The sequence below is a fragment of the Microcoleus sp. M2_D5 genome, from assembly GCF_036701935.1.
GTDB lineage: Bacteria > Cyanobacteriota > Cyanobacteriia > Cyanobacteriales > Microcoleaceae > Microcoleus.
Map to the genome: position 1 here is coordinate 1 of NZ_JAUBRP010000004.1, position 57,671 is coordinate 57,671.

The window sequence follows — 57,671 nt, forward strand, 5'->3', positions numbered from 1 at the left end:
AGCCCGTCCAAAAAGGACGGGCTTTCAGGCCCATCCCACAATAACAATTAAAATTGTAAGTTATTTAATTCGCGATCCTAACTAATCGCAGCGCCAAATCTTAATCGTCTGATCCGCACTCCCGCTGGCGAGCAAATTGCCCGAAGGTGCGATCGCCACCGAGTACACCGTACCCGAATGTCCCTTAAGACTGCTCAACAACTCCCCCGTCTGCAAATTCCAAATATTAATCGTATTATCATCGCAGCCGCTAACCAAAGTCAAACCGTCCCCACTGATAGCAACCGACTCGCCCCGACTCACATAATTCTGCAAAATATGCAGCGCCTCATTCGTTCCTAAATTCGTTACACCCTTTCCCCTCCTAGAATTAGTATTTAAAATCCGCAACAAACTGCCCGTATGCAAATTCCGCAGTTTAATCGTATAATCATTGCTGACGCTAGCAAGAATCTGACCGTCCGGCGCGATCGCCACAGAATTCACCCCAACATTCAACCCCGAAAGAGTCCGCAGCAACTTACCGCTTTCCACATCCCAAACCTTGCTCGTCGCATCACTACTGCCACTCGCCAATATTTTACCGTCCGGGCTAAAAACCACCGCATTCACATTGTCAGAATGACCCTTCAAAGTCCGCAGCAACTCACCACTCCGCAAATTCCACAGCTTAATCGTATTATCAGCCCCGCCGCAGCTAGCAATTACCAGGCGCTTCGGGTTGATCGCCACCGAATTCACCTCCATAGAATGTCCCGGAAAAGTACACAGCAAATCGCCGTTGTGCAAATTCCAAAACTTAATTGTTTCGTCCGAACTGCCGCTGACCAACATCTTTCCGTCATAGCTAATCGCAACCGAATTTACGCGATCGGAATGTCCCGTCAGAGTGCCAATTAATTCTGCTGTTTCTAAATTCCAAATCTTAATAGTTTTATCCCAACTACCGCTAGCCAAAATTTGGCCGTCCGGGCTAATAGCCAGAGAATTCACAAACGATGAATGTCCCGGCAGCGTATATACGCACCGCCATTTCTGATGTTTTAATTTGTGAGCTAATTCCTTCACCCGCTTAGCTGCAGCCTCAGCGTCCTCTCTGCGTTTGAGTTCAGCCTCCTCCAAACGCTGGCGTTCCGCCCTAGCTTTCGCCTCTCGCAGCGCCAGCCGCCGCATCTCTCCCTTAGAGACTATTCGCTGCTGCTCCTGAATTTCTTTAAGAGTTTCAATATACGGTTTTGCCCAATCTTTAGAAAACCATTCTTGAGCAAATTCCCCCTCTAAATTAAATAGCTGAGGTTCGTGAGTAAAATCGATATTTAAATAATACAAATCAGCTAAAAAAGCCGCCAATAACTTGTGAATAGTCACAATTATTTGCCGAATAATCCGCAGGCTCAGCTTTCTGTCTTTTCCCTCCGCCTCCCACTGGTGGTAAACCTCTTCCCAATTCCAAGGCTGCATCGCCACTAGAGAAACGCTCTGATTTATGACTCCCCAAAAACCCACATGAAAATTAACTTCATAATCGCTGATATCGCTGTACAGTATAGCTGTCGGTACGGGAGACAACACAGTCTGCAACCGCTCCACATCAATATCAGAAATGGATTTTTTGAAATAGTCTCCGTAAAACTGAACCGGGCACAACTCTCCGTGCGGGGGGTAGTGCTGGTTCAAAAAAGCTCTTAACTTAGCCGGCAGCTCGATATTCAGATTGTGGCGAAACGAATCGGGGCAATCTTGGCTAATTTTTGCGGGAGCAACTAACAGCAGCAAGCGGTGCTGTTGCTGCTGCAAAATCTGTTCAGTTTCCTGTCGGCTCAAATTAGAAAACCAGTTGTCCTTGTCCCAAAGAGTTTGAATTTCGCTCAGCTTAACTCGAATTGCTTCTGATTGAAACTCCCGCATTAAGTCGCGGCAAAGTCGGCTAATTGCCCGCTTATCTCTTATTTCTTGTGCCTTAATTCGGTTAGAGCGTTCTTCCTTTACCCTTTCTTCTGCGTCGGCGATCGCGATTAATTCTTGTTCTCTGGCCTGCTGCCGCTGCAAATATCTTACTTGTGCTTTAATCCAGCGCGGGTCTTTTTTGATTTGCTGGTTCAAAGCACAAGAACCAGACGGCTCAATTTCTGCATAGCGTTCGTTGACAGCGCTTGCTCCCAATCTTTCTCCCAATTCAGAGGCTACAGGCTTCAACAGTTCAATTAGGGTGTCTGAGACGGGGCGGGGTAAGGACATACCAGTTAAAACTTTTTCTTACTTAAGGACGATCGCGCGAGTCAATCGATTTTAGATTTTAGATTTTAGATTTTAGATTTTAGAATTGAAGCATTGACCCCACGGATAAATTCGGGGGTTCCTTTATCGGATACAGGTTTTTTATTTCTGGACGGATGAATCCGGCGGCTTGTATCCTGGATGCGGGAATTGTCAGGCATATCTCGATGAGGCGGGGATCTTGGCATGAGCCCTACATTTGGGCGATCGGTCAACGTATCTGTAAGGCGTATCGTGCAGCCGCGCCAGCTTAGCACCTCAACTCAATAATAATATTTATTTATACACTTTACATTTTACTCCGAATCTGAGTTCAAAGCACCGACGCAAAAGACTTCAGGATATGCGATCGACCCTGAGTTCCCCCAATTTGTTTTTTTTGTTGCCATTTAACTCGCTCTTGTCTATAATCATACTTCACAACCATAATTACGGTATTCCGACCTAATAACCGTACTTTTACTAGAGGAACAAATATAATGAGCCCGTGGCAACGCCTAACTCAACACCTTCACTGGCCACAACAGCCATCAGCCAGCACAAATCAATCATTTACCGCCCTGAAAAGATTTGTGTCCCTATTTTTAGTGGGAATAACTTTAAGTCTCGCCGTTGCATCCTGCGGCCAAGGAACCAGCAACAACCCTGCAGCCACTCCAGGCAGTGCTAGCCCTGAAGCCAACAAAGGCAAGGTAGAATTAACCCTAGTATCCTTCGCCGTCACCAAAGCCGCCCACGAAGCCATAATTCCCAAATTCGTAGAACAATGGCAAAAAGAAAAAGGCCAAACAGTCACCTTCAACCAAAGCTACGGCGGTTCCGGTTCCCAAACTCGCGCAGTAATTGACGGTTTAGAAGCAGACATCGTACACCTAGCCCTCGCCCTCGACACGACCAAAATCGAAAAAGCCGGACTCATTGAGCCCGGGTGGGAAAAAGAAGTCCCCAACGAAGGCATAGTCAGCAAATCCGTAGGAGCAATAGTCACCCGCGAAGGCAATCCCAAAGGTCTCCAAACCTGGGAAGATTTAAGCAAAGACGGAGTAAAAGTGATTACCGCCGATCCCAAAACATCGGGTATTGCCCGGTGGAATTTCCTAGCACTTTGGGGTTCAGTTGTTAAAAACGGAGGCGACGAAACCAAAGCATTAGATTTTACTACCAAAGTCTACAGAAACGTCCCCATTCTGACTAAAGACGCCCGCGAAGCCACCGACGTATTTTTCAAACAAGGCCAAGGCGATGCCTTAATCAACTACGAAAACGAGATTCTTCTGGCCGCTGAGAAAGGCGAAAAACTGCCCTATTCTATTCCAGAAGTCAATGTTTCGATCGACAATCCCATTGCCGTCGTCGATAAAAATGTTGACAAACACGGCACCCGCGAAGTTGCCGAAGCATTTGTCAAATTTTTGTACACCCCAGAATCTCAGCGAGAATTTGCCAAAATAGGCTTCCGCCCAGTAGATGCGACAGTAGCCGCGGAACCAGAATTTGTCAAAAAATATGCCCCCATCAAAACCTTATTTACAGCTCAAGACTTAGGAGGCTGGGGAGATATTCAGCAGAAATTCTTCGATGACGGAGCTGTTTTTGACAAAATTCAAGGTTCAATTAGACAGTAGTGGCCGGGGCGGGTTTACCAGATGATTTGTTTTAGGCAATTATTTTTGGTAAAACCCGTATCTGGTAGGGTGCGTCGCTCCTAGATATTCGAGGGCGCGAAAGCAGATTGTAGGATGGATCCGCACCCTACATCTATCTAATGAGCCAGGGTTTACCAGATGATTGGTTTTAGGCAATTATTTTTGGTAAAACCCGCCCCTAAAGAAATTATTCTTTCCAACTCAAAACTATTCTCTTATGGCTGTATCATTTCCAACCAGTAACTCTCAATCTCCTATTCAGCATATCAAAAGGGCGATCGGCAAAATCACATTACCTTGGGGAATCACCCTAGGCTACCTCAGCGTAATGCTATTGGTCCCAGTTGCAGCAATGCTACTGAAAGCCAGCACAGCCAACCCCGCCGAATTTTGGAAAATTGCCACCAGTCCGATCGCCCTTTCCGCCTACGATGTCACCTTCTTTACGGCATTAATTGCGGCATTAATTAACGGAGTATTCGGCACATTGATTGCCTGGGTTTTAGTCCGCTACGACTTTCCCTTAAAACGGATTGTAGATGCAGTCGTCGATTTACCCTTTGCACTCCCTACCTCCGTCGCCGGTTTAACCCTCGCCACAGTTTACAGCGATAACGGCTGGATTGGTTCGCTTTTTGCACCTTTGGGAATCAAAATATCGTTTACTCGATTGGGCGTAGGTATAGCGATGATATTTATTTCCTTGCCATTTATCGTTAGAACCGTACAGCCAGTTTTAAACGAGATGGAAAAAGAAATCGAAGAAGCAGCTTGGTGCTTAGGTGCTTCTCAATTTGAAACCTTCTGGCGAGTAGTTTTGCCGCCGCTATTTCCGTCTATTTTAACCGGAGTAGCACTCGGCTTTTCGCGAGCGGTGGGCGAGTACGGCTCTACTGTAATTGTAGCTTCTAACATACCCTTCAAAGATTTAATCGCGCCAGTATTAATTTTTCAAAGATTGGAACAGTACGACTACGCAGGAGCAACAGTTATCGGTACAGTCATGTTAGCTATTTCCCTGGCAATGCTGTTCGCAATTAATCTCTTACAAGCATGGAGAAGACGCTATGACGGCTAATATCAATTCACCCGCTGGTTACAATTTTCCGCCTGCCGGTTCTAGTCGGAGTCAGGAAAAAGCTTGGGTAAAACCAACTTTAATCGGAATTGCGATCGGCTATCTCGCTCTTATCTTATTTATCCCCACTCTCAACGTTTTTTACCAAGCTTTCAGAAAGGGCTTTGAGCCATTTCTTTCTAACTTAACCTCACCAGATTTTCTGCACGCAGCGCAACTAACCCTGATAATTTCTCTGATAGTTGTGCCTGTAAATACAGTCTTCGGTTTGTGTGCAGCCTGGGTAATTGGCCGCAACAAATTTCCGGGTCGCACGCTATTAATCAGCCTTTTAGACGTGCCTTTTGCCATCTCTCCCGTAGTTGCAGGTTTAATGATTGTACTGCTTTACGGTCGGCTGGGGTGGTTCGGCCCGTGGCTGGAGGCGGCCAATATTAAGGTTATTTTTGCCTTCCCTGGAATGGTGCTGGCTACTGCTTTTGTTACCTTGCCTTTTGTTGCCCGCGAAGTGATTCCAGTTTTGGAAGAAGTAGGGACAGATCAAGAAGAGGCGGCGAAAACTTTGGGAGCAAATGACTGGCAAATTTTCTGGAATGTCACGCTTCCCAGTATTCGTTGGGGATTGCTTTACGGAGTAATTTTGACCAATGCTAGAGCAATGGGAGAATTTGGAGCCGTCTCTGTGGTGTCGGGAAATATTGCTAAAAAAACGCAAACTTTGCCTTTGTTTGTAGAGGATGCTTACAAGCAGTACGCGACGCAAGCCGCATTTTCGGCTGCGGTAGTTCTCGGTCTTTTAGCAGTTGTCACTCTCGTGCTTAAGGAGATTTTAGAACGAAAAACTAGGATCAAAGAAGTTGAAGAATAGTCATCAGTCATCAGTCATCAGTCATTAGGGCTTTAGGGTGCGCGCTGTGAACCTCATCCGTCAAACCAGTCGTTAGTAGGGTGCGGCGCTATCGACAATCTGGTTGAAAGCTCGAAAATCTCGCAGCGACGCACCCTACAAGATATTGGTACAAAATGTAAACTGAAACAAAAATTAGGAGTCCCAAATGTTAGCTCACAACACTAGCGAATCTCAATTTGAGGGCATCGGCGATTTTCACAGAACCCAAGAATCAGATATTCCAAAATCTGATAGTGCTGACAGCAGACCAACTCAAACCCGCATTCGCATTCGTATTCCTAAAGAATACCATCAGGAACCAGTCATTTCTCATCTGATTTCTGAATACGGTTTGACGGTAAATTTTAATGCCGCTTTGTTGGGTGTCAAAACTTTAGATGACGGTTGGTTTGATTTGGAGCTTAACGGTACAAGTAAACAGATTGAAACTGCTCTAATTTATCTCAATGATTTAGATGTTGAAATCTGGAGCAATTCCAATTATCCCGATGAAGAAACTTGGTAATTAGTGAGTCGGGGACGCACCAACCTGGAAGATCGCCTAAGGATCGCTAATTAAATAATTTACACTCTTGAAAGTGGGATGGGCGTCCCGCCCGCCCTTTCTGGACAGGCGGGACGCCCATCCCACAAGAACTATCACGCATTCTAAGTTATTTAATTCTCATTCCTAATATTCTGGACTGACACGCATATTTTTTTCGACCCGATTTATTGAGCCTAATAGTCTCAAGTAATGTTAGTCATGAGTCAGCCTATCTCTTCCTGTAAAATAACAGTTATCAAGGTTCTAGTGAGGAATACAAGCCTTCACAAAACTCACAGGACTTGCTGCATTCCTCCCTACAAAGCAATTTAATGGCGGTTGTTCGTTAGCGAAGGTTGCAGAAGAGGATCGCACATACCCATCATTCAGCAGCTAACAACTACCAAATAACACCAGCTTACAGCTAATAATCGTGACTGATGACTCTTGATTAACAAATATCGATCGCCATCAGTTAACTATTCGATTGACAATTTTTATAAAATCTGGTTTTTTCTCCATCTCTGGCATATCAATAAACAGCGCGCACGTCTTCTCCAACATTGTTGTAACAGCCGGAACAATATCCCCCTTTAAAACTTCTAAACAATCAAACTAACTCAGTTAGGGCAGGGGAGCATATAAAAAAAATTTTGTCAATATTCAATTTAGGTGAAATTAGGAGCGATCCTCTTCGAGGGCTTCGCCAACAACTCTCATCCGTACCGGAAAAAGCTCGATCGCTGCTGCGGTTGGTTTGTGATATGAATTTGATGTGTGCGTGTACCAGGAGAATTTGAACGTGGAACTCTATAAAGAACGGAAACACCAGATAGTTTTTGCGGATTCACAAGTTAAAAATTGCGAAAGTTTAACAGAAACGGTCAATTCCGATACAGAAATTGTTATTCTCAAAGCCGATCGCGACGGCATTGAGCAAATTGCCGAAACACTTAAACAGCGGAAAAACATTGCAGCCGTCCACATTTTGTCTCACGGCGCAGCAGCCAGCTTGCAACTGGGAGCCACAGAACTAAATCTGTGCAACATTGAAAGCTACCGCAATTATTTAGAAAAATGGTTTGCTTTGCCAGCAGCCGAAACAAACTCGAACTCTTCAATTACAGCTAAACCCGAAATTCTGCTTTACGGTTGCAACGTCGCCGCCACAGAAGCAGGTGTCGCTTTCGTCCAAAGGCTGAGCCAGCTCACCGGGGCAAATATTGCCGCTTCCGATAACTTGACTGGGAATGCTGCGTTGGGTGGAGACTGGGAACTAGAAGTAACTACGGGAAACATTGAAACACCTTTGGCATTTTCGGCTGAGGCGAGGGAAGCTTACAGTGGCGTACTGGCTGACTTGAACCAAAGGACTGGCGACTTTAACGGACTGGTAAATGCCATCAATGTTGCCAACATCAACACTGGCATTGACACGATCACTCTCACTGCCGATATTACCCTCGCAGGGCAATTGCCGAGAATTACCGACACCACCACTATTGTTGGCGGTGGTTTCAAGATCAGCGGCAATAACAACCGTGCCTTCGTAGTTGATAACACAACATTTAACATCTCAAACCTCACCATTGATTCCGCACAAGCAGTAGGCAACGCAGGAACCGCCGGTGGTGGTGGCGCCGCAGGCTTAGGTGGCGCCCTTTTTATCAACAGCGGTACAGTCACAGTTGACAGAGTTACTTTTTCTAATAACTCTGCCGTTGGCGGTGCAGGTGCGGCGGGGAATGGTGGCAAGGGTGGTAGCGCGGATTTGGCTACTGTCTTTGGAGGCACAGCAGGGACAAATGGTAGAAATGGTAGAAATGGTCTAGCAAGTAATGGCGCTGCCGGTGGGGTTGGCGAAGATGGCGAGGCTGGCGGTACTGGTAATGCTGGCGGTACTGGCGGTATTGGCGGCACTGGCGGTACTGGTGTTGGCGGCACAAACGGTGGTGCTGGTGGCATTGGTGGTGGTGGTGGTGCTGGTAGTGTTGTCGGTAGTGGCGGCGGTGGTGGTGGTGCCGGTGGCCTTGGCGGTCCTGCTGGTACTGGTATTGCAGGTAATGGTGGCAATGGCGGTGTTGGCGGTGCTGGCGCCTTTGGTGGCGGCGGTGGTGCTGGCGGTACTTCTGGTACAGGTGCGGTGCTTGGTGCTATCGGCGCTGGAGGCATTGGCGGCTTCGGCGGCGGTGGCGGTAGTGGCAATGGTGCAAGCGCAGGGGGCACTTTTGGCGGTGCAGGTGCTATTGGGTTTGGCGGCGGCGGTGCAGGTTTAGGCGGCGCGATTTTTGTTGGCGGTGGCACTTTGACCATGACCAACAGCACCTTATATAGCAACACAGTTACGGGTGGCAATGCTGGTAATGTTGCCGCAGGTGCGGGTACAGCCGCAGGTGGTGCAATTTTCGTCAACTTAGGTGCTACAGCTACCCTCACTAACAACACGATCGCTTATAACTCTGCAACAGCCGCCACAGTTGGCACACCGGCTAGTCTGATTGCTAGTGCCGGAGGAATTTACAACAACGGCGGTACAGTTACAGTCAAAAACACGATCGTCGCTGGCAACGTTGCTACTACCGACACTGATGTTACAGGGACATTCACCGGGAACAACAACCTGATTGGGGTTCTCGGCAGTAGCACTGGTTTTACAGCGACTCAGCAACTAATCGGTGCTTTGACAAATGTATTAGCACCAGTCGGCTCTGCCGGATTGAATGGCGCAACGGCTCCGGCTCCTTTCACCCTTGCCCTAGTTGATAACAGCCCGGTCACAACTAGCACTAACCAAGCCATTGGCGGTGGCAACAGCGCCGACGCAACAGCGGCCGGTTTAACTACTGACCAACGCGGTACAGGTTTCCCTCGGAAAATCGACAATACTCTTGTCAGCAAACCTAGTGTTGACATCGGTGCTTACGAGTACGGCCCAGTGGTCGTGGGTCAGAAATTCAACGACCTGAACGGGGATAGCCTGCAAGGTGCCGCGGCAACTGAACCAGGTCTAGGCGGCTGGACTATTACCGCAGGTACGAGCACTAATGTAACATCTGCCGTTGCTGCCACTCTCGGCCAATACACTCTCACGGATACTAAGGCCAATACAGCGATCGCAGAAACGTTACAAACCGATTGGGTGCAGACTTTGGCACCAACGGTGACGACTGGTACTGCTGATGTTACGGGTGCGAACTTCGGCAATTTCAAAAAAACCTCGATCGCGGGCAAAACCTACACCGATCTCGCCGGCAACGGCTTCACGCCCGATGACACCACATTAAACGGCATCACGGTCAACCTCTACAAAGACACCAACGCCAACGGCACGCTAGAAGTCGGCACAGATACTGTTGTCGGCACTGCACAAACCACTGCGGGAGCCGGAGATTACACATTCTCGGAGATAGGCCCCGGCAATTACCTGATACAAGCCACTGCCCCAGCCAACTCCACTATCTCTTTCCCCGCTGCCGCAATTCTCGTTAGTGCCCAAAGCGGTACTCCCGTCACCGGTCAAAACTTCGGCGTTTTCCAAAACATCACCGTTAGCGGCACCAAATTCACCGACCTCACAGGTAACGGCTTCTCTGCTGACGACACCCCCCTCAACGGCACTACCGTTCGCTTGTTCAAAGATACTAACGATAACAGCACTTTAGATAGCGGTGACACGGAAATCGCCTCTCAAGTTACCGGGACAGCGCCAGCAGCACCTGGGACGTATAGCTTTGCCAACGTCGGCTCCGGTAGGCACTTTGTGAGAGAAGACGTGCCGGCTGGCTTCTCACAAACCGCCGGCCCGACTTTTTATCCAATTAACCCGGTCAGCGGCACAAACATTACGGCTCAAAACTTCGGCAATTTCCAACTAGGCAAAATCAGCGGGATCAAATTTAATGACCTCAACAAAAATGGCATCCAAGATGGGCCAGAAGAACCACCGCTAGGAGGCTGGACAATCTACGTAGATGCCAACAATAACGGCACCTTCGATGCTGATGAAGAAAGCGAAATCACGGATGCTACGGGTCTGTACGAGATCGACGACCTGCCGGCGGGCACTTATACAGTGCGGGAAGTGCCACAAACAGGCTGGACGCAAACTGTGCCCCCCGTCAACCCAGCTACGCCTACCCTTTCCGGCGCGTTTACGATCGCCGTCACCAGCGGCACAGACTCCCAAAACAACAACTTCGGCAACTTCAAGCCCAACTCGATTAGCGGTCTGAAGTTCAATGACCTCAACACAAATGGCATCCAAGATGCGCCAGCAGAAACAGGACTACCCAACTGGCAATTCTTCCTGGATACCAACGATAACGGCACTCTCGACACTGGGGAACCGAACACCCTCACCGATGCCACCGGCAACTACAAATTCCTCGATTTGTCAGCCGGAACCTATAAGGTGCGGGAAGTCTTGCAGCCTACTTGGACGCAAACTACCTCCGACCCGGCGGACATCACTGTCACCAGCGGTCAAGATATCGCTAATATCAACTTCGGCAACTTCCAGTCGAGCACTATCAGCGGTCAAAAATTCAATGACCTCAACAACAACGGCGTTAAAGATCCCGGAGAATTGGGGCTAGGTAACTGGCAAATATTCCTCGACAGTATCAATCCCGATGGCATCTTTCAGCAGGGCGAACCTACTACCATCACTGATGCAGCGGGCAACTACACTCTCCGAGATATACCCGCAGGTACTTACCAGGTAAGGGAAGTCCAGCAAAACGGCTGGACGCAGACGACCCCTAACCCCGCCCCCGTTACGGTTAATCCCTCGGATAACATCACGGGCATTGACTTCGGCAACTTCCTGCCCCAACCCGGGGCGATCCGAGGTCTGAAGTTCCAAGACACCAACAACAACGGCACTCAGGATGCTGGAGAACCGGGTTTACCCAATTTCCAAATTCAGTTAACCAATGTCGTAGCTGGAACTGCTCCTGCTGCTGTTACTACTACCACAGACAACAGTGGCAACTACCTGTTCGCGAACCTAACGCCGGGAACCTACCGCGTCAGGGAAGTCAACCAAACTGGGTTTACCCAAAGCACACCCGACCCCGCCGACATCACCCTAACTTCAGGCGCTATTGTCACCGGCATCAACTTCGGCAACTTCCCAGCGCCGACGCCGACACCTGCACCGACGCCGACTCCGACGCCGCCGCCACTGCCACCTGTACCCACGCCGACGCCTGCACCTGCACCGACGCCTGCACCGACGCCGACGCCTGCACCTGCACCGACGCCTGCACCGACGCCGACGCCTGCACCTGTACCGACGCCGACACCTTCACCTGTACCGACTGATTTGGTTTGTCCTGAGAACTTCCCCAGGATAGCTACTCCCAATCAACCAGGCACTCCGACTGCGGGTAATGTGATCAATGGCCCTAACGGCGACGATACGATCGTGGGTAGTGCCGGCAGTGACTCTATCTTCGGGTTGGGCGGCAACGATTTGATCTTTGGTCGAGGGGGCGGTGACTATATCAATGGCAATACGGCCAACGATACTGTCTACGGAGGCATCGATAGCGATACTCTCTTTGGTGGCAAAGGGTTTGACCTGATTTTTGGCGATCGCGGTAACGATACGATTTATGGCAATCGCGGCAACGACTCTCTTTCTGGCGACGAAGGCAATGACTTATTGTACGGGGGCAAAGCCGATGACGTAATTTTGGGAGGCGCTGGCGACGATGTGCTATTTGGCGATCAAGGCAATGACACTCTCTGTGGCGACGACGGTAACAATACCTTAATTGGGGGCAGCGGTGATGATTTGCTCTTTGGTGGCACCGACGATAACTTGCTCTTTGGTGGTATTGGCAGCGATACTCTCGTCGGTGGCAGTGGCAGCGATGGTTTTGTCTTATCAGCGGGCGGAGGAATTGACACGATTTTCAACTTCACTGCAGGAGTTGATTCGATCGAGTTGGTGGGAGGCTTGGACTTCAATCAACTGTCGTTAACCGAAACTAATGGCTCGACGGCGATCGGAATTGCCAACAGCGACCAGATTTTGGCTATACTGACGGGCGTACAGCCGAGCCAGTTATCGGCTCAGAGTTTTAACTTGCTGGTTTAGTCTGCCGATCAAAGTTTCGAGTGTCAGCCAAAGAAGGGGAACGAATTCCGTTCCCCTTCTTTGGTCAAATTTGTTCGAGATACTTCAGCAAGTCGGCCATTTCTTGCGGACTCGGTTGAAACTGGGGCATTGGTGGGGTTTGCCCGCTGGTGACTTGCCGGATCAGATCGAATTCAGATTTGCGCTCGGACACTCCGTGCAAGTTGGGCCCGACTTGACTGTCTGAAACGGATATGTGACACCCCGCACAGTTCATTTGAAAGATGGCGGAACCCTGAAACGGGTTGCCAGTGAGGGATAGGACGCTTTTGACGTAAGGGTCGGCGACTTGAAATTGACGTATTGTGATAATTGCCAACATGATGGCAAGCAACACCGCTAGCGCAAATAGGGCAAGTCGCTCGATCGGGTTTTTAATTTCATTCCTGGCAAGTTGGTTATTCAAAGGAGTTCAATTAAAAATAGTATCTACAAGAAAATTTATTTCTCATAACATAGCTTAATCGTTCGCAGCGGGGAGAGCAAGATCTAATACTCCCGGAAGGGCGTTTTTCGGAAAATTCATCTGTGTAAGTGCTGGTAATATTAAAAATAGGTTGTTAAATCTTAACGTTAAGGAGCTCTCATGGTAGAACCGCTGCTTTCAGGTATTGTTCTGGGTCTAATCTTTGTTACTCTGTCGGGGCTGTTTTTTGCTGCTTATCAGCAGTACAAGCGCGGCGATCAGTTGGGTATCAACAAGTAAAAGGGGCTACAGTCCCTAACTTAGGCTGTCAGGGGGGAGTGGGAATTGGGAATTGGGCATGGGCCAAACAGGGCATGGGGCATGGGGCATTAAATCTGCCTACTGACTTCTTCATTCTTCCCTCTTCCTTCTTCCCTCTTCCCTCTTCTCGACATCCGCTACATCCGTTACATCCGTTACCGAACTTCCTTCTTCCTTCTTCTCGACATCCGTTACATCCGTTACCGAATCCGTTACCGAACTTCCCTCTTCCTTCTTCTCGACATCCGTTACATCCGTTACATCCGTTACCGAATCCGTTGCCGAACTTCCTTCGTTAAAGATATCGATCGAGAATAGCAGCAGTTTCCAGACCTGTTTTTTCCCAGCTAAATTGTTTTGCTCTGGCTAAACCGAGCTCCCGCAAGTGCGATCGAACTTTAGCATCCGCTGCAAGCTCGTGCATAGCAGCGGCTATTTCTGCGACGCTGTAGGGGTTGACTAACAATGCGCCGTCCCCTGCCACTTCGGGCATGGAAGACAGGTTAGAGGTGATGACAGGAGTCCCGCAGGCCATTGCTTCGAGCACGGGGAGGCCGAATCCTTCCCAAAGACTGGGGAAAACCAGGGCGATCGCTTGGTTGATGACTTTGGGCAAGTCGGCGGCGGGGAGGTAATCGAGGAATTTTACTCGATCGACCAATCCCAATTCTTGAACCTGCGCCTTCAGCAGCGGCGTATAGCGTTTGTCTTCCGAACCTGCTATCCACAATTCGTACTCGGAATTATCTGCCAAAGCAGCAAAGGCTGCTACAACTCGCTGCAAGTTTTTATAAGGATTGTGGCGGCCGATATAAAGAAAATAATTGCTTGTTGGCAAGTCTAAAAAACGGAAAAAACTGGTATCGTATCCGGGGAAAATTGGCGTAATTAAATTAGTAGGAATCTTGCAAAAATTATTGATATCTTTAGCAGTTGCTTCCGAGTCGCAGATGACGTGTTGAGCCTGCCGCAGCACTTGGGGAATGTAGTAGCGGTGGTAAGGTGTCAGAGGATCGAAGCGGCGGGGAAATCGCAGCGCTATTAAGTCATGTACTGTAATTATATAGCGGCAACCTGCAAATAAAGGAGCTTCGGGAATTGGGGAAAATAACAGGTTAGATTTTAGCTGTTTGTAAATTTTGGGGAGTTGGGTTTGCGTCCACATCAATCGGTTGATGTGTCCTTTGGTTCCTTGTTCTGGTGTTAGGTTGGCGGGTATTTGGTAGCAGTTGTTATTGGGGAATTTTTCGGCTGTTAGTAATGTTGGATTGAGGGATTTTAGGTGGGGAAATAGGTTTTTGGCGTAGATGGCTAAGCCGGTTGGTTTGGAAATTAGGAAGGAGAGGTTGATGAGGAGGTTGGATTGGGGATTGGGCATGGGATAATATGTAGATTGCGGTTTTTGGGTGGATTTTTTTTATTTAACCTGAGATATTACACCATTCTCAATTAGCTTTTTAGGAACAGGCTTTTCGGCCTGTTCCACAAGAAAATTTAGCTTTTTAGGAACAGGCTTTTCGGCCTGTTCCACAAGAAAATTTATCTTTTGTGGAACAGGCCGAAAAGCCTGTTGCTGACAATGGTGTAAGATTTAACTTTAACCGCAGAGGGCGCAGAGAGGAAGAGAGGGAAGATTTAAAGATATTGTTGTAAAATGTTGGCGGTTGCTGTTCCGGTTTTGTTCCAGCTAAATTGAGACGATCTGGCTAAACTAGCAGTTTTTAAGTTCGATCGCACTTTTGAATCTGTGGCTACTGTTTGCATGGCTTCGGCTATTTCTGGGACACTGTAAGGATTGACTAATAATGCGGCATCTCCGGCTACTTCTGGCATTGATGACAGGTTGGATGCGATGACGGGCGTGCCGCAAGCCATTGCTTCTAAAATTGGTAAGCCGAATCCTTCCCAAAGTGTAGGAAAAACTAGGGCGATCGCCTGATTCATCAGTACGGGCAATTGAGAATAGGAAACGTAACCGAGAAACTTTACCACAGATTGTAAACCTAATTGTTCAACTTGTGCTATTAACTGCGGCGTGTAGGCATTGGGAGGCCCTGCTAGCCACAATTCGTAGTTTGTGCGATCGGGCAAACTCGCAAATGCAGCAATTAATCTTTCTAAGTTTTTGTAAGGATCGTGTCTGCCGGTATAAAGAAAATAATTTTTGGTGGGCAAGTCGAGATATCTAAAATTAATATTATCGCAAGCTAGGGGAATGGCGGTCATCTTTTTAGGCGGAATTTGGAAAAAGTTAGCAACATCTGCCGCAGTTGCTTGAGAATCGCAAATAATGTGTTCTGCTTGCCGCAAAACCTGCGGTATGTAGTAGCGAAAATAAGCTGTTAAGCGAGAAAACCGTTGGGGAAATCGCAAAGGAATTAAATCGTGAACTGTGACGATGTAGCGACAGCCGGAATACAAAGGTGCTTCTGGAATTGGGGAAAATATCAGGCTTGATTGCAATTTTTTGTAAATTTTTGGTAACTCAAACTGAGTCCACAGCAGCCTATTAATTTGTCCTTTCGGGCCTCTATCCGGTGTCATATTTTCGGGGATTTGATAGCAAGTATAATCCTTAATTTGCTGGGAAGTCAGTAATGTTGATTTTAGCTGTTGCAGTTGCGGGAAAAGATTAGCTGCATAAGTTCCGATTCCCGTTGGTTCGGGTGTTAAGAAGGACAAATTGATTAACAGTGAATTAGACATGATTTTATGTAACAGAATTTCTCCCAATTGTAGGGGTGGGTTTTACCAACAATAATTGCCTAAAACCCATAATCTCCTATACCCGCCCCACCCAACTAACCATCAAAATATACATTTTTATGGTTGCACAGAAGTCAAATTTCATGTAACTTATTGGCGGTGTAGGGCGGGTTTATATAAATTGTTTTTCATTATCCAATTTTGTTAGTAAAACCCGCCCCTACGCAATTTATCGATCGCGATCGCGATCGAGCATTTGAGCGATATCGGCAGGATTTGGCAGCCGAATTGTAGCATACTCTTGGTGAATAATCTCAAAAAAACTCTTGACTTTTTTATCGAAACGTGCAAGTCTAAAGTTCTGACTGCGCTGCTGTGCACCAGCTTGAAGTTCTGCTAGCAAATCGGGATTGACAATTAGTTGATGTGAATGCTGGCACAGTTCCTCAACGGTATTGAACAAAAAGCCCGATCGCCCGTGTTCGACAATTTCCGGTTGGCCGCCGCCGTTGAAAACAATCGGAGCACAACAGTTTTGCATTGCTTCTACAGTCGCCATCCCGAAATGCTCAAATCTTTGAGGATTGACTTCACCCAAACCGCAGGCGTGCCAGAATATGCTAGCTCTAGCATAAAGCGATTTTACCTCATCAAAGCCAACATTGACTTTTAGCTCGATCGCCCTTGAATCTTGCTTCAATAAATTCTGAACAGTCTTTAAATAAGGATTGCGGGGAATGCTGCTACCAGCTAAAATCAGCCGCCATCCTTGAAGTTCTTCGGGATAATCTGCTAGCAAACTGCGGAAAGCTTGAATGAGTTCAATTTGCTTTTTTGTTCCCCCAGCTTCAAACTGTCCCACAGCCAAAATTATGTTTTCTTTCGGCACTTTAACTGTTGCCATTTCCACGGGCGGATAAAGCAGAAAAGTTGGGTGTAGGTTCCAGCGTTTCTCCAACCACTTGACGGTAAATTGACTGTTGGCAATAATAAAAGTGTAGTCATCGACAGCAAAGTGACGGTTGCGGAAGGTATTGGGAAAGTGACAGAAAAATACTGAAATTGGCGACAGTGGTTTAACTTTTTCCAGTTGGTTCGCGTTGATAAAAATATCGTAGTTTTTGCTTTCTCTGGCAATTTCATCAAAGGGATTTTCCATATCTTCCACGATGATGCTGGAATCGATGCACTGCATTCCGCGTTTCTCGTAAAACCCCAAGGGCATAATTTTAATTTGGCACTCTGAAAGGTTGAGTCCGTACCACGATTCTAAGTCGGAAACAGCAACTGGTTTGTTGGCGATAAAAGTAATGTCAAATTCATTTTGTAGCAGCGAGGCGATGGTAGCGACGTATTTTTGACCGCCGCCGATAAAATGCAGTCCGTGATCGTAAATGGCGATCGACATTTTGCGATCGCCCCGAACCACCTGCAACCGAGACAAAATGCGATCGATCTTCATCCGATTGTAAATCACCGCCAACTTTTCCGACAACTGCGGGATTACAGTTTCGGTGATTTCCGGTTTCTGATAATCTAAAAGTTTTTTAATCGCTACAAATAAACTCTCGAACAGCAAATCGTACTGCTTGTTAGTAAAAAAATCCGAAGTATGAATTCCTTTGACTAATTGCAAGGGTTCATGTTTTGCCAAATACAAAAACCGATTGCGGTTGCAGAAATACTCGGTAAGTTTGCTGCCTTTACTCGAACCCCGATACTCGTGATGGGCGATCGCTGCGGGAGTATAAAGCATTTTCCAACCGCGTTTGTGGCAGCGTTTGGCAAACTCTACATCCTCAAAATACATTACAAAATCTTCATCTATCGGCCCCACATCTTCCAGACATTCCCTGCGGAAAAGCACCGCAGCCCAACAAAGCCCTTCGACTTCCCCTTCTGTATCGTACTGTCCCGAATCTTTTTCGCCAAAGCCGACATCTCGCCAATAAAAATTAGGTAATTGCTGAATGCCTGCGCTGTTAATTCGCCCGTCTTTAAACAGCAATTTGCCGCTAGTCGCACCGACTGTCTTATTAGTTTCTAGCACTTTCACAAGTATCTCTAACCAGCGACTGTCAAGGGTAGCATCGTTATTGAGAAAGCCGATATATTGCCCTTTTGCTTCGCTGATACCGAGGTTCAGGGCTTTCGCAAAGTTATTGGCGGAGTTGACAAAAATCCGAACCTTGGGAAATAGTTCGCGCAGGGAGTTAACGGAATCGTCTTGAGAACAATTATCAATTATAATTAAATCGAGTTGCGATTCGGGATACGCAAGTTTTTGTAGAGATTTTAAGCAATCTTTCGTGTGGCGCAGACCGTTATAGTTGACTATAATTAACGAACATATGGGCAGTGCAGTCATTCGATTTTAGATTTTAGATTTTAGATTTTAGATTGAGGAATTGAAGGATTGAAGGATTGAAGGATTTTCGATTTCCGATTTGGGATTTAGGATTTTAGATTGAGGAATTGAATAATTTTATATTTTTGATTGAAGCATTGAAGCATTGCTCTCGCGAATAAATCTGGGGCCTTGTGACCAAATTATTTTGGGTCATCTTGGATGCTTTATTTTTGTCGATCGAGCAATTGAGCGGTAATCTTCTCTAAAATAGCAGTATGTTGCTGCTGTACTGCTTTAATTTGCTCTATTTCAGACTGAAAAGTTGCGATCGCATTTTGTTGAGTCTCAAGCTGTGCTGTAACTTCGGGATATCCGCTGCTGAATTCCGATTTAATTTTTTTCTCTAGGCTTTGTTGATTTTCTTGCAATTTTTGCAACTGTGTGCTTAAGGTATGCACGACGCGCGTATTAGCGAAATTGTAAATAACTTGACGTTCGAGTACGGGTCTGAGCAATTTTCGGACTATTTTCCTAACTGCAATTACTGCGGAACCCAGCCGCCTTTGGTAAGAGGTAATTGGTATGTTATAAATGTCGAAACCCGCCTTTAACAGGGCGATGTCTTCGTCATCTTCATTTTGGGCGTGAAGCGAAGCTATCCCGTTCCCCGCAGGGGTTCCCGTTCCCCGTAGGGGTTCCCGTAGGGTAGGGTAGGGAATCGCACTATTTTCTGTTCCAGGCAGCGGCGGATCGGCAATACCAATTCGCGGCTCCAAAGTTTGCCGCAATTTATGTATTATCTGTTGAGTTGGTATTTCTTCGTACTGCAAACTTTCTTCTCCTTGAGATAACTTACTATGACTTATTATGGAACGGGCATCTTGGCTGCTTGAATAATAATTGTAACTAATTTTGGAACAGGCAGAAAAGCCTGTTCCAGGGCGGGTATAATGCCCACCCACAAGAAAATTTATCTCTTGTTAAATCACGATTATTGCTTCCGATATTGGCAATATCTCAATTTAAGCTAACTCAATTTGACTGTCATCACCAATCATAAACCGGAGAGCTTTGGGACGAGCTGGTGCGTTGGTGAGTTGAGCTCGCTGCCCGATCACGCTGTCAACAATTCGCTGGTGAATGCCAACTATTTTCGCCCCTTGCAATATTACACTGTGTTCGATATCAGCATCAATCATCGTCACGCGATCGGCAATACTGCTGTAAGGCCCGATAAAGCAATTTTCAATGCGGCAATTTTCCCCAATTACCACCGGCCCGCGAACTGTAGAATTAATGATTTCCGTTCCTTCGCCTATTTGCACTCGCCCGATAATTTGACTTTTCGCATCTACTTTTAATTCAGTTGAAGCTACGATACGGCTATCTAAAATGATTTGGTTTGCACTCAGCAAATCATCTTTTTTACCCGTATCCAGCCACCAACCCTCTAAATTGCAGGCTTCTACGTGTTTTTCCTGATTGATGAGCTGTTGAATGGCATCGGTAATTTCGAGTTCCCCCCGGGGCGAAGGTTGAATTTGATCGATCGCCTCGTGGATAGTAGGAGCAAAAAAGTAAATTCCCACCAGTGCTAAATTTGACGGCGGAACCTTGGGCTTTTCTACTAACTGCAAAACTCTGCCTTTCTCATCAACTTTTGCCACACCGAAAGCAGAGGGATTGGAAACGGGACGCAGCATAATCAGAGCGTCTAGTTTCTGCTTGTTAAAAATCTCTAAAAAGGGATCTAACTGATTTTCAATTAAGTTATCTCCTAAATACATAATAAACGGAGAATCGCCCAAAAACGGTCTGGCAACTTTTACCGCGTGAGCGAGCCCTGCCGGCTCTGCTTGCAAGATATAAGTAATTTTCGCACCGAAGCGAGATCCATCTCCTGTTTTCGTCTTCACCTCTTCCCCGGTTTCGGGACTAATAATAATCCCAATATCCGTAATCCCAGCCGCCACAATTCCTTCAATTCCGTACCACAGTATCGGCTTATTTGCTACAGGAACCAACTGCTTAGCACCCGTATAGGTGAGGGGACGCAAGCGTGTTCCTTTACCGCCAGAGAGGATGAGTGCTTTCATTGGGTGAACTCTGAGTTATCCTTTAGGGTTTGCAGTGCCGGCTCGATTGGCCTGCACTTGTTCGCTCTCGTTGATTTTAAACTACCGCTACCCCGCTGGCAATACTTGCGGTGTAAGCTGTGGAGCATTTAAAATGGTATTGTATGGTGCGTCAGTTTTAAGGCGTTTTCCATGTATAGTCAGTGTTATAGCTGACGCACCCGGAGCGGCCTCGTTAGTGGTTGAAATGCTCCACAGCTTATCCTGATACAAATGATTTATTTGGCTCACACTTTTATAGTGCTGGACGCACAGAGAGCCATAAACGAGGTTTATTACAACAGAAAGCAGTTAAAAGCTGAGGTTTTTTGTCAAAAAACCAGCTTTCTAAAGGTCGAGAGTGCGCCAGTCCAGATTTAATTGCCTACCCTTTTAATAGCGACCATATCGGGCTATCAATGGACGACTACTATTGTTTTGATTTGTCAACCAAGCCCACATCTGATCGCCCAGACAAAAATGCCACCATTCGTTTGGATGCTGCTGAAAACCCGCAGCTATCATCGCATTTTTTAATATTTGCCTGCGACGGTGATATTCCAGTTTTTTCTGATCCTTGCTATTACAGAAATAATCGGGATAAGAACGTTCTGATATTTCATCAATCGGAGAACCCATATCAATTTGCCGATTGTTTTCATCCACTAAAGTTATATCTAAAGCTGCACCTGTACTGTGAGGGGGAGGCGTCGCGCGATCGAGGCTCGGTACTGCCCAAAATTGATATACGTGTTCTATAATTACTTGACGTTTGTCTTCGGAAACCGGAAAATCGCAGCCTTGAGCTATGGCAATTTGATTAAAAGTATAATCTACCATAAATTGCTGCACTTCCACCGGCCGATAAGCGTCAAATATCAGAATTTTCCAATTTTGATGATTTTGCTGTAGCTGGGTTTGAGCGGCGATTAAACTATCTACAACTCCTTGCCGCAAGTAGAAAGGGGAATCTGCTTTGCTGTTGTGATAGGGTGCACCCAACTTTTGATAAGGGTGCGGTATTTCAAAGGCAAAATGTTTTGCTGGAATAGGGACTAAAGGTTCGCCACATTCGTCGATCGCTATTCGCTGGTATGGTTTCATATCAAGGTGTTACCCTACTTTATGATTACTGATGAACTACAATACTAAGTATATGCTTTTCACTTGATACCGTCGCGCTGCAAATAGCAAAGCAGCTAGAAGATCCTCATGTTCTAAACCGTCACTGTCATCTATAATTTCTTTAGCATTCATACCATAACTGAGTAATTCAAGAATTAATTCGACTGGATATCGGAGACCGCGAATACAAGGTTTTCCGTGACAGATATTTGGATCGAGTGTGATGCGCTGCAAAAGTTTTTTTTCCATATTTTAGGAGCAAATATTAAATATATCCTAACTTAAAGAGCGTAGCTTTCGATCGGTTTGTAGTAAGGGCTTTAGTGCTTTCAATTTCCACCTAAAGTCCTAAAGTCCTTACTGCCAAAAAATCCTAACTTTGGCGGTAAGCAACTACCGCATAAAACGGATCGCCACTTCCTATTCGCAGCATTTGCATAAAACTCGGCAAGTTAGGCTTGCGAACAATTACTTCGGGCTTGCTAAATCCGGGTATATTTGCTCCTTTGACAGAATCAAAGTAACTCTTGACTAATTCTACCCGATCGCCCTCGGAACCTTCCCGCCAAGCCGCGATCGCCTTTTGATAAAACATCCGGTTAGAAAAGCTCATAATTGCTACGCCACCAGGCTTCAAAATGCGGTGAATCTCGGTAAAAATCGCATCCGGGTGCTGCAAATACTGTACCGAAACGCAGTTGACAACGGCGTCAAACTCTGCATCCGGCAGTGGCAATTTGGGATTTTCGTTCAAATTCTGCACGAAATAATGATTCAGCCGGCGATTTTTGGCCAACTCTTCTTCATTCATGCCGTGCCCTTCAACATGGGCAAATTGCATCTCGTCGGGCAAGTGAGAAACCCAACTGCTCATCATATCAAAAATCCGAGTATTCGGTTTCAGCCGCTCCCGATACAAATCGGTTAATTGCTCGATAAATCCGTCATCGACATGAGTCACAAACCGGGGAGAGGAATAGAACAGTGTATCGTCAGTCTCGTCTAACTTGGTGCGCTGATTTCCTTGGAGTGGCATAACGTGCGATGTGCGATCCTAACTTTATTCTTCTTATTTTACTAATAATTAAGAAATGTAAACAGATTCCGCAGGATGGACTTCCGGCACTCGCCTGCTCCAATCTTAAATCATCCCCTTCAGAGTCTACTGAGTATTTTTATGATGCAGGACTCTGCTTCATTCAGCTTGTCATTACAGCTTCCGGCTCGTTCATGCGTTGATGCACCAGCAAGAATAGCTGAACGAGCTGCTTCAAAATAAGGCAGGAGCTCGCTCTTTATAGACGGATCGATCGACTCATCTTTTTTTAAATCATGACACAGACTAGACAGTGCCGATTTGGCATCACTCATCATTGTTGTTTCGTAGGCTTCTTCCACCTCGGATTGGGCGTTGCTTAATTGCTGAAGGATTTGATGCAATTTTTTTCTTTGCTCTTCGGACATCAGATTCATCACTCCTTGAGAGACTAACTTATATAGGAATAAAACAAATTATCGTCGATATCATCAAACTTGGCGTGCTGATTTCCTGGCAGTAGCATAACGTGCGATCGCAACTTTACCCTCCAACGTATAGAACCACCATAGCTATCTACCTTTGAAAAATCTCTGTGTACGCTTTTATTAGGATATCGCAACTTCACTCTTACTCTGATTACATCTCAACTGTGAAAAATATAATTGCCAAGAAAACCCTTCTATGGTATACTAGAAGATTGTGAATATTAATCAAAAGTAAAGTAACAAGCCGGGAGAAATCAAAATGACACAGCAAACCCTGCACGGAACCAGCCGCAAAAGAAAAAGAACATCCGGTTTTCGCGCCAGAATGCGTACCGCAACGGGTCGATTGGTAATCAAAGCTCGCCGCAGCAAAGGTCGCCACCGCCTCGCAGTCTAGCACTGCATCAAGGTTGAGAGGCCTCAACGATCGCCCTACGCCATGTTGCCCGATACAAACCGACTTAAGCACCGAAAAGACTTCAACGCCGTATACCGCAAGGGAATGCGCCGTAACTCGGCTCATTTCAGCTTGAGAGCTCTGCGAAAACCCAAAAGCGTCGAATTAAGCAAACCGACAGCCGAGAAATCCTTGCAGCCGACTCGCACAGGCATTTCCATCAGCCTGAAAGTCAGCAAACGCGCTGTAGTTCGCAACCGGATTAAGCGTCAGATTCGGGCAGCTTTGCGACAGCTATTGCCCCGATTAAAATTCGGGTGGGATTTAGTAATTGTCGTGCGTCCGATCGCACAAGAGTGCAATTATGCAGAAATTCTGCAAGAATTAGAGCAGTTGTTGGTAGAAGCCGAGGTACTAGATGGGAATTCGAGAGGAAGTATATTATGAAGGCGGCCCCGCGCCCGGAGACTTGATCCTCAATTTACTCCTGGGGCTGACTGTGGTGGGAATCCCCCTAGCAGTAGGAGCAATTGTCCGGGCTCTGTGGCTGCGGTATCGGATCACGAGCCGCCGAGTGTCCGTAACTAGCGGTTGGATGGGGGGCGAACAGACAGACGTTATCTACTCAGATATAGTCAAAATCGTCACAGTACCTCGCGGTTTCGGGACTTACGGAGACATGGTGCTCACCATGAAAAATGGCAGCCGCTTGGAACTCAGAGCAATGCCGAAATTTCGAGCAATGTATGACTACATTAACGAAAAACTGCCCGCAGCCGCTCAAAAAGCAAACGCGGCCCAAGCTAAATAACCGAACCGCTTTCACCCTGATTAGAGGCCCAATTCAGTGCGAGTATTGGCAAACTCATTAAAACAAACCCGCAGACCGGGCGGTCGATCGACGGGCAATGTCCTAAGATAGAGACAAAACCCTAAAAATTGAGGCGGCTCGCCTTCAGCGGGTAAAAATAGTTCTCAACAGCAAACATAGAGCACCTAAATTAACGAACAAGCGAATGGATTTCGGTATCTCGTTTCTCTCCAACAACCTCATGCTTCCGATCCTAGATTTTTTCTACGGGATCGTGCCAAGCTACGGTTTAGCGATCGTAGCACTGACGCTCGTGATTCGCTTTGCTCTTTATCCTCTCAACGCAGGCTCTCTTCGCAATATGCGGCGCATGAAAGTAGCGCAGCCATTGATGAAAGAGCGAGTAGATCAAATTCAAAAACTCTATAAAGACAATCCTGCCAAACAGCAGGAGGAAATGAGCAAAGTATACAAAGAATTTGGTAATCCTCTAGCAGGGTGCTTCCCGTTGCTGGTGCAAATGCCAGTGCTGTTTGCACTGTTTGCAACGCTCAGGGGTTCGCCGTTTTCTGACATAAATTACAGCGTTAACGTTCAAGTTTTGCCCAAAGAACAAATCGAAACTGTTCAACCGCAAGCTTTTGCTACACCGCCCCAAAATATTTACGTCACAGGTACTTTTCATGCTCCAGTTGTGGGGGTAATTCCAGGCGGCGACAAAATCGCAGTCGGCGACACAACCAAGATAAATTTTCAAACCCCAGAGGGCAAACCTCTCAAAGTTTTAGCGGCAGAAAATAAGAGCGAAATCGACTTTGAACCGGGCTGGAAAGTCATCAAAGGCGAAGAAGTGGTCAAGGTAGATGAACAGGGCAACATCACAGCCTTAGCGCCCGGTGAAGCCACAGTTCAAGGCACAATCCCCGGATTGGCTAGTAACAAAGGATTCCTGTTTATTGAAGCTCTAGGCCGCGTTGGCGCGATCGACTCAGACGGTACGATCCACTGGGATATTTTGGTGATGATCCTGGGCTTCGGCATCAGTTTGTACATCAACCAAACCCTTTCAGGACAAGCACAAGGGCCAAACGACAACCCCCAACAGGCTACAGTCAACAAACTGACGCCAGTCATATTTTCAGGGATGTTTTTGTTCTTCCCGCTGCCCGCCGGCGTGTTGATGTATATGCTGATTGCTAACATCTTCCAAACAGTTCAATCGTTTATTTTGTCGCGAGAACCGCTGCCCGAAAACCTCCAAAAAATAGTGGACGAAGCAGAGGCGAAAACCCAAAAAGAACAAGGATTAGATGCACTTCCCTTTGAGCCCAAGCGTTCTAAGAAAAAGGCTTGATTTTAACAACAATGAAAGACTCTCAAATGCAGCGCGGACAGGCATGGTTAGAAGAATTGCTACAACTGTCCGCAATTCCTTCAAAAGTGGTATGCGAACAACAAAAAGATTGCTATTGGATGACAATAGATGAAAGCAATCTGACTCCCGAACAAGTTGCAATCTTAGTCGGGCCAAACGGTAATGTAATAGATGCCATTCAGTACCTCTGTAACACGGTTCAGAATATAGGTCAGGAAGTAGAGGAGTCAATTCCTTATACAGTTGAACTAAATGGCTATCGCATCCGCCGCCAAGAGGAATTGCGATCGATGGCAGAGTACGCAGCAGATCAAGCGCGCTCGACGGGAGTTGAAGTTGAAATAAAATCTCTGTCTTCGGCAGAACGCCGTCAAGTCCACAGCTTTTTGAGCGAATGTGAGGATGTAGAAACTTACAGTCAAGGACAAGAACCCGATCGGCGTTTGGTAGTGCGGCTGCGCTGACGCTAAAGAAGGAAGTTCGGCAACGGATTCTGTAATGGATGTAACGGATGTAACGGATGTAACGGATGGAGGTCGGAAGAAGGGAGAAGGAAGAAGTTAAAAATTAACTATTCCTTTTGACCTTTGAATTCAAGAAGTAGGAAGGCAAAAGATTATGGAGACAATTTATATTCCTCATCTACTCACAAAAAGTGAGCGGAAACAGGTCATTGATTTTGAAGAAGTTATCCCCGATTTAGAAACTCTTACTCCGGTGCGAGGAAGACTGCAAGTGACTCATCAAGGGAATTATCTTGAGGTGAAGGCAAAAGCAGAAACAATTGTTACTCTCACCTGCCACAGATGCTTGAAACAATACAATCACCGTTTGGCACTCAACTCATCAGAACTAATCTGGCTCGAAGAAACAGCAAATCAAACAGATTCCAGTTCAGCAGAAATAGAAGTTGCTTTAGAAGATTTGGTGGAAAATTTGTCCCCCGGTGGCTATTTCTCTCCGGGCGATTGGGTGTACGAGCAAATGTGTTTGGAACTGCCGCACAAACAGATATGCGATACAGAATGTCCGGGAATTTCTTTAACTGATGATGCAAATACAGAAAGCTCAGAAACAGTCTCAGACAGTCGCTGGGCGTCTCTGGAAGCACTAAAACGGCAATTGTCTTAGTCATTAGTCAACAGTCATTAGTCAGTAGCTAATAACTAATAACTGTGGAATAAGGACTGCAAAAAAATCACATCGGCTAACATCTAATAACTAATAACTAATAACTAAGGACTAATGACTAAGGACTAATAACCAATGACTAATAACCAATGACTGATGACTAATGACTATTTTTAGCGACGAGTTTGAACTGCTGCTGCGATCGCGCTACCCCCTAATTTACATTCCCACACGGGAAGAAGAGCGCGTAGAAGCGGCGATCGCCCAAAGTGCCAAAAAACAAGGTTCTCGCGCCGTCTACATCTGGGATTTTGTTGATGGCTACCAAGGCAATCCCAACGATACAGGTTTTGGCAAGCGCAACCCGCTGCAAGCTTTGGAATTTCTCGAAAAATTACCCGCCAGCGCGCCGGCAATTTTTATTCTGCGCGACTTTCAGCGTTTTTTGGAAGATGTCTCGATTTCCCGCAAGCTGCGGAATTTGGCGAGACTCCTCAAATCAGTGCCCAAAAATATTGTCATCGTATCTCCTCTAATTTCGATCCCGGAAGACCTCAGCGAAGTGATGACTGTTTTGGAGTTTCCCCTGCCTGCGGCAGCGGAAATCAAAATTGAGGTAGAAAGGCTGTTAGGAGCTACCGGACAAGCCATAGAAGGGCGTTTCCTGGACGAAACAGTACGCTCCTGTCAAGGTCTGTCGATCGAACGAATCCGCCGAGTTTTGGCAAAGGCACTCGCCACCAGAGGCGAACTCCATCCCGACGACGCGGAACTCATTTTAGAAGAAAAGCGCCAAACAATTCGCCAAACTCAAATTCTGGATTTTTACCCAGCCCGCGAAAATATCTCCGATATCGGCGGTTTGGACAATCTCAAAGAATGGCTGCTGCGGCGGGGCGGTGCTTTTACCGAACGAGCCCGCCAATACGGTTTGCCGCATCCCAGAGGTTTGTTGTTAGTCGGAATTCAAGGAACCGGAAAATCCTTAACAGCAAAGGCGATCGCCCACCACTGGCATTTGCCTTTGCTGCGGTTGGATGTCGGGCGTTTGTTTGCCGGATTAGTCGGAGAATCGGAATCCCGCACCAGGCAAATGATTCAGCTAGCGGAAGCTTTGGCCCCCTGCGTGTTGTGGATTGACGAGATTGACAAAGCTTTTGCCGGATTGGACGGTAAAGGGGATTCCGGGACAACCAGCCGGGTGTTCGGGACATTTATTACTTGGTTGGCAGAAAAAACTTCGCCGGTGTTTGTAGTCGCAACGGCAAACAACATCCAGTCTTTGCCGCCGGAAATGCTGAGAAAAGGCAGGTTTGACGAAATATTTTTTGTGGGTTTGCCCAGCCAGGAGGAACGGCGGGCGATTTTTGAGGTACATTTGTTGCGGTTGCGATCGCACAGCATCAAAAATTACGATTTAGAGCGCTTGGCTTACGAAACTCCCGATTTTTCAGGGGCCGAAATCGAGCAAACTTTGATTGAAGCAATGCACATTGGGTTTAGCCAAAATCGAGACTTTACCACAGATGATATTTTAGAATCAGCTAGTCAGATGGTGCCCTTAGCCAGAACAGCTCAAGAACAAATTCAGTTTCTCCAAGATTGGGCCGCTGCTGGGAAAGCTCGCCTTGCTTCTAGGTACGGCAGTTTGAGCCGCCGGATTCAAGGTTAAGCTTTTGAAGTCAGTAGTCAGTAGTTAGTAGCGAGTTGTCAGTGGGCAGTTACCAGATTTTACTCAATATTCAGCAGTCAACACTCAACCTTCTTCCTTCTTCCTTCTTCCTTCTGCCTTCTGCCTGACATCCGTTACATCCGTTACAGAATCCGTTGCCGAACTTCCTTCATTTGCGGTTTTATGAACACTGTATATAGCGTTTTCAAATTTTTAGTGGGTTTTCTGCTCGCGATCGTCCTGATGGCAGGTGCTAGCGTGGCGGCTGCACTTTACTTTGCAGCTAAGCTAACTACTATCCCCGAAAAACCTGTTTTTTCCAACGACAAAACACCAGCTCAGGTTGTCGGCGCGGCGTCGAAGTCAACAGCCCAGGCTAGCTCTGTTTCTACATCTAGCGATGCCCCGTCTCCCAAACCGCTGGAACCGGGAGCTTACCGCGCGATGGTGACTCAGCCGATCGGCTTAATTCTCCGGGATACAGGTAGCCGAGACTCGAACCGCATTGGCGGTGTTGGTTACAAGGAAAGAGTCGTAGTTTTGGAAGAGTCGCCCGACAAAGAATGGCAGCGAATTCGCATTGAGGATGGCAATCGCGAAGGTTGGGTCAAAGGTGGCAATACTGAAAGAATTGAGGGCGAATAGGAATTAGATAACAAATATACTCCTCTGATTGTGAGGGGAGCGAAGCAATCGCAGTGTGAAAATTGTTCAACAACGCCCGGTTTTTTCCTGTGTATTGTTGCCAATAGCCAGATACACATTTATTAGAAAAAGTCAAGTTAAATTTATTTTCGATATTTGAGATGGCAGTTTGATGCGCTGAGACTGCGGGTGCGATCGCCCCTGCCAAATCCTGAATTTGACATAAAAGCCCAGCAGACAAAAGGTTTCAAGAGCTCAAAGTCAACATAAAAACTTGAAAAAACATAATTTTAACTTATGTAATTCAGGAGAGTATGTTAAGAAAATTAGCAAAATTTTAAGGTTAGTTGCAAAACCCAGGCTGTTGTCACCGCTGAACAGGTAAGAGTGGTAGCTTGGATTACAAGATGTAAGTTTTCTGCTATTGAGCTAGCAACAATAAAAAATATGTACGACAAACGTCCCGATCGAGATTTGGCGACTGCTGCTGTTACTGCGGCTTTGGGAGCTGGGGTCGTTACCTCTTTTGCCGTGAGCAGAGGGCAAAACCCGCTGGTAGCCCTCGCAATTACTGTTTTTGCAGCGGGAGTAGCTGTAATTTGCGATCGGTTCGGCTTAATTTAAGCGATCGTCCAATTTTTAATGCAAAGTCAACTTATCAAAAAATCCCCGCCCTATTTGCAACGAGCAAAAGTGGGGATTTTTAGTGGCTAGTTTTTTTGGTTGATGGGCGGTACTTTCCCAGACGCACTCGCCACATGAAGAAGCCGCGTTTCTTAACAAACAACCTGCGATTTCAGGCTCTTTACCCGACGGTTCTTGTGGGATGGGCGTCCCGCCCGTCCAGAAAGGGCGGGCGGGACGCCCATCCCAACTTTCAAGAGTGTAAATTATTTAATTGGCGCTCCTTATTCTCTTTGGGCCTTAAAGGCTAAGACTGTGCTTGCAAACTTTTTTGCTGAGTCTCGCGTCTCCAGAAGCAGCGATGCTATCTTGGTTGTTACCTGTAATTATTTTTGACAGTAAATTTTTTAGAAAAACGGGTGCTTCGCGCTTTCCCAGTAGAACTTAGCGTTGATAGAATCCAAGCCAAGCGTGCTAAAAATGATTTTTGGCAGTTTGCTCCCACAATCCACCCACAATTTCACACTAAAAAATTATGGAATCTCTTGCTTACCTCGAACTTGCTCTTGTTTGCGAAGCACCCGCCGAGTCGAAAATTTTTGATCGGCCCAAGTGGCAAAACCTATCGAGTCAGACTTACGTCCGTTTGCTGTCTCTGGCTTTGATGCTGTCGGTTTTGAGTGCAGCCGGTTCGGCTTTTGCTCAAATAGATCCGGGATATCCCAATGTGCGAGCGATTCAAGACAGGTTGCGGGAACTTGGTTATTTTCCCAGATCGTCAACAGGTCAACTCGGCCCGGTAACAAAACAAGCGCTGACTAACTTTCAGCGAGACTATCAACTGTCGCTGACTGGTAGGCCCGATCGAGCTACTGTGATCGCACTCAACAGTTTTGCCGGGGATGACGATCGACCTTTTAATACCTCTTTGACAACATACTATACAAATTATCGGGAGCTGCGTTTTGGAGACGCGGGTGCAGATGTTTCGGCACTCCAGCGCAGGTTGAGGCAGCTAGGCTACTTCAGCGCCCATCCCACAGGGAGTTTTCGCGAAGTTACTCAAAATGCGGTTAGATACTTCCAGCGAATTAATCGACTGCGGGTAACTGGAATTGCCGATAGGCAAACTTTAGCTTTACTGTTTGGTTCCACCCGCCCGATTCCTCCCGTTACACTTCCAGGGAATATTTCGGGAAATGGCGGTTGCAAGGGGCTGCGGTTCGGGGACAGAGGGGCGACGGTAGACTTGATCCAGCGGCAGTTAAAAGCTTTGGGCTATTTTGAAGGCGGCGTTGACGGCAAGTTTCGCGAACGCACTCTCTACGCTGTGACTCGTTTTCAGCAAGATTACAATCTCGTTTCTGACGGCTGCGCTGATACTGCTACTTTGACTGCTATCGATGCCCAGATGAGGCAAGCTCGAATTACCTTACGGACTGAGGAAAATGAGCAACAGAGTAATGCCGGAGATTTTCTGGAGTTGGGCGACAGAGGCCCAGAAGTAGAATATGTGCAGCGGCGGCTGCAAGAATTGGGTTATTACAGGAGCCAGATTCACGGTTGGTTCGATCGACCAACTCAAGCAGCTTTGATCCGCTTTCAGAGAGATAGCGGGATGTTCGGGACTGGAAGAGTCGATCGCAGCACTCGATCGGCTTTGCGGCAAGGCAACAGGCAGGCAGCAGCGCCTGTGCCGCAAATTGTCGCTGGTCTGCGACGGGGCGATACTGGGCAGTAGTGTCCGACAACTTCAGTCTTCGCTCAGAAGTCTGGGCAAAAACCCCGCAAGAGTCAACGGAGTATTTGGAGCCGAGACCGAGTTTGCGGTGCTGTGGTTTCAGCAGGAATGCAATTTGTCACCGGCGACGGGTATTGCCACTCCGGCGACTTTGGCTGCGCTTCAAAACGGATTAGCTGGCCGGGTAGCTGTTCCTGCTGTTCCAATTAGCAGCAGTTTGAACTCTCGATCGAGCATTCAGCAATTACAAAGGCGACTGCAAGACCTCGGCTTTTACACAGGCTCGACCGGCGGAGTTTTGGATGCTTCGACGAGAGACGCCATCGAGCGAGCGAGTCCGCAGTTACGGGGTCAGCAGCGACGATTTGTTGAGCCAAACTTTTTAGCCCCAGCCTTGCGGCTACATCAAGGAAATCGGGTTTCTGCTTTCCGACTCATTCCTGAAATGATGTATTTTTCCTAAGAAACCCGGTTTCCGCGTAACTGCGATCGCACTTGGGCTACCAATTTTTGTTAAAACTTGTAACAAGCCGTACTTAAAATGCGAAAATAGTGTACATTCACTCGATTGAATCCGGGGCGCTGCTGCCGTGCCCGGCGATCGACCTCGGACAAGACCAATTGCTGGAAACCAAAGACGGCCATCCCATCCGCAAAGCTTCGTGGCACACCGTATGAATGGTTAGCTGGCAGTCTAGCAGGTGCAACCCAGACTTTTCAGCTTGCTTCATGCCAATTTTCAAAATCGAATCGTTGTTAAATTCGATCGTTCTGTTGCACTGAACGCAGACTAGGTGGTGGTGGTGGTGCGGGTAAGGCTGGTTTATTTCATAGTGTTTGTGACCTTCTGCTAGTTCTAGTTCGCGGAGCAGGCTCATCCTTGCCATCAACTTTAAAGTTCGGTAAATGGTGGACAAGCTAATGTTTTCGCCGCGATTTTTTAACAAAGTGTACAAATCCTCCGCACTCAGGTGATTTCCTTTGGGGAGGTTCTGAAACACGTGCAAGATGGTTTCCCGTTGGGGAGTCATCCGCCAGCCTTTGTCATTGAGTTCGGATTTGAATGAGGACGCGGTATAAAGTGCCATAGTGACCCTCTCAAGAAAGTCTGCCTATTGACAATCATACACAACGATGGAGATATTTTTCAAATATCGCAGCTTATTGAAAAAAGATTGAGGAAAAAATTTGGTTTTTGATATTGTTTGACTTTTAACCAGCTTTATGAGTGATATCAAATCCGGTAGCATCGGAATTATTCCTCTCTGTATTCTCTCCCTCTGGGTTCTGGAGCGCCCTCTGCGGTTAAATCATTCCGATACAACCGGAAACGATATGAAAGCATCCAAGATACAAGCCCCCGGATTCATCCGTGGGGTCAATACTTCAATTCTTTAATCTAAAATCTAAAATCTAAAATCGATTGACTTGCAGCAGAGGACAGAGAAGTTGTTTAGAAGTAAATATTGTTACTTCTGCCGAATGCCTCATGCCTTCTGCACAAGTGCGAAATGCCTTGCTCCCTGATTAATCGCGCTGACTGACCGGCCAAATTTAAGTTAGAGACTCCAGATAGTCGCGGACGCGGTTGCGACGCTTAGGTTGGCGGAGTTTTTGCAAAGCTTTGGCTTCAATTTGGCGGACGCGCTCGCGGGACAAGTCGAGGGCACGACCGATTTCTGCCAGCGAATAGGGGTGTCCGTCACCCAAACCAAAGCGCATCAGAATTACATCTCGCTCGCGGCTGGTCAAATCTGCCAGCAGTTGCTGCAAGTCGCGGTGCAAAGCTTCTCGCATCAGCATTTCTTCTGGGGAGATGCTGTCGGTTTCGAGTAAGTCACCCAACTCTGTATCTTTTTCGTTGCCCACTTTGGTTTCCAAAGAAACAGAACGGGGGACTCGCAGCAAAACTTCTCGGACTTGGGGCGCCGTCATGTCTAACTCAACAGCAATGTCTTCGATCGTAGCTGTCCGACCTTTTTCTTGAGAAATTTTGCGCTGGGCTTTTTTGATTTTGTTAAGTTTTTCGGTGATGTGGACGGGGAGGCGAATGGTGCGGCTTTGAGTGGCGATCGCCCGCGTAATTCCCTGCCGAATCCACCAGTAGGCATAGGTGCTAAACCGATAGCCCCGCGTCGGGTCAAACTTTTCTACAGCTCGCTCCAGTCCGAGAGTACCTTCTTGTATTAAGTCGAGCAGTTCTAAACCGCGATTTTGATATTTTTTCGCCACCGAAACCACCAGGCGCAGGTTCGCCTTAATCATGTGGTCTTTCGCTTCGATGCCTTCAGCTTGAACTCTTTCGATCGTCTCAACCGTCATCTCGGCTAACTCGGCCCACTGGCGCTTGCCTTCGGACATAATCCGCTTGAGTTCTGGCACGTCACTGACACCAGCGGTTAATGCCCAGCGTTCCAGGGAAGGTTTGTGTCCCAACTGTGCGGCTAACCGATCGCGCACTTCAATTAAATGCACGAAGCGCCCAATTAGCCCTTCTTCCTGGGAGGCGACGGTGTTGCGTAATTCCAGCAATTTGATATAGCGCTGAACTTTTTGAGCTTCCGAGACTTCTTCGTCTCTACCCAAGAGACGAACCCGACCTATTTCTTGGAGGTACAGGCGCACTAAATCTGTAGTGCGACGGTTGGCATTTTTTTGCAATTTGGCTGCTGGGTCTGCATCTTCTGTCTCTGCTGGGTCTTGGTCGAGCAGTTCGTCTCCAGCTTCTTCAACATCTTCATCCAACACATCACCTGGCAAGGGATTGACTCGCAGTTGTTCGTCGAATTCAGCTTCAGCGTAAAAAGAGGTGGCTGGCATAGTGATTTTCTCAGTGGCTCCGGTGAAAAGATGCTACGCTTGGCGGTTATTTATAATTAAGATGCCCACTTGGTTAAGACGAAGCATCACCGCTTTGTGTTTCTTTAGTAACTTTCCTGACTTTTCTGCTGTTGGAGAGATCGAACTTTTGCTGCCCCACTTGTTTTACCAAGATTCTGGAAAACGCTAAGAACTTTCTGATGTAACAGGTTGAAGGCCCGAAAAGTGTGTTGTACTTCTTTGTTTATGTAGCTAGTATAGATAGTGACTGGCTAGAAACAAGTGACGTTAGTCAGAAGTTAAGTTAATCTTCATCACCGATAACCTGGTTCCCGATCACTTCGGAAAATTAGCCATTTTTTTAATAAAACTTTATATAACTCGGCGCTGTTGATTAAATACGCTGCAGTGAGCGCCGAAGTTTAATCCATTATAGAATATGGGTCTCAGAGTTGCTATAGTCCCCTGTACCGAGTTATTGGCTGACGCAAAAACTGGGTTTATTCCTCAATTTTCTGGATTAAAACCTAGAAGTTGGAGGAATAAACCCGGTTTCTGGATTTTTTGTGCGTAAGTCGCGACTTTGAGGCGACGATCGACCGATAATTGTTTTGCTGTTGGCTGCTGCTTCCGGCTTAACATCACGCCCCGAACACCAGCATCTGAAACCGGGTTTTTTGGCCAGGGCTTGCATATCAAGCGCAAGTTTTTCCTAGCTGTTACCCGGTCGGGTTTTAGTGAGAATGGTGCGATCCTCTTCTGTAAGCTTCGCTAACGGGCGCGAGTCAACTCAAATTACAATTGCTAGCGCGGGTAAAGTTTCATCAGTTCCCTCACCTGTTCGGCGTGATAGGAACTGCGAGTTAAGGGAGAAGCGACAACTTGCAAGAATCCCAAAGATTCGCCAAACTTTGTCCAAGCATCAAACTGTTCTGGAGGCACAAAGTTTTCTACGTTCAAGTGCTTTTGAGTCGGTTGCAGGTACTGTCCAACTGTTAAAATATCGCAGCCCACAGCCCGTAAGTCCTGCATCGCCTCCCGAATTTCGGCGTCTGTTTCTCCGAGTCCCACCATGATGCCGGATTTGGTGTAAACCCCAGGTGCGAGTTGGCGGCTTCGCTGCAATAGTTCCAAGGTGCGATCGTACTTTCCTTGCGGCCGCACCTTGCGGTAAAGTCGCTTTACGGTTTCGGTATTGTGGTTGAGTACCTCTGGCCCGGCTGCGAGAATGATTTCTAAAGCTTGCCAGTTGCCGCACAAGTCGGGAATCAAAACTTCTATAGTTGTATCGGGCATCGCCGATCGCACTGCTTGAATGCACTCGACAAACTGAGACGCGCCCCCATCCGGCAAATCGTCCCGGTTGACAGAGGTAATTACGACGTGGTTGAGTTTGAGCCGCTGCACCGCTTGCGCCAATCTTTGGGGTTCTGTGGGATCTAAAGGTTGGGGCTTTTTCTCAAAATCGATGTCGCAGTAAGGACAAGCGCGGGTACAAGCCGGGCCCATAATCAAAAATGTCGCAGTACCTGCGTTGAAGCATTCGCCGATGTTCGGACACGACGCCTCCTCGCAAACCGTATTCAGGGATAAATCCCGCAAAATTTCTTTGACGTTGCCGACGCGCTCCCACTGGGGGGCTTTAACTCGCAACCACTGGGGCTTAACTGTCACGTCTGTCTCCGCCTGAGTAGTGTTTTACAAATCATTATATAGGAGCTTGCTCAATTTTCACTTGAATGTGATAAGCTTAAAACATAGTGACTAATTTCGGGATGTAGCGCAGCTTGGTAGCGCACCTCGTTCGGGACGAGGGGGTCGCAGGTTCAAATCCTGTCATCCCGATTGCTTTTAACTCTTCACGGGTAAAAAGTTTCAGATTTATTACCCTCTAGGATATTCGAGTTTCCGCTCATCCTTCGCTCAGTCCGACTCTTCTAATTCGCTGAGTATCTCCAAAACTGCTTCTAATCCTGTCATCCCCATTATAAAATTAGATTGGATATTCCGCAGCAAGGGAGTGTGTTGTGGGCGATCGTCCGTCTGTGTATATTTATCGTTGGGATAAATTAATGGCTCTGGCGATTCCCTAGGGGATAGCTGCGCTTCACGGGCGTGTTAATTCCCCTTTGCTAAATAAGCAACTGTAGCAACTGTTTTGGCAGAGGGAATTATAGAAGAAAACGTAAACAATCAGAGCATTAGTAGAGAGCAGAGAACAAGTCTTTGCCTTCTGCCTCTGTGATGATTTGGGACTGTGTTCGATCGCAGGTACTTGCTCAATGCTGAGAACTTTGAGCAAGGTTTAAAACCGGAGGCAAGTATAAATACTGCAATAATTATTAAAGACAAGTTAATCAACATTTACATCTTGAGATAGATGAATTAAGATCGGGATGAGGTTATAATGATGTTAATTGTTAGCTTGTCTAAAACTAACCCAAAAACCGGAAGATATTTTAATGCAAATAAGTGGCAAAGCCTTCGGCTCCTGCTCTCGCTGCGAAACAGTACCCGCAAAAATAGAGAGCAGCGGAGGTCTATACCTGTGGTTTCCAGTATCGCACACGCTCAAAAAGGTTATTTCTTCACTAACCCAGGCTGATCTTGAATTCCGGCTGTTAGAAGAGAGCAAGTGTTTGTACGTTATCCTTGAGGGAATAGCAAAAGAAAAGTTTAGCGCCCTAGCATCATCGGTGCTGACAACTCAAGAGTTGAAAGAGACAAAAGTTTTGTGGATGCGCGAAGTTGAACAGCCTAAATTTAGCGATTTTTATCGCAGCACTTCCTTAGACAGTTTTATTAATTTTAGCAAGTCTGATTGGCTGTTAGATTTATTGTACGAACAACGCATTACTACGCATTTTCAGCCCATTGTTTATACCTCAGATACTTCTAAAATTTTTGCCCATGAAGCCCTGCTCCGAGGAATTGACGAGCAAGGAAACTTAATTTATCCGGGCCGGATTTTTGCCCAAGCAGAATCAGCAGGTATAATTTTTCAATTAGATGCTTTAGCCCGGACTCGCGCTATCCGGGAAGCCCATGTGTACGATCTCAAAGAATTACTTTTTATTAATTTTTCTCCGACTTCAGTTTACGATCCCGCTACGTGCCTGCGAATGACTGTACAGGCTATTGATGAAGCGGGAATTCCTCACAGCAATATTGTTTTTGAAGTAGCCGAATCTCAGCACCCCCCCGATCTCGATCACTTGATTAAGATTCTGAGGTTTTACCGAGAAGCGGGATTTTTAATTGCCCTGGACGATTTCGGCAGCGGTTCTTCTAATTTAAATTTGATGCACCAACTTCGTCCTGATTTTATTAAGTTGGATATGCAATTGATTCGCAACGTCCATCAAGATTATTATAAGGCCCTAATTACTGAAAAGATGTTAGAAATTGCCGCTCAATTAGAAATTAAAACTGTTGCTGAAGGTGTGGAAACTTTGGAGGAGTTTGAGTGGGTGCGGGAACGGGGAGCCACTTTTGTTCAAGGTTATTTGATTGCTAAGCCGACTTCTCCGCCGATCGCAGTTACGAGCTATATTGGTGCTCAAGCAGTTCCTGTGTCTGCTTAAAAAAATTGTAGCACATCTGTAAGGATCGTAAATTAGATCTCTTGCAAAATTCTTTTTAATCAAATTTTGGAACGGGCTCTCCGGCCCGTTCCACAAATTTTTTTTTCTGTGGAACGGGCCGGAGAGCCCGTTCCTAGCTATTTTTGCAAGAGGTCTATTAAATAATTTACACAAATTTGTGGGATGGGCGTCGGGCCCGTCCACTCATGACGGGCCCGACGCCTATCCCACAACAATATCAAAATTGTAAGTTATTTAATTCTCATTCCTAAGTCTGACGCACCCTACAAGTTAAATTAGCCTTTTAAACGCTCAAATTGCGCCGCAGAAAGCTTTCTAAGGATTCCATTTTCATGCTGTAGATTGATTCCAAGTTTTGCACTTCTTCGGGAGTGCAGAAATACTCGTTACCCAGCAATACCCGCAAAGTTCCTAAGTCTTTTTGAGCTTGAGGATTCAATAAACCCAAGGCATTTCTCAAACCGTCAAACACCATCAGCGGCGGGTTGATTACCATCGGTTCGCGCTTGAATAAGCGTGCAAAAATGCGGGGAATGTCGTCTCTTGTCAGCACATCCGGGCCACCGACTCGCAGAATTTGGTTGCGGGCGCCCTCGACTGTTGCCGAATCTACTGCAATATGAGCTAAGTCGTCGGTACTGACAACAGAGGTGCGGTTTTTGCCGTCGCCAATCAGCAGGTAAAGTCCGGTTTCTCGAAATCTTTCTGCTAGCGGTAACAAGCTGGAAGCAAAACCTGCAGGCCGCAAGATTGTATAATTCAAGCCGCTGTTTTGCAGGTATTTTTCTACTTCTCGCTTGGCTTTGAATACTGCGGAATCTTCGTATCCCCGATCGACTCCCAGTACCGAAATAAAGACAAAGTGCTGCACTCCGGCTTCTTTGGCGCAGTCGATCAATTCTATGTTAGCGCGGTAGTGTACTGCTTGAACGTCGCCGCCGGTGCCGTGGCTGCTGATGATGTATTGCACTCCTTGGCAGGCTTTTTTAATATCTTTGTCTTGTTTTAAGTCGCCGATAAAAATTTCGGCGCCTCGGTTTTCTAGTTCACAGTAGCGAGATGCGAGGCGAACGAATGCGCGGACAGGCTTTTCTTGCTGTCTTATTTCTCGTACAATTCGGCGACCTAGTGCGCCTGTTGCTCCGGTTACTAAGAACATGATTTTTAGTTGTTGGTTGTTATTAACTGGATCGGGACTTACGCATAGGATCGAGAAACCGGGTTTCTTAAATTTATCGTTGCTAATCCTAAGATTTATGGTAGAAACCCGGTTTCTTTTGCCTTAGTTTTATTTATAACTCATAAATCAAATTTCGACAATTACGGGGGCGTGGTCGCTGGGTTTGATTAATTTTCTGGGAGCAATATCTATTGTACAGTTTTTTGCTTGTTCGTACAGGGGAGCGCTGAGATAATGGTGGTCGATTCTCCACCCGTTGTTGCGGGGAAATGCGGCGGCGCGGTAGTCCCACCAGCTATAATGACCTCCTTCTGCGGTGAATTTGCGAAAGGGGTCGTTTAATCCTAATTCGATGATTTCTGTGAGTGCGAGGCGTTCGGCGACAGACAAGCCGACGGAGTTAGCATTGGCTTTGGGATTGTGGATATCTCGATCGTCCGGGACGATGTTGAAGTCGCCGCAAATGCACAATTTGGGGGATTTGTCTAGTGCTATTTTGAGGTATTCTTGCAGCAGTTTGAGCCACTTTAGTTTGTACTCATATTTCTCGCTACCGACTTCGGAACCGTTGGGAACGTATACGCAAATAATGCAAATATCGTCTATAACCCCGGCTATTAGGCGTTTTTGTTCGTCAAAAATACCTGTGGCTTCGTCGCCGAGAAGGGGGGCAAATCCGGTGCTGATTTGCGAAAGGGGCGATCGGCTAAAAATGGCAACGCCGTTGTAGGATTTTTGACCGGAAATGTAGCAGTTGTAGCCGAGGTTGGTGAAGGGTTCTAGGGGGAAGTCTTTGTCTGTGACTTTGGTTTCTTGGAGGCAGAGAACGTCTGGGTAGTTGGTTTGCAACCAGCTAGTAACGTGTTCTATGCGGGTGCGAATTGAGTTGACGTTCCAGGTGGCGATTTTCATTTTTTGTTTGTTATATACTCTTTGATTACTTTCCCGATCGTGAAGTGCGATCGCCCGTTTTGTTTGACTGTTTCAACTAATGACCGCCGTCCTAAAGATTGCATGACTTTCAAGAGTTCTGGCGGTGATAGTTGCAGGTTTTCTGGTATTTGGGAAATGTCGGCTGGTGCGGGGGTATTGGCTAGCCAACCCATAGCCTGTTGTTCGGATGCGGTTAGGCGATCGAAATGCTGGTGCAGGAGTGATTCTAAGTCTCCTAAGAATAGGGTATCATAGGAGAGGAATTCGGAAACGCTACCGCCGAATAAGTCTTGAATCAATGTGGCAACTATATTTAACCATAAGGGATTGCCTCGGTAAAGGTCGATTAGTTCTAACCATCGATCGGGTTCTGCTAATCCTTTTTCTCTGAATATTTCTTGTGCTTCGGGGCCTAAACCGTTGAGTTGCAGAGATTTGCAGGGGCGGTTTTCGCCTTCTAAGGCGGCGATTTCTCTGGGTTTTTCCCAACTCAGGAGGATGAGGCAACTGTTGTGGGATGATTCTGTTATTTGTTTGAAGAATGCGCCGTAATTTTCATATCCTGGTTGGTAATTTCCTGCGAGTTGTTGGCTGCTGAAGATGGTTTGCACATCATCGAGGATGATGAGACAACGGTGCGATCTAAAGCATTCGATAAGTGAAGGTGATGCGGATTATTGCTGCTGGGACAGGAATTTAATTAAATCAGTTTGGAGTGATGCTAGGGGTGGAGAATTGCGGAGACTTCGCCAGATGATGCGATCGAATTCGTGTTGAATTTGTGGGATTAGTTGGAGGGTAAGGGCGGTTTTGCCAATACCGGATAAGCCTAGGATGGTGATGAGGCGGGTGCGGCCGAAAATCCAGTTTTCGAGGGTGGTGAGTTCGGATGTGCGGTTATAGAATAGGTTGGGTTCTGGTGCATCGGATAAGTCTTGACGTACTGTAAGTTTAGCGTTCTCTGTCGGTTTATTTAATATATCCTCGTTTTTTTGTGTTGGTTCGGGGACTGTGACAGATAGGGAACCCTCTGTGGAGACTTTACCTATCTGCACGCAGCCATTCCCAGTAATTGAGAAATTCGAGAATTGCCATCTTTCCACTGTGGGACGAAAGTTAGATTGATTGATGTCTTCACCTAATGTTTGTGAAAGAAGCTTCCATAATTTTGCTGCTTCCTTCCGGATGTGCTCTCTGCTACGCTTGCAATTTTCGGCTATTTCTGGGTATTTCTGACGTTGCCAAGTGCCGCGCAATATAGATTGTTGTATATGATCGAGGTGTTTTCCCGTTTCGGAGAACACAATGTCGTCAGCCCATTTTGCGACTTGCCGATCGTCCATAGGTCGATTAAGGGGTTGTGGTTTTGCCGATTGCTACCCTACTTTATCCTACTGTTGTCTACTTTGGCTACTTTATCCTACTGTTTCCTCCTTTTTTAACTCAAAAAATATTTAACAAATACCTACACTATCCTACTAAAAATAGTAACTTTAATTAACCAACTCTAAGCTTTATGTACTATAAAAGGTAGAGGATGCTTTTACGGCGTCTCACATACTTTTTATCTGAAGTTCCCAAGGAGATTTCAAAATGAAAAAGTTACTGACCGCAACAGGAACAGCCATGTTGCTTGCTAACATGACGATCGCCCCTGCATTTGCTGATTCACTGGCACAGCAAACCACACCAAGGCAACAGCAGCAGGTTGTATTACCCGAAGGGGTAATGATCGGCGATGCAGAATTAGCACAAGTTGAGGGGGAATGGAAGTGGATTGCTGGGGCGGCGGTAGTTGGAGGAGGTTTTCAAGGTTACAATGAATACCAAAACTGCGTAAGTGCTGGTCGAAGAGACTGTTGGACAGCCGCTGCTAGTGGCGCAGCAAATGGAGCATTGAGTTGGGGAACTGCTGCTGCTACGTTCGGTCGAGGAGGTGGCTCTGGTGGAGCGCGTTTTTTCCAAAATGGTCAGAGAATTAATGGTATAAGAGTCTTTACTCGTTAAAAGCTCTATAGTTCAGTTAAAAAGTTCCCAAAATAAACTTGGGAACTTTTGTTTTAATACTGGGCATTCTATTATGCTGCTGAACATGACTACTTGCTTGGCTGTAAATATTTGAAGGCCTTCGTATCCAAATCCGAAATAAATGTTAAAAATAACAGCGGCTTATACTGGTATTTTAAATATAATTATAAGCTTGGGATTTCTTGTTTTACCAGTCTTTAGCAAAGATATAACTCCCTATCGTACCCTTCGCTATCAAGGAGTAATAGGTCAAACAAACTATTACACCTGTGGCCCTGCGGCTGTAGCTACCCTACTTACTCACTACTACGGTCAACAGACTTCAGAATCTGAGATTTTAGACCTGTCAGAAAAAGCAATGGAAGGAAGCGGTAAAAGCCCAGAAGAAAGAGGAGTCACCGCTTTAGCATTAAGACAGGCTTTAGGTGAGAAAAGCATTCAAACTAGAGGGATGCGACTTACCCTAGCATCGTTAGCCAACTACTTTCGCAAAGGGGGACTGCCTGTTGTTTTGCACGTCACCAAACCTCAAATGCACTATGTTTTAGCCGTCGGCATGGTAGGGGATTGGGTAATTTTAGCAGATCCATCATGGGGACGGCGCATTCAACCTCTTGGTGCTTTAGTAAATGAACAAGGTTTTAGCGGTGTAACCCTTGTACCACTTCCACCTGAAAACTTGATTTCGATTGCAAAAGAACAGCAAAGCGAAACGCTACGTTGGGCAGAATTCCGTGTTGCAAGACTCAACTCACTGAGAAGGAAGTTATGATCAAGCGAGTTCATCTTCTGCCGGTCGCTTTGTTAATCTGTCAGCCTGCACTGGCTCAACTTCCCATTGACCCCTTGCGACTGCCACAAGAAGAAACGGGAGGCTACACTTACACTTTTGGTGCTAGCTACATACCAGACGGAAGAGAAGGATTGGATTTCGATAGAGAAGGGAATCCATTTAATTTTGAGACATTCAACCAATCAATTAACTTTTCTGCTTCAGGAAGCTACAGTTTCAGCCCCAATTTAGGTATTTCAGCCAATATTAACCCTAATTTGTTCCTTGGCAGGCAACAACGAGATTTTAGCAACCGTACTGAAAAATCAATAGAAACTAACACTGACCTTGGCGCAGGTTTATCTGTAGAATACCGTCCCAATCCTGGCTCTAACCTAGATCCTCGTTTTTCAGTCGGTGTTGCTTACCCTTGGACAGTGACAGTTCAAAGCCAAGCTAGTTTAATCAGAGATCCTGTAATCGTCTTAGCTTCTGTGGGATATTCTCAACCGTTAGACTCTGCTAATAGCAGTCTGAATTTAGGACTGGGAGCGGGGTTTGTAGCAAATGAAAGAGTTAGCTTCAGTGCTTCTGCTAACTACGCCATACCTATCGGCGATACTAATTTGCCTGTAACTTCCCTGTCATTCCGCACTGGTTATAGTTTGGATGATCGAGGAAATCAGGATATCGGCTTACGCACAACTCTTAGCGTGCGAGGTGGAGATACGAGAATAGGAGTTGGCATTGAGTGGGGAGGTAGAGGAAATATTGGTTCCCAAAGACAAAACAGCAATTCCACAAACAATCCTGAGCCAACAAATAGAAATACACCTACTATTATAGATCGCGCGCCGTCTTCTGTCCCTTCTCCATCAGTCAACTTTCCAGCCACTCAGTCTACAGGTAATATGCCCTCTGCAAACGATTCCAACATTAGCACAAATCCTGTATTAGGAGACAGTACAAGGGATGCGTTTCAACAACTAGATCGGCGCTTGCAGGAAAAGGATGTTCAGATAGAAGCTTTACAGAAGCAAGTTAGAGAACTGCAAGGGAGTTTAGAACGTTTGCGCTGCCAGCTTCCTGAAAATCAGCAAACTTGTGAAAAAGCGCCTTAGCCATACGAATAAGCAAACTTTTTTTATCCGATAATGCTCTCAATATTCTAGTGTTTAATAAAAAGCGATCGCCCTTAAATCCCAACTTGTCCCGTAGGGAATCGCCCCTCACTTCCCCCTGTAATTGCAAAAAAATTACATCCAAGATAAACTAGGAAATAGAAACTAAGCAACCTCTGATGCTGAAAGCAAAAATATAATGAAAACTAAAAGCTTCACAGTCATCATTTACAAAGAAGAAGATATGTACATCGCCGAATGTCCATAAGTCGGCACAATTGACCAAGGCGAAACCATAGAACAAGCGATCGCCAATCTCAAAGAAGCTACAAGGCTCTATCTCGAAGAGTGTCCTTTACCCGACGAAATCACTCCCAGGTTTGTAACTAGCATAGAGGTTAGCTATGCCTAGGTTGCCCAGAATATCAAGTAAGCGAAGTAATTCGCGTACTAGAGCGTTTAGACTTTAAAATACAGTCAATCCTAACAAAGCTATTAAATAAACGTGGTGTTCTAGATAGGAAATAACTCCTGATTCTACTTGCTTTAATACCCCTTGGTGCAGATTTAATTCCGGTAAAATATGCACAAAAACATAAGCTACCGAAACCCCACTTGCTGCTGAAAGCCAGCGGTTGCGAGGAATAGGGGCAAACCGCAACTTGCCGCAAAATAAATGTGTCAGCGCTAAACCAATGGCACTCAGCGCGGTTAAAGCTAAAGTATTAGGAGCCGATCGCAAAGCTGCTGTTATTACCATAACTCTGCTCTACCCAATTAATCCTCTGCTAAAGCTTTAATGACTTGGTGATACCGTTCTTGTACATCTTTCTGGTCTTGCTCCTGAGAGATTTGTTCGCGGCTACTATTTAAAATCATCTCCGCGTGACGGCGTAAAGCTTCTCGTTGTTGGGAATTGCGGGTGTAAGTGGCGATGCAAGCTATAGCTTCCAATAAGCGAATTGTTACCGCCACGTCTGATTTACTGTATTGGCGAATTTGGTTAAATGCAGTATTGACTAAGCCTTCAAACGTCACTCCTTCAACAATGACGCGCAAATTATGTTCATCGTCGTAGCGATAGGGGGAGGGAAAATCCCTTTCAGCGAGGCGGGATAATCCGGCGCTGAGTCGATCGATACACCGAATCGCAGTAAACGGATCGTTGATACCAGGAGAAATTGCACGCAAGGCGATTTCCACTAACTGATCGATGGGAAATTCTACATCTTGATATTCATTCCGTTCTTTGCCCAGAATAAAAGCATCATTAATTTTTTTCTTCAGGCTTTGATTCACCTGTTTTTCCGGGAAAACCATCGCTACATCGCTACCCTTGACGATAAACTTTCCCGGTCGAGTTTTAAGACGTACAAGCAGATTGTACTGACGGGAAATTTTCATTAATTCCTCGTCATCGATTGCTTGCAAATAACCCTCGCCAGTGGCTTTGATTGGACTTGCTTCCGAGTCAAAATTTGCCGGAATTTCTCCCACTTTTCGCGAGTTTTTCGGTTTACCTTCTCCGATTTTTCCGGGGAACAGACGATCTAGAGCTTTGTCTAAATCGCCACTAACCTGAGTAATTACATGGGAGGCTTGAATAATGGTTGATGCGTGATGGATAAAGTAAATCAGTACGCCGATACTGGCAATTGCCAATCCGGTACCAACTGTAACCGAGAGTTGGGGTACAAAGAGACTGTATCCTTCTCCTTCTGCATGAATGGTTCGCAGTACGAGTAAACAGTAAATAAACGTAGCAATGAAAGTGCCAAGCACGATTTGATTGCCCGTATCCTGCATAAAACTACGCAGCAATCGGGGCCCAAAATTGGAGCTCGCCAACTGAAGGGCCACAATAGTAATGGAAAAAGCTGTAGCAACAACGCTGATCATTGAACCGGCAACCGATGAAAGAACCGCTCGCGCACCATCGGCTCCACCCGTGTAAATCCACCTCCAGTTTGGTATATTACCCGTGCGGTCAATTGTCAGCATGGCGATCGCCAAAATCATCGACCCCAGCGCCATCAAGGTTGGGATAAACCAGTAGCTAGAGTGCAGCGAGTCCCAAAGTTTGCTTAACTTGACATTTTTCATGAGTTGTGGTGGGGTTAAGATTTGCCGTTGCCGTCAGGTTGCGATCGCACTTCAATTAGTTTTTGCAGAGAACCGCTGATGCTGCGGGGTTTAGGAACTTCGCGATTACCAGCGGGCCATCCTTCGCGTTGACGTTTGCGATCGCCATCCGTCTCTTCGGTTTGGTCGTGAAACAAAATTTGCTGCGTAGGAAAGGGCAAGTCGATGCCATTAGCAGTCAGCTTTTCCTTAATCGCAGAAAGTACCTTGTCGCGCGATCGCAAATCGTCAATTCGTCGCGGCGGAGCAATCCACCATCGAGCGCGGATATTGACGGTACTTCCTGCAAGTTCCATCAGCAGCACGTCAGGAGCAGGGTCATTCAAAACCTCATCCACACTGTGCATGGCTTCCATCATTAACTGCTTGGCTCGGTGAATATCATCGCCGTAGCCGATACCAACGTCGTATTCCATCCGGCGTTTATCAAAGGCGGTATTCACAGTCACAGAATTGGTGAACAATTCCGCATTGGGAATTACAATCCGGCGACCATCATAGGTTCGGATTGTTGTAGCGCGAGTTTCAATATTTTCTACCGTTCCCTCAAAGTTTTTAAACACAATCTGGTCGTCGATTTGGAACGGTTCCGTCAACAGAATTAGGATACCAGCTAGGAAGTTTTGTAAGATATCGCGAAAGGCAAAACCAATCGCTACCCCGCTAATTCCCAGCAGTTGCACCAAATCGCCTGCTCTAAATGTAGGAATTACAATCGACAAGGCAATAAACAGACCCACCAAAACAGTAATACCCTGCGCTAACCTTCCCAACACCAGCCCCAAATTCCTGGATTGGCGGTGGTTGCGGGTAAGCCGCCTGACCGCTCTCTTAATTGACCTGCCAACAAAGAAAAAGATTCCGAAAACAAGGAACGCTAGTATCATATTAGGCAGCAGGACAATGAAGTCATCGATCATGCTCTCAATCTTGTCCCAGACTCCAGATATTTCTGCTGTCATAAAAGTTCCTCTTGCATCAGTCGTTATTGATATAGCAATCCTAAATCATTTGTGAATTTCGTACTGCCTCCCAAGGCATCGGGGAGGGTTGGGGTGGGGTAAAAAATTTACGACTCCTGCAAGGATTGCTATAGTATTAAAATTAGCCATGTCAAACTCTATCTTAAGGCTGTAGATTTCTGTTACGTGAGGCTAATTTAGGACTTACACGGTCACAGTAAATATTGGGGATGGTTCGTTACGCAGAAAGCTAACGCACCAACAATTTTTTTCAAGTGGATATCGCAGCCACATCTTCACCGTCGAGTTTTTGTGCGATCGCATCCAGCACCCTCTGTTCTGCTTCAGAAACCTCTCCCTTACTTTCGGCAATGCGACGGCATTGAGCTAATAGCGGTACTGCAAAGTCCGGGTTAAGTTGCTCTAACAATGCACCCAATGGTTTGGGGGACTTGATGTTAGCAGCAATCCTTTGGAGAGAATCGGCATTTAATTGCAATGCCTTCAATTCTGGCAGAATATCTTCCCAGTTTTTGTTGGGATAACTTGCCAAAATCATGTGAACCATAATTTGATCCATTCCTGCTTGCTGGGCGATGGCCACATCGAGATATTTCTCGCTTTGTTTCTGAATCGCTTGCAGCGTTTCGGTTCCAGGTTCTTCAGTCTCTTCCCTCACTTTGGCTTCGTAAAACTCGCGCGCCGCATATCCCAGCGCGTACAGCATCGTAGCATTCGTACTCGCACCAATCATCGCGCCAGCCAGCGGTACGTTGCGTAAAAAGCCCAAACCAGCTCTCATGGCGTTGCTACCGCCTAGCGCTAACCCAAAAATTGCCAAAACCTCGCCTTTTCGGGCTGGCTGTTGCAAATCCATCCCATAAGCGGCGGCAATTTCATAAACCATTTCGGTTTGAATCGCAGTAGTCGCCGCTAGGTCGATCGCCAGCAGTGCAGCCGCGACACCCGGTAAAATGCTGCTAGCAAATCCGACACCACCGGCTTGAATCGCTTTTTCCACCATAATCCGATGGGCAATTTCGCTGGGATATTCATTAGGATACTTTTGTTGGAGTTCATTGACTTGAGCTTCGGCTTTGGCTAAGTCAATGCGATCGCTGACCCCAACTAACCAATCAAGCCTGAGTACCCCTGCCACTTGTTTAACAAAGGGAAGATTGCCAACATAAGTCACCGCATCTCCGGTTCCTTGCGTCGCTTGTCCAATCCATCGATAAGTTTGTTTAGCAGCAGCTTCCCCCCAATCAACTGCTGTGTCAACAACCGCTTTGCCTGTATTCAGTGCAGATTCTGTTGTCTGGGCAATGAAATTTAACAAATCAGACTTTTGCTGTGAATTAGTTTCTTTGTTTGGGTTTGATTGGTCATCCATCACTGTTTTTTCAATTAACTACAATATGCCAGGTTTTCAGCTTGGACGTAGCCTCTCAGAGGCACTTTAATCGCCACCCAACCATCCGTTCCTATACTTTCAATCGTCACTCTTCGTCGGTTCGCGACGACTCCAACCCTTTCCCCTAGCGCAAACAGCTATTGCGGACAAACTTTGCGGTACGAATTGCTTCATCTGCTGCTTTGAACTGGTTTGATTTTCCGTAGGCTTTCAACTCAAAGAGTAGCATGGTTTTACGTCCTACTTTATACTATACGATTTAGCATAAGCTGTTCGACATCTAAATTGCATTTTTTGTGCGGGCGAGACGCCCACCCCACAACAACTTTATCAAGTTTTGACTGTGCAGTTTAAATGCAGGACAGCTTAGGATGTTTAGTGAGTCATTAAAACTTTAGAATTAAAGCCTGCCACCGAAGAAGGGGTTTTAGACCCAATTCTTTGATAAAGATGCTGGGAAAATTCCTAAAGAGGCGGTTGAACCCGTGGCAGCAGCGACAAAGACAAAGATAGCGGTCAACTATCCAGATCCCAGAGTTCTTAATCCCAACGAGTTGCTGAGTCGGGGTAGTGCTACAGCCCTAATTCATCAAGCTTTGGTCGATCGAGGTCAGATAAAACCGCTTCCAGACAAGGATAGTGCTAAGTACATTCCTAACAGTCCACGTCGCTAGTTCTGGTAAATAAGATTGACTTTTTTACTAGAAAGAATTGGTTTAAAGCCTCTGCCATAAGTGGGAGAAATTAAAAGAAGATTATTCATTACTCCAATCCTCGGACTTCCAGGTAGAGGTCTCTATCAACAGTCAACAGTCAACTGAACCCAGGATTCGATTGACTCGGAACCAGCGATAGCCGTAGGCTTCTAAAGGAATAGATGGCGAGTCGGCATCGAGAGATTCATACAGCCGATCGCCAAATAAATCGAACAGAGGGGTGTATTCGTGAGATTTCAGCGTAGCGGTACAAGGTTTGTCGGCGAGATTGTGGACAGCAATCACCGTCCTGCCTTCCCAGTCGCAGCAGTGGGCTAAAACCGAGGGAGAGTCGGTTTCCAGAATGTGCCACTTGCCCCTACCAAACTCAGGACATTGCTTGCGGATGCTGATTGCACGTTCAATCCAGTTAATCAATGAAGCAGGATCGCGCTGCGCTGCGGTGACATTGACTTGTTTGTAACCGTATTCTCCGATCGCGATCGCAGGTCTGGCAAGGGCATCAGTTGCAGCCGTCGAAAAGCCACCATTCGCTGCATCTGACCATTGCATCACCGTCCGCACGCTGTCTCTACCTTCTAGCGAAAGGTCATCGCCCATGCCAATTTCTTCGCCATAGCGCAGCATGGGTGTACCGGGCAGAGTGAACAGCAAACTGTAGACAAGTTCAATCCGGCGGCGAGATCCTCCCATCATCGGTGGTAAGCGGCGACGAATCCCGCGCCCGAAAATTTGCATCGTTTCATCAGGCGCAAATGCTGCAAAAATTTCCTCTCGTTCCGATGAAGTAATGCGATCTAGCGTCAGTTCATCATGGTGGCGCACAAAATTAAGCCACTGACAAATATCAGGAATATCGGGTAAGGTTTTTAGTCCCTCGCGCAATGCGGTGGATTCTTGACGCGCCAAGGCCAAAAACAGATGCTGGTTCAGCAAAAAGTTGAACAGAATGTGCATTCTGTCGCCCTTAGCAAAGTAGACAGGAATTTGCTCGCGATCGACATTTGCTTCTGCCAGCAACACAGCATCACCCTGACGCGATGACACAAACTCTCTCATTTCTTCCAAGAAACCTCGCAGCTTTTCGGGGTCTGCACCTTCGATGCCAATTCCTTTAATTAAAAACGGAACAGCATCAATGCGAAATCCAGACACGCCCAGTTCTAGCCAAAAACCCATAATTTTGCAGATTTCTTCTCGTACCGCCGGATTGGCAATATTCAAATCTGGCTGTTCTTTATAGAAGTGATGCAAATAGTAAGCGTTTGCTTGTTCGTCGTACTCCCAAATACTGTCCTCGACATCGGGAAATATCAGTTGTTCTGGATCAGTTTTGGGTGGATTTTCTGACCACACGTAGTAATCGCGATACTTGGAGTTTTTATCGCTTTTGGCTGCCACAAACCAAGGATGCCGATCGGACGTATGATTTACTACCAGATCGATCAGTACGCGAATGCCTCGTTCCCTTGCTTGGTGCATGAACTCGACAAAATCTCCCAGGGTTCCCAGTCGCGGATCGATGTTGTAGTAATCCATCACGTCGTAACCATTGTCCCGGTTAGGGGAAGGATAAAACGGCAGCAACCACAAACAAGTAATTCCTAGGGCGGATAAATAGTCTAGGCGGTCGATCAGTCCCTGAAAGTCGCCGACACCATCCCCGTCCGAGTCCATGAAGGTTTCAACATCGAGGGAGTAGACAATTGCGTTTTTATACCAGAGGTCTTTCATATCAGTAAATTTCTTAATAGAGAACGGTTTGAAATGGCTTTCTTTGTTCTGAAATCCGGTCACAGGGCTATTGAGAAAAATGAATTCCACGGCTATAGCTCATCTTTAGGTATATGAGCCTAAGTTCTGTTTGTACCAATTTAAAAAAATATATCAATATAAAGGTATGTTAACTATCTAGCAAGATAATAAATTACGTTTTTTAATTTAAAAAAATGGTCTAGCCGGCTGACTACAATTAGCAGGAGCGATCGCTATTTCCGATTAGATGTTCATCCAAGAAGCCAACTTGTTTAGCTTGTAGCGGCACTGTCTTGGCGAAAGAGAGCCAAGACAGTGCACAACCACCAACCTTAGTTAAATCGGCCAGCCCTTGTCAATCATAAGGATATAGGAGTTGTGTTTGCCTTTAGCGATCGCCCATGCTGCCAACTAATCCTCTACCCAATTGAGTAACCCAAGAGAAGTAACAGCTCCAAAAAAGTGAGCGCCAATCAAATTGACGTTTGCCATCGTCACAAAAATATCTAGGGAACGAATCACATTTTCTGGCGTATAAGCTGCGAGCGCTTGCGGTTGACTCAGAGTTTTTGCTAGCACTACAGCAACTGTTTCTTCAGAAGCAACAAACGCGATTAATACCCCCACCAAACTAGAAACTAATCCAATCCGTAATGTGTGAGTAATATGTTCTTTGCTGGGATATACCTGGGAATTTTCGGCGTGCAAAAGTCTGCCTAAAAGCCGATAGCGAAAATCCCAAAAAATTCTAAAGCACAGCAATAAAAGACCAACGATCGCTAAAAACACCCCGAAACCAATACCTGCATTATTGGTTTGTTGGCTCATGTTGCGACCCAACATAGCAAATAATAAAACTATGCCGGAAACAGCACCAAAGAATAACTGTATCCAAAAGCTAAATCTACTAAACAAGCGAAAAGTTGTGACGAATTCGCTTTGGGTTAGCGGTTGTGGCAAGGATTCTGGTTGATTCATTATATCCACCTTATTGCTGAATTGAGCATCCAAATAAACGAAGTAAGAAAGAGGTTATGCTTGTCTTCCTGGCGATCGCCTTGTGGTTAGCTATTAGATTTTTCCTGAAAAGTCAGTTAAGGGCAGGACAGGATGCCGGATGTTTGGGAACCGAATTCGACAATTTCCGGTAAATAAAAGGTTGAACTCAACACAGCAACTGCCGTTGTGGTTGATTTGATTTTCCTAAAATCCTCCCGGTTCTGAACAATCAACTTTTTGCGACAATGGGAATTTAGAGTCTTAAAAATCGACTTAGGCAAAACGTCTATTGTCTTTGTTCACCATTTCAAAATCTTGCTTCAATCTCCATTTAATCTAACTAGCCCAACCTTGCCATCTGTCTGATGCCATAAGAAAATATCCTCCTGATGGAAGATGATTGAGGAAAAATTTATGATACAGCTTTGAGTTAAGTGCGATCGCACTATTGGCGATCGATGCTTGATTCCCAACAGCCGCACTGGGGCGCATCCATTCTTGCAACTTCCATAAGCTAGTTAGGACAGTTATTGCAGATTTGTCAGATATATCATTATGGAAAAGCAGGTATTTTTGCTTTCCGTTTACACCTTAGCTCTTGATAGCATTCTGATTTTTTGTTGACATTATTTTTATGGTCGCCAATTCTAATTGTTATTCTAACTTTGGTTAAAGAAATTTTTATCAAAAATCTACTATACCGCTGGCAGACTCCTCCATCATGGAAGCCATCTCATAGCCCCTAAAGCTATATTTGTCAAGCCCAATAAATGTGAAATTTATTACTCAATCAACCGATGACACTCCCGCTCAAGACAGATTCAAAAAAAATCTAAACAAGCTAATCTTTAAAGAAATAAATAATAACATAAATTATCTGTTTAAGAACTCAGTTAGCTGGACAGGAATGCACTATTGGGTATGGCAGCAGTCGTTAACAACTAAATTGTCAAAAAATATGAAACGGGACAACTCACCCACCGACAGCATTAAAGACTCAATTGGACAGGCAGCTTCTCATCCCTGGTTTGAGCGACTGGCAAGATTGGGATATGCTTCCAAAGGCTTAGTTTACTTTATTGTCGGTTTTTTAGCAGCACAAGCCGTCTTCAGTATCGGCGGCAGGACAACCGATACTAGCGGTGCATTATCAGAAATTGTTAACCAACCCTTCGGTAAATTTCTGCTATTTCTTGTAACAATTGGCATTATTGGTTATGCCCTTTTGCGTATCGTTCAGACAATTCTCGACCCAGAACACCAAGGACAGAAAATGGATGCCAAGCGAATTGCCCAACGCATTGGCTACGCATTAAGTGCTTTAGCTTACGCAGGTTTAGCTTTAACGGCTGTAAAACTGATAATGGGTTCGGGCGGTGGTAAGAGCGATACAACCGAAGATTTGACAGCCCAAATTTTAGCGCAACCGTTTGGAGAGTGGCTGGTAGGATTGGCAGGCTCAATTGTTATTGGTGTCGGTTTTTCTTATTTCTACCAAGCATATAAAGCTAAATTTCGCCGCCATTTCAAGCTAAATGAAATGAGTCAAACAGAGCAAAATTGGGCGACACGGTTGGGTCGATTCGGAATTGCTGCCCGTGGAGTTGTTTTCGTTATAATCGGTTTTTTCTTAATTCAAGCAGCAAGGCTATCGGATGCCAGTCAAACGAAAGGATTGGGCGAGGTGTTGGGAATTGTGGCACAGCAGCCTTTTAGTCCAGTGATTTTGGCTCTAGTACCTTTGGGTTTAATTGCCTATGGCATATACTCGGTAATTGAAGCTCGCTATCGGCGAATTTTCGGTTCATAAGCTTGCCCGTTATGCAAAAAGTTATGAATTTTGAGTACAACAATTTTTTTGAATTAAAAACTTATCTAACTCAAAATTCATAACTTTTACAAGGCGTCCTGATTAAATCACCTGCTTTTAAGTCGGGATATTTTAACTCAAAACTCAGGGCGGGCACTCTTGGCACCGCCCCTACTCAACTCAAGACTCCTAAAAACTTATGGTAAAAATTGGTTATCACGCTTCCCACGAACAGTTTAAGCCCAGCGAACTGCTGAAATATGTCCAAATGGCAGAACAAGCTGGCTTTACCCATGCCCTTTCTTCCGATCACTTTCATCCTTGGAGTGAAGCGCAAGGACAAAGTGGTTTTGCTTGGTCTTGGTTGGGTGCAGCAATGCAAGCAACGCCGAGGCTTTCCTATCGGGTTGTTTGCGCTCCCGGACAGCGGTATCATCCGGCTATTATTGCCCAAGCTGCGGCAACGTTGGCAGAAATGTTTCCCAATCGTTTTTGGCTAACGGTTGGCAGCGGTCAAGCGTTGAACGAACATATTACTGGGGATAAGTGGCCAACTAAGAGCGATCGCAACGCGCGCCTCAAAGAATGTGTCGATATTATCCGCGCCCTTTGGACAGGAGAAACCGTCACCCATCGCGGTTTAGTGTGCGTAGAAGATGCAAAACTCTATACCCGCCCGGAAATTCTCCCATTAATTATCGGCGCCGCAGTTACGCCAGAAACCGCTGAATGGGTGGGCAGTTGGGCTGATGGATTAATTACTACTTCTCGCCCACCTGAAAAGTTAAAAAAAGTCGTCGATGCGTTTCGTCGGGGTGGTGGAGAAGGGAAACCAATGATTTTGAAAGTGCAGATTTCCTATGACAGTAATGCAGAGAAAGCACTACAAGGCGCTCACGATCAATGGCGCAGTAACATCTTCAAAAGTAAAATGCTGACAGAACTGATAACACCAGATCAATTTGATGCGGCAGGGGAGTTTGTGCAACCAGAGGAGTTATATCAACACGTCCGAATTTCGGCAGACCAAGAGCAGCATATTGAGTGGTTGCAAAAAGATATTGAATTGGGGTTCGATCAAGTAATTTTGCACAACGTTAACCGAGAACAAGAGCAGTTTATTGAGGTGTTTGGCGAAAAAGTAGTGCCAGCGCTGACAAAAAGTTGATGTTGGAAACTCAGTATGTAGAAGCGATTTCACGGTTACATTTGGGGCATTGCATTTTTCAACTGTGAACAACTTTGCCTTTATTAGTTCACTCCCTATGTTTATACTAATTCTCAAAATTCATGCAACAGTATCTGTAGGGTGCGTTGCCCTAAAAAATTCTAAATAATATCGACAATCTTAGAGCGAGTGCACCTACAAAATAATTCAGCAAACAAACCAGACACTCATCATTGTTGCTTTCTGGAGGCGAGAATTGGGGTTAAATATCATTATAAATATATGATGCAACGCTGCCTATTCAGCACGCAATTTCCAATAACTGATTGATGACTGATGACTGATGACTAATAAAAACAAATTCCCCGGCCTAACCAGGGAACGAAAGATATTAAAAAAAGTAATGTTGTTTTAATAAATTGAATTTGCCCGCGTCGGGGCGATAATTTAGTAGCAGCCCTTGTTGAGTTGAGAGCGGACGCCTGGGCGGGCAGTCCTGTGCAGGTGCCGCACCCGATCGCATTTTCCAGTCTCAAGAAAACAGTTGCATTCATATTTGAGTACCACTTAAGCTTGGTTGCTGTTGCGAGTCTGGCTAGCCAGCTCCAACAGTTGCGCCCAGCGTTTTTGGACTTGTTTGGGAGTGCATTTGAGCGCGGTGGCGATCGCCTTGTCGCTTTCTTGATTCCGCTTCATTTCTAACAGTTGCTGCATTTCCGGCGACAGTTGAGCGCGAAACGCTTCCCATTTGTCCGAAGTCATTCCCAGCTTTTGATCGACATCAGCACCCAGCCATTCGTGGACGAGTTTCCAATTTTGAGTGCGGGCAAATTTTTCGACGTGGTACTTGAAACGTTGTTGCAAGTAGTCGCGCTGGCGGGAAGACAAACCGAGCACGCGGTCAATTTCCGAAGCCGAAAGGTCTTGCAATTTTAAAGTTAAGTAATTCACGCATTCTGGCTGATTTTGCGATTCCAGATAGGCGATCAATTCCGAGACTACTCGATCGCGCAGCACTGCATCAGCCGGATCGACAGTTTCCGATACCATTTGCTCGCGCACTTGTTGCAGCGCCGGAGAGCGGCTGTAAATTTCCGCATCTTCTCCCTTGCCGGATTCTACAGCCATTTCAATGTCGATCGCAGTTTCGGGAGGTTGGCCCTTGGCAAATCCTTGAGCGCGCAACACGATCAGGCGTTGGCGGTTGCGGCCCGGTAAGCCAATTTGGCGCTTGGCGTAGTGTTCGGTAAAAGCCATGTACTCAGCCAATTCGAGCTGCGTGCGGGGCTGGTAGGTGACATCGAGTTGGTGTTCGCGGCGGAAAGCGCGCAGAGATTCGATGTAAAAGCCTTGCAAAAAGTCTTCAATCATGTTGTAGCGAGCTTGAAAGTTCAAGTTCGATCGGAAAGAAGCAACATGGCGGTAAATCATCGCCGCGAGGTGAGAATGCAGTTCGACGCGGCCTTGTTTGGAACCGAGGCGGTAGTATTGCAGGGTTTTTTGCAACCGGTGCTCGGCCAAGGTGATTTGCCAAGCTTCAACTTCGCCGGAAATTTGGATGCGATCGCTTTTTTGGCAAATCCGTTCGACTTCCTTAGCAATCCGCATCGCCACTGCTTGAGCGCTGCGGCTAGCAGTTTTCATTTCGGCTTGCAATTCTTTGAGGGCGAAGTCAGCCAAAGCGAGGATATCGATGGTGGGAACCGTATTGATTTCGGCGTTTGGTTCGCTGGAGGTAGCCGGAATGCAGTTGAAGCCAGAAGCGTTGTTGCAGTTGAGGGTGGTGGCAGTTTTGACAGTCATGGCATTTATCGGGTGGTAGGGCACAGCGGGTGTGCGAGGACATTTGTCAGAGTGTGAGGCGGCAGTTGCTGGCGGTTTCGCTTGCTGTGCTGATTCAACTCTCTATACATTGAATGTTACGGAAGTAGAGATAACCGTAGTTATGCCAGTGTTCCACTCTCTCATGCAACAGTTTTTGGCTGCTGAATCTGATTCTAATCGCTGGCTGTGGAAGATTGGTTTTATTGCCGTTAAAGCCTTACTTTACAAGCATTCTGAGCTGTTATGTGCGTGGGGCGATCGCTCTTTGAGATGGGGCTGATCCAAGGCCGCTGAGTGGACGATTTACTAACTGGCTGTTTGAGGTGGTTTTGGGCGATCGAGATTGTGGAATCGAGACTCGGCAGAGTGTAGCTATCTGCAATGTATTCAGAACCTACGCAACAGCAGTTAGGAAACCCGGTTAATCTGAAAATTTGATCTTATCCAAGAAGGAAGAAGGAATCAGAAAGAAGCGCACAGAGCTTTGTTTGCCAACAATTCACCCTGATTCTTTCTCTAATACCAAAGTCACCGGCCCGTCATTCTCGATCGAGACTTGCATCATCGCTCCAAACAGGCCTGTTTCGACTTTTAAGCCGCTCTGGCGCAACTTTTCGACAAATTTATCATAAAAAATTTCGGCTCGTTCAGGAGCCGCTGCTCGGTCAAAGGAAGGCCGCCGACCTTTGCGGCAGTCCCCGTAGAGCGTAAATTGACTCACAACCAGCAACTCGCCGCCGATGTCTTGTACGGACTTGTCCCAGCGCCCGGTATCCGTGGCAGAGTCGGGAAACAAACGCAATTCTAGGCATTTGCGAGCCATCCAATCGAGTTCTGCTTCGGTGTCGGTGTCTGCAATACCTACAAGCAAGTTAAGTCCGCGGCCAATTTTGCCGAC

At 46.3% G+C, this 57,671-nt stretch carries 48 protein-coding genes, 1 tRNA gene and 3 pseudogenes (1 of these 52 running past the window's edge); 26 read left to right on the forward strand and 26 right to left on the reverse strand.

What is annotated here, in order from left to right; translation table 11 throughout:
• Positions 1-81: 81 nt before the first annotated feature.
• Positions 82-2,238: a WD40 domain-containing protein gene (locus QUA50_RS02295; RefSeq protein ID WP_333259400.1), complete on the reverse strand. Its 2,157-nt coding sequence runs from the start codon at positions 2,236-2,238 to the stop codon at positions 82-84.
• A gap of 518 nt (positions 2,239-2,756) precedes the next feature.
• On the opposite strand from QUA50_RS02295, the gene QUA50_RS02300 reads away from it, so the two are divergent.
• From QUA50_RS02300 to QUA50_RS02320, 5 genes are all read left to right on the forward strand, one after another.
• The gene (locus tag QUA50_RS02300) at positions 2,757-3,902 is read left to right on the forward strand and encodes a sulfate ABC transporter substrate-binding protein (RefSeq protein ID WP_333259397.1); all 1,146 of its coding nucleotides are present in this window, start codon (positions 2,757-2,759) and stop codon (positions 3,900-3,902) included.
• A gap of 238 nt (positions 3,903-4,140) precedes the next feature.
• On the forward strand, positions 4,141-5,001 hold the full coding sequence (gene cysT, locus QUA50_RS02305; RefSeq protein WP_333259394.1) for a sulfate ABC transporter permease subunit CysT: 861 nt from the start codon (positions 4,141-4,143) through the stop codon (positions 4,999-5,001).
• On the forward strand, positions 4,991-5,869 hold the full coding sequence (gene cysW, locus QUA50_RS02310) for a sulfate ABC transporter permease subunit CysW (RefSeq protein WP_333259390.1): 879 nt from the start codon (positions 4,991-4,993) through the stop codon (positions 5,867-5,869). Before cysT ends, cysW begins: the two co-directional genes overlap by 11 nt.
• 187 nt (positions 5,870-6,056) lie before the next feature.
• Positions 6,057-6,416 carry an NIL domain-containing protein gene (locus tag QUA50_RS02315; protein ID WP_333259387.1) on the forward strand — a complete coding sequence of 120 codons (360 nt, stop codon included), beginning with the start codon at positions 6,057-6,059 and terminating at the stop codon, positions 6,414-6,416.
• A gap of 823 nt (positions 6,417-7,239) precedes the next feature.
• The gene (locus QUA50_RS02320) at positions 7,240-12,543 is read left to right on the forward strand and encodes a DUF4347 domain-containing protein (protein WP_333259384.1); all 5,304 of its coding nucleotides are present in this window, start codon (positions 7,240-7,242) and stop codon (positions 12,541-12,543) included.
• 64 nt (positions 12,544-12,607) lie between these two features.
• Here the strand turns inward: QUA50_RS02320 and QUA50_RS02325 are convergent, their stop codons facing one another.
• A complete protein-coding gene (locus QUA50_RS02325; RefSeq protein WP_333259381.1) occupies positions 12,608-12,988 on the reverse strand; it encodes a cytochrome c in 381 nt (126 codons plus the stop codon).
• Between the two features lie 180 nt (positions 12,989-13,168).
• On the opposite strand from QUA50_RS02325, the gene petG reads away from it, so the two are divergent.
• Positions 13,169-13,288 carry a cytochrome b6-f complex subunit V gene (petG, locus tag QUA50_RS02330; protein WP_015174208.1) on the forward strand — a complete coding sequence of 40 codons (120 nt, stop codon included), beginning with the start codon at positions 13,169-13,171 and terminating at the stop codon, positions 13,286-13,288.
• Positions 13,289-13,604: 316 nt separating this feature from the next.
• On the opposite strand, the gene QUA50_RS02335 is transcribed toward petG, so the two are convergent.
• The 9 genes from QUA50_RS02335 to QUA50_RS02375 form a co-directional block, all read right to left on the reverse strand.
• A complete protein-coding gene (locus QUA50_RS02335; protein WP_333259378.1) occupies positions 13,605-14,687 on the reverse strand; it encodes a glycosyltransferase family 1 protein in 1,083 nt (360 codons plus the stop codon).
• A gap of 257 nt (positions 14,688-14,944) precedes the next feature.
• Positions 14,945-16,015, reverse strand: a complete 1,071-nt coding sequence (locus QUA50_RS02340; protein WP_333259375.1) for a glycosyltransferase family 1 protein — start codon at positions 16,013-16,015, stop codon at positions 14,945-14,947.
• Between the two features lie 229 nt (positions 16,016-16,244).
• A complete protein-coding gene (locus tag QUA50_RS02345) occupies positions 16,245-18,383 on the reverse strand; it encodes a glycosyltransferase (RefSeq protein WP_333259372.1) in 2,139 nt (712 codons plus the stop codon).
• A 206-nt stretch (positions 18,384-18,589) separates the two neighbouring features.
• A complete protein-coding gene (locus tag QUA50_RS02350; RefSeq protein ID WP_333259370.1) occupies positions 18,590-19,195 on the reverse strand; it encodes a hypothetical protein in 606 nt (201 codons plus the stop codon).
• 192 nt (positions 19,196-19,387) lie between these two features.
• Positions 19,388-20,461: a glucose-1-phosphate thymidylyltransferase gene (locus QUA50_RS02355; RefSeq protein WP_333259367.1), complete on the reverse strand. Its 1,074-nt coding sequence runs from the start codon at positions 20,459-20,461 to the stop codon at positions 19,388-19,390.
• Between the two features lie 411 nt (positions 20,462-20,872).
• Entirely contained in the window at positions 20,873-21,583 is a 711-nt protein-coding gene (locus tag QUA50_RS02360; RefSeq protein ID WP_333259365.1) for a M15 family metallopeptidase, read from the reverse strand.
• A gap of 36 nt (positions 21,584-21,619) precedes the next feature.
• Complete coding sequence (locus tag QUA50_RS02365) at positions 21,620-21,838, reverse strand: DUF433 domain-containing protein (RefSeq protein WP_333259362.1); 219 nt, start codon at positions 21,836-21,838, stop codon at positions 21,620-21,622.
• A gap of 139 nt (positions 21,839-21,977) precedes the next feature.
• A complete protein-coding gene (locus tag QUA50_RS02370; protein WP_333259360.1) occupies positions 21,978-22,640 on the reverse strand; it encodes a class I SAM-dependent methyltransferase in 663 nt (220 codons plus the stop codon).
• Positions 22,641-22,759: 119 nt separating this feature from the next.
• On the reverse strand, positions 22,760-23,068 hold the full coding sequence (locus tag QUA50_RS02375; protein ID WP_333259357.1) for a hypothetical protein: 309 nt from the start codon (positions 23,066-23,068) through the stop codon (positions 22,760-22,762).
• A 319-nt stretch (positions 23,069-23,387) separates the two neighbouring features.
• Between QUA50_RS02375 and rpmH the strand changes: the two genes are divergently transcribed.
• From rpmH to QUA50_RS02430, 11 genes are all read left to right on the forward strand, one after another.
• Complete coding sequence (gene rpmH, locus QUA50_RS02380; RefSeq protein ID WP_006632320.1) at positions 23,388-23,525, forward strand: 50S ribosomal protein L34; 138 nt, start codon at positions 23,388-23,390, stop codon at positions 23,523-23,525.
• A 42-nt stretch (positions 23,526-23,567) separates the two neighbouring features.
• The gene (rnpA, locus tag QUA50_RS02385; RefSeq protein ID WP_333205436.1) at positions 23,568-23,972 is read left to right on the forward strand and encodes a ribonuclease P protein component; all 405 of its coding nucleotides are present in this window, start codon (positions 23,568-23,570) and stop codon (positions 23,970-23,972) included.
• Positions 23,944-24,336, forward strand: a complete 393-nt coding sequence (locus QUA50_RS02390) for a PH domain-containing protein (protein ID WP_333057957.1) — start codon at positions 23,944-23,946, stop codon at positions 24,334-24,336. Before rnpA ends, QUA50_RS02390 begins: the two co-directional genes overlap by 29 nt.
• Positions 24,337-24,541: 205 nt before the next feature.
• Positions 24,542-25,690 (forward strand): membrane protein insertase YidC, encoded by a 1,149-nt coding sequence (gene yidC / locus QUA50_RS02395; protein WP_333259354.1) that lies wholly within the window; start codon positions 24,542-24,544, stop codon positions 25,688-25,690.
• Positions 25,691-25,701: 11 nt separating this feature from the next.
• Positions 25,702-26,175: a R3H domain-containing nucleic acid-binding protein gene (locus QUA50_RS02400; protein WP_333259351.1), complete on the forward strand. Its 474-nt coding sequence runs from the start codon at positions 25,702-25,704 to the stop codon at positions 26,173-26,175.
• Positions 26,176-26,329: 154 nt separating this feature from the next.
• Complete coding sequence (locus QUA50_RS02405) at positions 26,330-26,842, forward strand: YceD family protein (RefSeq protein WP_333259349.1); 513 nt, start codon at positions 26,330-26,332, stop codon at positions 26,840-26,842.
• A 163-nt stretch (positions 26,843-27,005) separates the two neighbouring features.
• Entirely contained in the window at positions 27,006-28,514 is a 1,509-nt protein-coding gene (locus QUA50_RS02410) for an AAA family ATPase (RefSeq protein WP_333259346.1), read from the forward strand.
• A 183-nt stretch (positions 28,515-28,697) separates the two neighbouring features.
• The gene (locus QUA50_RS02415; protein ID WP_333259343.1) at positions 28,698-29,159 is read left to right on the forward strand and encodes an SH3 domain-containing protein; all 462 of its coding nucleotides are present in this window, start codon (positions 28,698-28,700) and stop codon (positions 29,157-29,159) included.
• A gap of 447 nt (positions 29,160-29,606) precedes the next feature.
• Positions 29,607-29,783, forward strand: a complete 177-nt coding sequence (locus QUA50_RS02420) for a hypothetical protein (RefSeq protein ID WP_293253839.1) — start codon at positions 29,607-29,609, stop codon at positions 29,781-29,783.
• Positions 29,784-30,318: 535 nt separating this feature from the next.
• Complete coding sequence (locus QUA50_RS02425) at positions 30,319-31,524, forward strand: peptidoglycan-binding protein (protein WP_333259340.1); 1,206 nt, start codon at positions 30,319-30,321, stop codon at positions 31,522-31,524.
• A complete protein-coding gene (locus QUA50_RS02430; RefSeq protein ID WP_333259337.1) occupies positions 31,487-31,987 on the forward strand; it encodes a peptidoglycan-binding protein in 501 nt (166 codons plus the stop codon). The genes QUA50_RS02425 and QUA50_RS02430 overlap by 38 nt, the downstream gene beginning before the upstream one ends.
• A 97-nt stretch (positions 31,988-32,084) precedes the next feature.
• Here the strand turns inward: QUA50_RS02430 and QUA50_RS02435 are convergent, their stop codons facing one another.
• The 4 genes and pseudogenes from QUA50_RS02435 to lipA form a co-directional block, all read right to left on the reverse strand.
• Positions 32,085-32,612 carry a transcriptional repressor gene (locus tag QUA50_RS02435; RefSeq protein WP_333259335.1) on the reverse strand — a complete coding sequence of 176 codons (528 nt, stop codon included), beginning with the start codon at positions 32,610-32,612 and terminating at the stop codon, positions 32,085-32,087.
• Between the two features lie 466 nt (positions 32,613-33,078).
• Positions 33,079-34,344: an RNA polymerase sigma factor SigC gene (gene sigC / locus QUA50_RS02440; protein ID WP_333259333.1), complete on the reverse strand. Its 1,266-nt coding sequence runs from the start codon at positions 34,342-34,344 to the stop codon at positions 33,079-33,081.
• 520 nt (positions 34,345-34,864) lie between these two features.
• On the reverse strand, positions 34,865-35,038 hold the full coding sequence (locus tag QUA50_RS02445) for a hypothetical protein (protein WP_333259330.1): 174 nt from the start codon (positions 35,036-35,038) through the stop codon (positions 34,865-34,867).
• Between the two features lie 110 nt (positions 35,039-35,148).
• A pseudogene (gene lipA / locus QUA50_RS02450) lies at positions 35,149-36,024 on the reverse strand (lipoyl synthase); the annotation flags it as partial.
• Between the two features lie 91 nt (positions 36,025-36,115).
• Here lipA and QUA50_RS02455 point away from each other — a divergent pair.
• Together QUA50_RS02455 and QUA50_RS02460 are read left to right on the forward strand one after the other, a co-directional pair.
• A tRNA-Pro gene (locus QUA50_RS02455) sits at positions 36,116-36,189 on the forward strand.
• A gap of 794 nt (positions 36,190-36,983) precedes the next feature.
• On the forward strand, positions 36,984-37,928 hold the full coding sequence (locus QUA50_RS02460; RefSeq protein ID WP_333299426.1) for an EAL domain-containing protein: 945 nt from the start codon (positions 36,984-36,986) through the stop codon (positions 37,926-37,928).
• 304 nt (positions 37,929-38,232) lie between these two features.
• Here the strand turns inward: QUA50_RS02460 and QUA50_RS02465 are convergent, their stop codons facing one another.
• The 3 genes and pseudogenes from QUA50_RS02465 to QUA50_RS29185 form a co-directional block, all read right to left on the reverse strand.
• Complete coding sequence (locus tag QUA50_RS02465; RefSeq protein WP_333259325.1) at positions 38,233-39,108, reverse strand: SDR family oxidoreductase; 876 nt, start codon at positions 39,106-39,108, stop codon at positions 38,233-38,235.
• A 147-nt stretch (positions 39,109-39,255) separates the two neighbouring features.
• A complete protein-coding gene (gene xth / locus QUA50_RS02470) occupies positions 39,256-40,041 on the reverse strand; it encodes an exodeoxyribonuclease III (RefSeq protein ID WP_333259322.1) in 786 nt (261 codons plus the stop codon).
• Positions 40,038-41,405 (reverse strand): annotated as a pseudogene (locus QUA50_RS29185) (NB-ARC domain-containing protein). Before QUA50_RS29185 ends, xth begins: the two are co-directional and overlap by 4 nt.
• A gap of 250 nt (positions 41,406-41,655) precedes the next feature.
• Here QUA50_RS29185 and QUA50_RS02485 point away from each other — a divergent pair.
• From QUA50_RS02485 to QUA50_RS02495, 3 genes are all read left to right on the forward strand, one after another.
• Positions 41,656-42,069 carry a hypothetical protein gene (locus QUA50_RS02485; RefSeq protein WP_333259314.1) on the forward strand — a complete coding sequence of 138 codons (414 nt, stop codon included), beginning with the start codon at positions 41,656-41,658 and terminating at the stop codon, positions 42,067-42,069.
• 142 nt (positions 42,070-42,211) lie between these two features.
• Entirely contained in the window at positions 42,212-42,862 is a 651-nt protein-coding gene (locus QUA50_RS02490; protein ID WP_333259312.1) for a cysteine peptidase family C39 domain-containing protein, read from the forward strand.
• Complete coding sequence (locus QUA50_RS02495; protein WP_333259309.1) at positions 42,859-43,983, forward strand: outer membrane beta-barrel protein; 1,125 nt, start codon at positions 42,859-42,861, stop codon at positions 43,981-43,983. Before QUA50_RS02490 ends, QUA50_RS02495 begins: the two co-directional genes overlap by 4 nt.
• Before the next feature lie 466 nt (positions 43,984-44,449).
• Here the strand turns inward: QUA50_RS02495 and QUA50_RS02500 are convergent, their stop codons facing one another.
• The 4 genes from QUA50_RS02500 to QUA50_RS02515 all read right to left on the reverse strand — a co-directional run bounded on the left by QUA50_RS02500 (position 44,450) and on the right by QUA50_RS02515 (position 48,480).
• The gene (locus tag QUA50_RS02500; protein ID WP_333211176.1) at positions 44,450-44,743 is read right to left on the reverse strand and encodes a hypothetical protein; all 294 of its coding nucleotides are present in this window, start codon (positions 44,741-44,743) and stop codon (positions 44,450-44,452) included.
• A gap of 17 nt (positions 44,744-44,760) precedes the next feature.
• Positions 44,761-46,086 carry a DUF2254 domain-containing protein gene (locus QUA50_RS02505; RefSeq protein ID WP_333259306.1) on the reverse strand — a complete coding sequence of 442 codons (1,326 nt, stop codon included), beginning with the start codon at positions 46,084-46,086 and terminating at the stop codon, positions 44,761-44,763.
• Positions 46,087-46,100: 14 nt separating this feature from the next.
• Positions 46,101-47,087 carry a mechanosensitive ion channel family protein gene (locus QUA50_RS02510; RefSeq protein WP_333259304.1) on the reverse strand — a complete coding sequence of 329 codons (987 nt, stop codon included), beginning with the start codon at positions 47,085-47,087 and terminating at the stop codon, positions 46,101-46,103.
• A 271-nt stretch (positions 47,088-47,358) separates the two neighbouring features.
• Positions 47,359-48,480, reverse strand: a complete 1,122-nt coding sequence (locus QUA50_RS02515) for a hypothetical protein (RefSeq protein ID WP_333259301.1) — start codon at positions 48,478-48,480, stop codon at positions 47,359-47,361.
• 479 nt (positions 48,481-48,959) lie between these two features.
• Between QUA50_RS02515 and QUA50_RS02525 the strand changes: the two are divergent.
• Positions 48,960-49,175: pseudogene (locus QUA50_RS02525) on the forward strand (hypothetical protein); the annotation flags it as partial.
• A 132-nt stretch (positions 49,176-49,307) separates the two neighbouring features.
• On the opposite strand, the gene QUA50_RS02530 reads toward QUA50_RS02525, so the two are convergent.
• On the reverse strand, positions 49,308-50,951 hold the full coding sequence (locus tag QUA50_RS02530; protein ID WP_333259298.1) for an alpha-amylase family protein: 1,644 nt from the start codon (positions 50,949-50,951) through the stop codon (positions 49,308-49,310).
• A gap of 432 nt (positions 50,952-51,383) precedes the next feature.
• Positions 51,384-51,950, reverse strand: a complete 567-nt coding sequence (locus QUA50_RS02535) for a DUF3611 family protein (RefSeq protein WP_333259296.1) — start codon at positions 51,948-51,950, stop codon at positions 51,384-51,386.
• A 979-nt stretch (positions 51,951-52,929) separates the two neighbouring features.
• Here QUA50_RS02535 and QUA50_RS02540 point away from each other — a divergent pair.
• On the forward strand, positions 52,930-53,781 hold the full coding sequence (locus QUA50_RS02540) for a DUF1206 domain-containing protein (protein ID WP_333259294.1): 852 nt from the start codon (positions 52,930-52,932) through the stop codon (positions 53,779-53,781).
• Between the two features lie 199 nt (positions 53,782-53,980).
• Complete coding sequence (locus tag QUA50_RS02545) at positions 53,981-54,949, forward strand: TIGR03885 family FMN-dependent LLM class oxidoreductase (RefSeq protein WP_333259291.1); 969 nt, start codon at positions 53,981-53,983, stop codon at positions 54,947-54,949.
• A 567-nt stretch (positions 54,950-55,516) separates the two neighbouring features.
• On the opposite strand, the gene QUA50_RS02550 is transcribed toward QUA50_RS02545, so the two are convergent.
• On the reverse strand, positions 55,517-56,752 hold the full coding sequence (locus QUA50_RS02550) for a HetZ-related protein (protein WP_333259289.1): 1,236 nt from the start codon (positions 56,750-56,752) through the stop codon (positions 55,517-55,519).
• 43 nt (positions 56,753-56,795) lie between these two features.
• On the opposite strand from QUA50_RS02550, the gene QUA50_RS02555 reads away from it, so the two are divergent.
• Positions 56,796-57,053: a hypothetical protein gene (locus QUA50_RS02555; protein WP_333259287.1), complete on the forward strand. Its 258-nt coding sequence runs from the start codon at positions 56,796-56,798 to the stop codon at positions 57,051-57,053.
• Between the two features lie 219 nt (positions 57,054-57,272).
• On the opposite strand, the gene dtd is transcribed toward QUA50_RS02555, so the two are convergent.
• Positions 57,273-57,671, reverse strand: partial view of a D-aminoacyl-tRNA deacylase gene (gene dtd / locus QUA50_RS02560; protein ID WP_333259284.1) — the 3' portion only. It continues 57 nt past the right edge of the window; only the last 399 of its 456 coding nucleotides appear in the window; its start codon lies off the right edge, out of view — the gene reads right to left on this strand; it ends in the stop codon at positions 57,273-57,275.

Excerpts from the sequence above, each read along its gene's own strand:
- QUA50_RS02530 (WP_333259298.1), bottom strand. The coding sequence starts at position 50,951 with ATGAAAGACCTCTGGTATAAAAACGCAATTGTCTACTCCCTCGATGTT.
- sigC (WP_333259333.1), bottom strand. The coding sequence starts at position 34,344 with ATGCCAGCCACCTCTTTTTACGCTGAAGCTGAATTCGACGAACAACTG.
- cysT (WP_333259394.1), top strand. The coding sequence starts at position 4,141 with ATGGCTGTATCATTTCCAACCAGTAACTCTCAATCTCCTATTCAGCAT.
- QUA50_RS02345 (WP_333259372.1), bottom strand. The coding sequence starts at position 18,383 with ATGACTGCACTGCCCATATGTTCGTTAATTATAGTCAACTATAACGGT.
- QUA50_RS02315 (WP_333259387.1), top strand. The coding sequence starts at position 6,057 with ATGTTAGCTCACAACACTAGCGAATCTCAATTTGAGGGCATCGGCGAT.
- QUA50_RS02425 (WP_333259340.1), top strand. The coding sequence starts at position 30,319 with ATGGAATCTCTTGCTTACCTCGAACTTGCTCTTGTTTGCGAAGCACCC.
- QUA50_RS02535 (WP_333259296.1), bottom strand. The coding sequence starts at position 51,950 with ATGAATCAACCAGAATCCTTGCCACAACCGCTAACCCAAAGCGAATTC.
- QUA50_RS02400 (WP_333259351.1), top strand. The coding sequence starts at position 25,702 with ATGAAAGACTCTCAAATGCAGCGCGGACAGGCATGGTTAGAAGAATTG.
- QUA50_RS02335 (WP_333259378.1), bottom strand. The coding sequence starts at position 14,687 with ATGCCCAATCCCCAATCCAACCTCCTCATCAACCTCTCCTTCCTAATT.
- QUA50_RS02375 (WP_333259357.1), bottom strand. The coding sequence starts at position 23,068 with ATGTCCGAAGAGCAAAGAAAAAAATTGCATCAAATCCTTCAGCAATTA.
- QUA50_RS02515 (WP_333259301.1), bottom strand. The coding sequence starts at position 48,480 with ATGGATGACCAATCAAACCCAAACAAAGAAACTAATTCACAGCAAAAG.
- QUA50_RS02545 (WP_333259291.1), top strand. The coding sequence starts at position 53,981 with ATGGTAAAAATTGGTTATCACGCTTCCCACGAACAGTTTAAGCCCAGC.
- QUA50_RS02505 (WP_333259306.1), bottom strand. The coding sequence starts at position 46,086 with ATGAAAAATGTCAAGTTAAGCAAACTTTGGGACTCGCTGCACTCTAGC.
- rnpA (WP_333205436.1), top strand. The coding sequence starts at position 23,568 with ATGTTGCCCGATACAAACCGACTTAAGCACCGAAAAGACTTCAACGCC.
- QUA50_RS02405 (WP_333259349.1), top strand. The coding sequence starts at position 26,330 with ATGGAGACAATTTATATTCCTCATCTACTCACAAAAAGTGAGCGGAAA.
- QUA50_RS02300 (WP_333259397.1), top strand. The coding sequence starts at position 2,757 with ATGAGCCCGTGGCAACGCCTAACTCAACACCTTCACTGGCCACAACAG.
- QUA50_RS02340 (WP_333259375.1), bottom strand. The coding sequence starts at position 16,015 with ATGTCTAATTCACTGTTAATCAATTTGTCCTTCTTAACACCCGAACCA.
- QUA50_RS02435 (WP_333259335.1), bottom strand. The coding sequence starts at position 32,612 with ATGGCACTTTATACCGCGTCCTCATTCAAATCCGAACTCAATGACAAA.
- cysW (WP_333259390.1), top strand. The coding sequence starts at position 4,991 with ATGACGGCTAATATCAATTCACCCGCTGGTTACAATTTTCCGCCTGCC.
- QUA50_RS02415 (WP_333259343.1), top strand. The coding sequence starts at position 28,698 with ATGAACACTGTATATAGCGTTTTCAAATTTTTAGTGGGTTTTCTGCTC.
- QUA50_RS02540 (WP_333259294.1), top strand. The coding sequence starts at position 52,930 with ATGAAACGGGACAACTCACCCACCGACAGCATTAAAGACTCAATTGGA.
- petG (WP_015174208.1), top strand. The coding sequence starts at position 13,169 with ATGGTAGAACCGCTGCTTTCAGGTATTGTTCTGGGTCTAATCTTTGTT.
- QUA50_RS02490 (WP_333259312.1), top strand. The coding sequence starts at position 42,212 with ATGTTAAAAATAACAGCGGCTTATACTGGTATTTTAAATATAATTATA.
- QUA50_RS02445 (WP_333259330.1), bottom strand. The coding sequence starts at position 35,038 with ATGCAAGCCCTGGCCAAAAAACCCGGTTTCAGATGCTGGTGTTCGGGG.
- QUA50_RS02510 (WP_333259304.1), bottom strand. The coding sequence starts at position 47,087 with ATGACAGCAGAAATATCTGGAGTCTGGGACAAGATTGAGAGCATGATC.
- QUA50_RS02410 (WP_333259346.1), top strand. The coding sequence starts at position 27,006 with ATGACTATTTTTAGCGACGAGTTTGAACTGCTGCTGCGATCGCGCTAC.
- QUA50_RS02485 (WP_333259314.1), top strand. The coding sequence starts at position 41,656 with ATGAAAAAGTTACTGACCGCAACAGGAACAGCCATGTTGCTTGCTAAC.
- QUA50_RS02360 (WP_333259365.1), bottom strand. The coding sequence starts at position 21,583 with ATGAAACCATACCAGCGAATAGCGATCGACGAATGTGGCGAACCTTTA.
- QUA50_RS02495 (WP_333259309.1), top strand. The coding sequence starts at position 42,859 with ATGATCAAGCGAGTTCATCTTCTGCCGGTCGCTTTGTTAATCTGTCAG.
- QUA50_RS02370 (WP_333259360.1), bottom strand. The coding sequence starts at position 22,640 with ATGCCACTCCAAGGAAATCAGCGCACCAAGTTAGACGAGACTGACGAT.
- QUA50_RS02420 (WP_293253839.1), top strand. The coding sequence starts at position 29,607 with ATGTACGACAAACGTCCCGATCGAGATTTGGCGACTGCTGCTGTTACT.
- rpmH (WP_006632320.1), top strand. The coding sequence starts at position 23,388 with ATGACACAGCAAACCCTGCACGGAACCAGCCGCAAAAGAAAAAGAACA.
- QUA50_RS02355 (WP_333259367.1), bottom strand. The coding sequence starts at position 20,461 with ATGAAAGCACTCATCCTCTCTGGCGGTAAAGGAACACGCTTGCGTCCC.
- yidC (WP_333259354.1), top strand. The coding sequence starts at position 24,542 with ATGGATTTCGGTATCTCGTTTCTCTCCAACAACCTCATGCTTCCGATC.
- QUA50_RS02295 (WP_333259400.1), bottom strand. The coding sequence starts at position 2,238 with ATGTCCTTACCCCGCCCCGTCTCAGACACCCTAATTGAACTGTTGAAG.
- QUA50_RS02465 (WP_333259325.1), bottom strand. The coding sequence starts at position 39,108 with ATGTTCTTAGTAACCGGAGCAACAGGCGCACTAGGTCGCCGAATTGTA.
- QUA50_RS02390 (WP_333057957.1), top strand. The coding sequence starts at position 23,944 with ATGGGAATTCGAGAGGAAGTATATTATGAAGGCGGCCCCGCGCCCGGA.
- QUA50_RS02500 (WP_333211176.1), bottom strand. The coding sequence starts at position 44,743 with ATGGTAATAACAGCAGCTTTGCGATCGGCTCCTAATACTTTAGCTTTA.
- QUA50_RS02550 (WP_333259289.1), bottom strand. The coding sequence starts at position 56,752 with ATGACTGTCAAAACTGCCACCACCCTCAACTGCAACAACGCTTCTGGC.
- xth (WP_333259322.1), bottom strand. The coding sequence starts at position 40,041 with ATGAAAATCGCCACCTGGAACGTCAACTCAATTCGCACCCGCATAGAA.